We start from the raw sequence: 56,962 nt of genomic DNA, 5'->3' as shown, positions 1-56,962 counted from the left end.
CTTGATTCCAACCTGCCGCCAGCATGGAATGCCAACGGCAATCCGTCGTTCAAGCTGGGCACGGATCAGCAAGGGCGCGACATCCTGTCCACCATCATGTACGGCAGCCGCATTTCATTGCTGGTGGCGGTCTGCGCGGTGGCCATGTCGATCATTCTCGGCGTCGGTCTTGGCCTGTTTGCTGGCTATGCCGGGGGCCGTGTCGACAGTGTGATCATGCGCATCGCCGACATCCAGCTCACTTTCCCGGCGATCCTTGTCGCCTTGCTGATCAGCGGCATCGGGCGGCAGTTTGTGCCGCGCGAGATGCAGGATGCACTGGCGCTCTACGTGATCATCTTTTCGATCGGTCTGACCGGCTGGCCGCAATACGCGCGCACCGTGCGCGGTGCAACACTGGTGGAGAAAAACAAGGAGTACGTGCAGGCGGCGCGTGTCATCGGCGTCTCCAATACGGCCATCATGTTCCGGCACGTGCTGCCCAATGTGCTCGGGCCGGTACTGGTGATCGCCACGCTCAACATCGCGAACGCGATCATCGCCGAGGCGACGCTTTCTTTCCTTGGCGTTGGCATGCCGCCAACGCAACCGTCGCTGGGCACGTTAATCAGCGAGGGACAGAATTTCCTGTTCTCGGGCGAGTGGTGGATCACCGTGTTTCCGGGGATCGCACTGATCGTCATGGTCATTTCCGTCAATCTGGTCGGAGACTGGCTGCGCGATGCGCTGAATCCGAAGCTCCGATAAAGGAGGTTCCCGTGGTCCGATTTTCAGTATTGCGTTCACGTTTGCTGCTCGCTGGCGCTGGTGCGCTGACGCTCGCCGGCTGTGCTCATCAGTGGGAGAGCGTGCTCGACGGTCGGCTCTACACCCGTACCAATCTGAACCGCTACCCGGTGAGCATTTCTGCCGTTGACGGCGTGTCGACGACCTTCGTGCCGGTCCGCGTTGACGCCGGTGTGCATCGCCTGACCATTGATGCACCGCCAGTGGCTGGATTCCACCTGCCTGATCGCCGTGAATTCACATTCAAGGCGGAGAAGTGCGTCCGTTACTGGCTCGCCGCACAGCGCCCAAATGCCCTGTCGCACGATTTCGCCCTGGTCATTGACCATGCCGAGTCCGTTCCTGGCTGCAATCCCACCAGCGGTGCCCCGGCGCAGGCGGTTGTTGTGCCCAGCGATCTCAGCCAGATCGAAGCACCGCAACCGATACCGATGCCGAAGCGGCCATAGCGCCGGGCCAACCTCACGACCGCTGCCAACCCTGTCACCACCGCCTTTCGCCGGAAATCCTGCCGATGTCGCAACCCGTTCTTGAAGTCAAAAATCTGCATATCGAATTTCCGACCCGGCGCGGTGTGCTGAAGGCAGTAGACGACGTCTCTTTCAGCATTGCGCCGGGCGAAGTGCTTGGCGTGGTGGGCGAATCGGGCGCGGGCAAATCGCTGACTGGCGCCGCCATCATCGGCCTGCTGGAGCCGCCCGGCCGCGTGGCCAGCGGACAGATACTGCTCAACGGCCAGCGCATCGACAACCTGCCCTACGAGCAGATGCGCAAGATTCGTGGCCGCCAGATCGGGGCGATTTTTCAGGACCCGCTCACCTCGCTGAATCCGCTTTACACCGTCGGACGGCAACTGGTGGAGACGATCCAGACGCATCTGGAGCTGAACGACGCTGCCGCGCGCGACCGGGCCATCAAGCTGCTGGAAGAGGTGGGCATCCCGGCGGCACGGGAGCGCATTGATCATTATCCGCACCAGTTCTCCGGCGGCATGCGGCAGCGGGTGGTCATCGCGCTCGCGCTGGCCGCTGAGCCCAAAGTGATCATCGCCGACGAACCGACGACGGCGCTCGACGTCTCAATTCAGGCGCAGATCATCACGCTGCTCAAGCGGCTCTGCCGCGAGCACGGTACGGCGGTGATGCTGGTGACGCACGACATGGGTGTGATCGCCGAGACGGCCGATCGGGTGGCCGTGATGTATGCCGGTCGCGTGGCCGAAATCGGCCCGGTGGCGGACGTTATCCACAAGCCGCAGCACCCGTACACCGTCGGACTGATGGGCTCCATTCCCGAGTTCGACAGCGACCGTGAGCGGTTAATCCAGATCGATGGCGCCATGCCGCGGCTCGACGCCATCCCCACCGGCTGCGCCTTCAACCCCCGCTGCACCAAAGTGTTCGACAAATGCAAGACCACCCGTCCCGACCTGATGCCGGCCTCGTCCTCAATGGCTGCCTGCTGGCTGCATGAAGGGAAGGTTTGAGCATGAGCACTTTTGTTCAACTCAAGAACGTCAGCAAGACTTTTGACGTCTCGGCACCGTGGCTCAACCGCGTGATCGAACGCAAGCCGCAGAGCTTCCTGCAGGCGGTGAGCGACGTCAGCTTCGATATCCGCAAAGGCGAAACGCTGGCGCTGGTCGGCGAATCCGGTTGCGGCAAATCCACCGTGGCCCGGCTGATCGTTGGCCTCTACGCGCCGAGCACCGGCAATGTGGTGGTTGATGGTCAGGACATGAAGATCGCACTGTCGTCGAACAACGAGGCTGCGCGGGCCTTGCGGCGCAAGGTGCAGATGATCTTCCAGGACCCGTACGCGAGCCTGAACCCACGCTGGCGCGTTGCCGACATCGTCGCCGAACCCATTCGTACCCACAAGCTCATCACCGATCCATCGGCGCTCAACAAGCGCGTCGCCGAGTTGCTCGGCTTCGTCAAGCTCACCGCGAAGGACGGTGAGAAGTTTCCGCACCAGTTCTCCGGCGGTCAGCGGCAGCGCATCTCGATCGCACGCGCGCTCGCGAGCAACCCCGAGTTCCTGATCTGCGACGAGCCAACCTCGGCGCTTGACGTGTCGGTGCAGGCCCAGGTGCTGAACCTGATGAAGGACTTGCAGCGCGAGATGGGCCTCACCTATCTGTTCATCTCGCACAACCTGCAGGTAGTGCATCACATCGCCGACCGCGTTGGCGTGATGTACCTCGGCCGCGTGGTGGAAATTGGCGACAAGCGTGAAGTGTTCGGCGCGCCGCAGCACCCCTACACCCGCATGCTGCTCGACGCCATCCCCGATTTGCAGATGACCGGCAAGGCGCGCACGCCGGTGGCCGGTGAGGTGCCGAACCCGCTCAATCCGCCGCCTGGCTGTGCCTTCAATCCGCGCTGCCCGAAGCGCTTCGAGCCCTGCGACAAGTCACGACCGCAAACGGTCAGCTTCAGGGGGCGTGAGGTGGCATGTTTTAGCGCGACTGAGGTTGCCTGACGTTAGCGCCGGAACTGCAGCTTTTTAACGACAATCCCATTTGGTAAGGGCTCTGACCGAGTTTTCGCCCAAAGTCAATTTCCGGTGTTTTTTGGCATTCAGCCCAGTGCCGATGCACTTCTTGCCGAAAAGTTGCTAGCCCGATCGTACCACCCGTCGGTGCGTGTCAGCCTGAGAAAGATACCAATTCAACGTCCGCCGCAGCCATGCGCAACGGAATCAGGCGCTGATAGGCCGGCGAATCGAACCACCCGTGCGCGGCGTCCAGGCTCGGGAACCGGATCACCACGGTGAGCTCGGCGTCATGCGCGCCGCCCAGCACCCGCGCCTTGCGACCGCGAAACAGCACTTCGCCACCGAACGGCGCCAACGTCGCCGCCACCTGATCGCGATACTCAATCCACTTCGCCTGATCGCGAACGGTGATGTGACCAATGACGCAGGCTGGCGCTGCAGAGGGTGTCGACACAGCCGTAGCGCCGCCAGGTCAGTGCAGCACAACCTGACCGGCATTGGCCGGCAGGCCCGTCTGCAGGGGCGAGGCGTGATGCACCAGCAGCCGCCAGCCTTGCGGCGCGCGCAGGAAGATGTTGGTCATGAATACCGGTCCGCGTGGCTGTGCCTCTTCGCCGACGTAGATCCATTCCACCGCGTGCTGGGTGACCATGCCGATGGTCGCATGCCACGATTCATCGCGGAGCTCGATGCGCATCTTGGCCGAATTGCGGAAGATCGCCTCCCATGCCGCCCGCACCGCCGCGAAACCATACAAAGGTGCCGCCGCCGGATGCACACAGCAGATGTCCTCGTCCTCCGCCCAGACTGACATCAGCGCTTCGACGTCCGCCTGTGCAAATGCCTCGTAGAAAGCGCGCGCGCAGTCTTCGGGTGACGAAAAAAAGGCCTGGGATTTCATGCGCCGATTGTAGTGAACCGCCTGGTGGACGGGCGGCACGGTACGCCGTCAGCTTGCGGGCAGCGCGCCTCAATAGAATGTCGCCATGACCGAATGCGCGCAGTACCTCACCCGGCAATGACCGCCAGTATCCTGCTGCGCAGCGATTTTCTGCAGCGACCTCATCCGCTGCTGGCGCGCTGGTGTGCGTTCTGGGTGGTGGCGGTGGCCGCTTCGGTGCCACTCGGTAGCGCCACGTCCAACGTGCTCGGCGGCTGTCTGCTGGTGACGCTGCTGGCCGCAGGTGGCTACGCCGATCACTGGCGCCGCTGGCGGGCACATCCCTTCGCGTTGGCGACGCTGATCCTGTTTGCGGTGATCTTTCTCGGCGTCAGCTACAGCAATGCGCCGTTCGACGAGATCCGGCGCTCGCTGACCAAATACTCGCGGCTGCTCTACGCACCGATCGCCATTGCCTTTCTGACCGACGAAAAGTGGCGTCGCCGCGCGTTGCTGGCGTGGATCGCTGCCATGCTGCTGACGCTGGCGCTGTCCTACCTGCATGCGCTGTGGGCATTCCCGCTGGCGCGCGCCACCCGCGAGCACGAACAGGGCGACCACTACATCTTCAAGCACCACATCACGCAGAACGTGATGATGTCGGTGTTCGCCGTGGCCGCCTTCGCTGAAGCCTGGCGCCTGCGCATTGCTGCGCTGGCGGCGGGCAATCATGCGGCGCTGACTCGCCGCTTCTGGTTCTGGATCGCCGTCGCCGTTGCCGCTGCGATCAATGTGCTCTTCTTCGTGCTCGGGCGGGCCGGTTATCTCACCTTGCTGGTCAACCTGATCATGGTGGCACTGGTGGCGTTCATCGCCGCGCGGGACCGGCGTCTGATGCTGGTGGCGGCCTCATTCGTCACGGTGGCGGCGCTCGCTGCGGCCGAGAGTGATTCGGTGCAACAGCGTCTGCACGTGGCGATCAGCGAGGTGGAGTCCTCGCAGGAGCGCGGCATCACCACGTCGATCGGCCAACGTCTGGAATACGCCAGCAAATCCATCGATCTGATTCGCGAGCGACCGGTTCTTGGCTGGGGCACGGGCAGCTACGCGATGGAGTATTGCCGCATCGCCAAGTCGCCGGAGTGGTGCAAGCTGGGCGCCTACAACCCGCACAACCAGTTTCTGTTCTTTGCGGTGCAGTTTGGCTTGCTGGGCCTGGTGGCCCTGGTCGCATGGCTGATCACCGCCGGGCTGGCCATTCGGCGGCTACCACTACCCGAAAAGATGCTGGGTTTCGCGCTGCTTGCCACGCTGGTGGTGCACTCGCTGCTCGATTCGCCGCTGTATATCGTGACCGAGGGCACCTGGTACCCGCTCATGCTGGGTATTCTGGCGGCCGGTGCCTATGAGCGGCCGACTGGTCCGCTTCAAGCTGACAGCAATGCCAGTGCTCGCGCCTCGACTTCGTCCACCGACGGCCATTCCGGATAGCGCTGCACGATCGCGACGCCCGGACCGCGCGGTCCCCATTGCTCGATTTTTGTAGGCCCGAGTACGCTGAGCAGCTTGCCGCCGACCGATGCGGCCATGTGCCCTGGTCCCGTGTCGTTGGCGACGGTCAGCGCTGCGTCGCGCAAAACGGCGGAATAAGGCCCGAGATCGAGCTTTTCAAGCAGCCTTGCCTGTGGGCAAACTGCGCGCGCGGCGTTCACTTCATCGGGACCGGGCGCCATCACGACGTCGCGTCCTGCGAAGCTCGGGTTTCCCAGCAGCCGTTGCGCCAGTTCGCCGAAACGCGGCCACTTTTTGTCGAGCTTCTCGAAGGTGCCGCCGGCAAATGGCACCAGCACCACATAACCGGGGCGCACGCCGGCTTTCGCCAGCGCGTCGCGTGCAATTGTGTCCGCTGCCGTGCTGACGCGCAGATGCACGCGGTCCGGTGGCGGTGTGGCGTCGTTCAAGAAGGCCCCGGCCAGCCGCCAGTAGGAATCAAGCGCGTGTTCGCCATAGACAATGCGCGCAGAGCCCTTGAGGAACAGGCTGCGGCCTTCCACGGCATAGCCGAACGGTCGCAGGCCGGCCAGCCGCATGTCCATCGCGCTGGAAAACGAGGTCGCGAAGGTGATGGCGTTGATCCGCCGGTCGAAACCGGCATCCGCTTTCCGAAGCGGTGCCGCCACTGCTTTCAGCACCGTGCGCCGTTCGGCGAACGACTTCGGATAGCGGTGCACGGGCCAGCCATAAGCCTCCAGCAACGATTTCGCCCACGGCTTGCCGACCAGATGCAGCTCATAACCTGCCGCAGCCAGACGCTCCAGCGCCGGAATCAGTAGCACCACATCGCCAATGAAATTGCGGATGCGCACCACAAGCGGGCGGGAGGGCGATGAAGCGGCTTCAGGCACAGTCAGTGATCGTCGATAATTTCGGCTGTGATGCTAACAATTGAGCAAGACCCGAACGCATGAGCGCCTCGTCCATTCAGCAACAATTCGCCAACCAACCCGTCACCGCCGCGACGGTGAAGGCTTTTCACGATGCTTGCCTGGCGTGGTCCGGGTGGCCGAAAACGATGCTTGAATTCGCCGAGGCCGACGTCTGGCGCTGGGTCGCGACCAATCACCGCAACAATTGCCTGCTGTGGGACGAGGAAGACCTCGCACGTCGCACCCGGGCCTCGGACGCGGAAATCACCGCCAACAAGCGCGCCATCGACGGCTATAACCAGGCGCGCAACGACGCCACCGAGCGCGTTGACGAGTTCCTGCTGATGTCGCTGGGCCTGATTGATCCCGCCACGGCAGGTGGCGATCAACCGGTCGCCCGCGTGGGCGCGGACGCGCGCCTGAACAGCGAAACCGCTGGCAGCATGATGGACCGCATGTCGATCATGGCGCTCAAGATCAAGGCAATGACGGCGCAAACGGTACGCAGCGATGTGGATGATGCGCACCGCGCTTCGTCGAAACTCAAACTCGCGCGCCTCAACGAGCAGCGCGATGACCTGGGTGCCTGCCTCGACCGATTGCTCGCCGACAGCAAGGCTGGGCGGGCCTACTTCAAGGTTTACCGCCAATTCAAGATGTACAACGACCCGCGCTTCAACCCGGTGCTGGTCGCCGAGCAGGCAGCCGCGCGCAAGCAGGCGCAGTCGGCGCAGCAGTAGCGCGTGCAGAGGGCGCGCACTTTGCGCAGGAAAGTCCCGTTCGTGGTGAGCCTGTCGAACCATGAGCGGCGCGCACGGACAGTGACGTGAAAATCCTCATCGTCAAAACCTCGTCAATGGGTGATGTGGTGCACACCATGCCGACGATCACCGACATCGCCGCGCACCTGCCGGGCGCGGTGATCGACTGGGTGGTTGAAAAACCGTTCGCATCACTGCCCGCGATGCACCCGGCGGTGCGAAACGTATTTCCCATCGCCTGGCGCAAGTGGCGCAAGTCGCTGTGGAAGGCCGATACCCGCGCAGCCATCGCCGAGGCGCGCCGTGCGCTTAAGGCCGAACGCTACGATCTGGTGCTCGATCTGCAAGGGCTGGTGAAAAGTGCGTTGTGGGCGGTACAGGCCAACGGCCCTCGCGCAGGCTACGACCGTGCCAGCGCCCGTGAGCCACTGGCTGCACTGTTCTACCAGCGCACAGCGAGCGTGCCGAAAGCACTGCACGCTGTGCAGCGCTCACGTCGCCTCGCAGCGGCGCATCTGGGTTACGACATTGGCGATACGCCGCCACGCTTTGCGCTCGCGGCACCAACGGGGTCATGGCAGCCCAAGGCGAGCCGCTATGCCGTGCTCATCACCGGTGCCAGCCGTCCGGAGAAGCTTTGGCCCGAACCATCGTGGCTCGCTATCGCCGCCCAGTTGCGCGATGCCGGCTACGGGCTGGTCTGGCTATGGGGCAGCCCGAGCGAACAGGAACGCTGCCAGTGCCTCGCAGTACAGGCGGGCGGCGAGGTCCCTCCATTCCTCACCGTCGCTGACGCCGCAGCCGTGCTCGCCAAGGCATCGCTGTGCGTCGGCCTCGACACCGGCTTCAGCCACATCGCCGCCGCTTTCGGCGTGCCCACCGTCGGCATCTACTGCGACCACGAACCGGGCCTGGTTGGCATCACGGGCGAGGGGCATGTGGCGAGTGTGGGGGGGCGGGGGCAGGTGCCAACCGTCGAACAGGTTCGCTTGCTGGTCACCGCTGCAATGGTCTGAAGACCTTGCCACCCGCGGCCCCGACCGCAAATCCCCTTCGTAGAATCCGATCTTTATTCCGCCTATCGCCATGACCCTCCCCTACAACTTCTCCCCCGGCCCGGCGATGTTGCCGCCGGAAGTGCTTGACCAGGTTCGTGCTGATTTGCCGGAGTGGCATTGGCATGGTGTCGGGCAGGGTGCGAGCGTCATGGAGGTGTCGCATCGCGGCAAGGCGTTCGAGGCGCTGATTGGCGAGGCCGAACAGGATTTGCGCGACCTGCTGTCGATTCCGGCCAACTACCGCGTGATCTTCATGCAGGGCGGTGCCTGGGGGCAGTTCGCGGCGGTGCCGATGAACCTGCTGCGTGCGGGCGAAACGGCGGACTATCTGGTGTCAGGGGGGTGGTCGAAGAGTGCGGTTGGTGAAGCGTCGAAGTTTGGTGCTGTCAACGTATTGGCTTCCAGTGAAAACGACGGCTATACAAGGGTACCAGCCAGAAACGAGTGGAAGTCGACCTGGACTGAAAACGGCGCTGCAGCCCCGGTTCAACCAGGCGTCCAGTCGCCGAGCTATATCTACGCATGTAGCAACGAGACGGTCTACGGTAACGAGATTCACAGCTTGCCGCGCAACCTGCCAGCACCGCTGGTGATCGATGCCTCGTCGCACTTCCTGTCAAGGCCGATGGACGTGTCGGCCTGCGGGCTGATCTACGCCGGCGCGCAAAAGAACATCGGCCCGGCCGGCGTCACCATCATCATCGTGCGCGACGACTTGCTCGACCGCGCGCCGAAGAATATTCCGTCGGTGTTCCATTACAAACACATGGCGGACAACCGCTCGTTGTTCAACACGCCGCCGGTATTCGCAATTTATGTGACTGCGTTGACGCTCAAGTGGATCAAGGCGCAGGGCGGCCTCGCCGCGATGGAGCGACGCGCCATTGCACGCTCGTCGATGCTTTACGATGCGCTGGATGCGAGCCGCCTGTTCAAGGCGCCCGTAGCGAAAGCGGATCGCTCGCGCATGAACGTGGTGTTCGACTCCGGCGATGCCGACATCGATGCCGCGTTTGTGAAATTCTGCGACGAGCGCGGCCTGAAATCGCTCAAGGGCCATCGTGTGCGCGGCGGCATGCGCGCATCGCTGTACAACGCGATGCCGGTTGCCGGCGTCGAGGCGCTGGTGGCGGCCGTGCGAGAATTTGAGGCGCTGCGCGCATGATGAATGACGGGGGACGGGCGACGAAAGAGTCGCTCCCCGTCAATCGTCATTGGTCTTTCGTCCTTTCCAAAAAACATGGCCGACCTTTCCGAACTTAGACAAAGAATTGACGCCATCGACGATCAGATGCTCAAGCTGATCAGTGAACGCGCAAACATCGCCATTGAAGTGGCGCATGTCAAAGTGCCCGGCTCACCGCTGTACCGCCCAGAGCGCGAGGCGATGATCCTGCGCCGCATGCAGGCAGCCAATGCTGGCCCGCTGTCGAGCGACGCCGTGGCGCGCATCTTTCGCGAAGTCATCAGCAATTGCATGGCGCTGGAGCAACCGCTGGTGATCGCTTTCCTCGGCCCCGAGGGCACCTTCAGCCATGCAGCAGCCGCCAAGCATTTCGGCACCGCGCCCACGTTCGAGCCCTGTCCGACCATCGACGAAGTCTTCCGTCAGGTCGAGGCCGGGACGGCCAACTACGCTGTCGTGCCGGTGGTGAATTCCACCGAGGGCTTCGTCGCGCGGACGCTCGATCTCTCCATCTCGTCGCCGCTCAAGGTGTGCGCCGAGATCGACTTTCGCGTGCAGCAGAACCTGATGTCGATGGAAGCCTCGCGCGACACCATCACGCGTGTGTTCTCGCACTCGCAGTCGCTGGCGCAGACGGCTGGTTGGCTGGCCCGCCACCTGCCCAATGCCGAGCGTATTGCCGTGGCGAGCAATGGCGAGGCCGCGCGTCTCGCTTCGGTGACGCCGGGCACGGCGGCGATTGCCGGCGAAATGGCTGCGACCCGCTACAGCGTGCCCATCCTGTTCCGCAATATCGAGGATTCGCCGAACAATACGACGCGGTTCTGGGTGCTGGGCAGACAGGACGTTGCCGCCTCGGGACGAGACAAGACCAGCCTGATTCTTTCTGCGCCCAACCGGCCGGGTGCCGTGGTCGATCTCATCGAACCACTGAAGCGCCACGGCGTGTCGATGACGCATCTGGAATCGCGCCCGTCACCCGATCGCCTGTGGGAGTATTTTTTCTTCCTCGACATCGAGGGCCACGTCAGCGACGCACGGGTTGCCGCAGCGCTGGCAGAGGTGAAGGCGCAGTCAAGCTACTTCAAGGTCGTCGGCAGTTATCCGGCCGCTGTTCTCTAGCGCAGCGTGGGCGGCATCGTGGAACGCATCGGAACGCTGGCGGTCATTGGGGTCGGCCTGATTGGCGGCTCGCTGGCGCTGGCGCTGAAGTCGAAGCGGGCGGTGGACCGCGTCATCGGTGTCGGGCGTTCGCAAGCCAATCTCGACGAGGCCTTGCGGCTGGGCGTGATTGATGACACTGCCACCGTCGAGCAGGCGGCCAGGGCGGACGTGGTCTTCGTCGCCACGCCGGTAGCGCAGATGCCGGTGATTTTCGCGCTATTGTCGTCGCGGCTTGGCCCGCGGACAGTGGTGACCGACGGCGGCAGCACCAAACAGGATGTCATCGCGGCTGCGCGCGCGGCGCTGGGCTCCCGCTTCAACCAGTTCGTGCCAGCGCATCCCATTGCCGGCACCGAGCACACCGGCGCCGCCGCGGCGTTCCCGACGCTCTACGAGTCGCGCAAGGTGGTCATCTGCGCCGGTGCAGAGACGCATGCCGACGCGGTACATCGGGTGGCCACTATGTGGCAGGCCACAGGCGCCATCATCCACCGCATGAGCGCGGTCGAGCATGATGATGTGTTCGCCGCAGTGAGCCATCTGCCGCATCTGCTGGCGTTTGCGCTGGTGGACATGCTGGCCGGCATGCCGCGGGCAGACCAGTACTTCAACTACGCCGCCAGCGGCTTTCGCGATTTCACCCGCATCGCCGCCGGTTCGCCGGAGATGTGGCGTGACATCAGCGCAGCCAATCGCGGCGCACTGCGCGAGCAGTTGAACGCGTATCGCAAGCGGCTTGACGACTTTGATCGCTGGCTGGCCAGAGCGAATGGCGAGGACATTCTTGCCATCGAGCGCGTCTACGCCCGTGCATCCAGCGCGCGCCGCGCGTGGCAGCGCCACATCGAGCATGGCGAGCCGATGCCACGGCTGGGTGGAGGCGGGCAGGAGGAGTAGGGCGCGAACGCACTTTTTTCTGGAGAAGCAAACGAGCCTGCTCGTTTGCCTCGACAGCTCGCGCGAAACTACACGCCAGGCCCGCACCTAGAATGGCTGCATCATGGAATCCCTAGATCTCGCTCCGCGTCCGCTGGCCCGCGGCACCGTGCAGTTGCCCGGCTCGAAAAGCATCTCCAACCGCGCCCTCTTGCTGGCAGCGCTGGCAAAGGGTCGTACACGGCTAACGGGGCTGCTGGACTCTGACGACACCCGCGTGATGCGCGATGCGCTGGCGAAGCTTGGCGTGAACTGCAGCCCCCTTTCGGCGAACGGCGAGATTGACGTTGACGGCTGTGCGGGTGTGTTTACGACGATGAACGCCGACCTGTTCGTCGGTAACGCAGGCACTGCCACGCGCAGCCTTGTCGCCACGCTGGCGCTGGCTGCACAGTCGGAAGCAAACTATCGCATTGATGGCGTGCCGCGCATGCGCGAGCGGCCAATCGGCGATCTGGTCGATGCGCTACGCGAGATTGGCGCCGCAATCGACTACACCGGCAATCCGGGCTTCCCTCCGCTGACCATCGGCGGTGGCCAGATTGCCATTGAGCGGCCGATTCCGATTCGCGGCGACGCCTCATCGCAGTTTTTGACCGGTTTGTTGATGGCGCTGCCGATGGTCACCGCGAGGACCGGGCAGCCGGCAATCATTGAGGTGGTCGGTGAGCTCATCTCGAAGCCGTACATCGAAATCACGCTGGCGATGATGCGGCGTTTCGGCGTCACCGTCGTCCGTGAGGGCTGGCAACGGTTCACGGTTCCCGGCGGTGACGCGGCACGCTACGTCTCGCCCGGTACCTATGCGGTCGAGGGCGATGCCTCGTCGGCGTCCTATTTCCTCGCCGCCGGCGCGATTGCCGGTGGTCCGGTTCGGGTGGAAGGCGTCGGTCGCAATGCGCTGCAAGGCGATGTGCGCTTTGCCGATGCCCTGGCCGGGTTTGGCGCACGAATCCGCTTCGAGGACCATGCCATCATCGCCGAAGCACCTGCCAGTGGCCGTCTGCAGGCCATCGACGCCGACATGAACCACATCCCCGACGCTGCAATGACGCTCGCCGTCGTCGCGCTGTTCGCAGAGGGGACGACGCGGCTGACCAATATCGGCAGCTGGCGGGTCAAGGAGACCGACCGTATCGCTGCGATGGCGACCGAGTTGCGCAAACTGGGCGCGAAAGTAGAGGAGGGCGCCGACTGGATCGCGGTCACCCCTCCGCCAGCGCTGACAGCGCATGCCGCCATCGACACCTACGACGATCACCGCATCGCCATGTGCTTCTCGCTGGCCAGCCTCGGGGCACGCGGCGTTCCGGTGCGGATCAACGATCCGAAATGCGTGAACAAGACGTTTCCGACTTACTTCGACGTGTTTGCCACATTGGCGTGACGCAATGAATGCACGGTGGCTGATGGTGATGCTCTGGGCGCTGATTGCGCTGGCACTGTCGCTTCTGCTCGGTGGCACGCTGTTCGTGTGGCTCGGTCATCTGCTGTATCGGCCCGGCAGCTCGCATGCTTCGGCAGACTGGCTGTTCCACGTGTTCGTTGTCGGCTTGCCGGCCACGGTAACAGCTTGGGTCTCGTGGCGAGGGTATCTCGGTAAATTGCCAGGTACCGAACGCGACAGGCAATCCTAGAATCGCTCTATCCAGCAACAGCAGCTTTTAGCGGCCGGAGCCACCATGGCAATTGATGACAAAGAGCAACCCCAGCGCATTGGCCGTCGAGAGGTTTTGCGCGTGGCTCTGGGCGCTGCTGCAGGCCTGACTGCTGGCGGTGTGATCAATACGTCCACCGTCGCGGCGACGCAAGGTGCGGCGGCGACCGCCCGAGCGGCTGGTTCTGCCTCCTTCTGCAAGACGCTGAAACACGACGCCAGTGGCAACGTGGCTGCCGCTGCGATGGACGCTTTTGAAGGGGCGACGGCGAGCGGCCGTATCGCCGACTGGGAGCGCCTGCCCGTCGAAAACGAGATCCGGCTGGTCAACCCGCTGGCGGCTTACGTCTGGGACAAGGAGCCGATTGCCGCCCAGGTCATCAAGCTGCCTGCGTTTCCGGCGCTGGGTTCCGAGCGGCTGGCGGAAGAGGCGCTTGAACTCTACTGGATGGCTTTGCTGCGCGACGTGCCGCTTTGGGACTATGAGCGCAACAGCCTGGTGCGCGAGGCCGTTGCCGAGTTGCGGCAGACCAAACTCAACGCCAGCGCGACGCCGCAGACGCTGTTCCGACTGGGTATGCCGGGAGAGACCGAGGGTCACTGGATTTCGCAGTTTCTCTGGATGCCGGTGCCCTATGGTGCGCAGAACCAGTGGCAGCAGTACCGGGTGGCCTTTCGCGGCGCCGATTTCATGACCCGGTGGGACGAATACCTCAAGGTGGCCAACGGCGAATGGCCGCCCGGCATCATGAATCACTACGCCGATTTGTATTACCTGCGCTCCGGTCGCGATGTGTCAGAGTATGTGCACTGGGATTTCTGCAATCAGGCCGCGATCAACGCGGCGGCAATCCTGCTTGCCAACCCGCACCGGCCGCGTGAGGCGTGGCCGACCAGCAATCCGTACAAAACGTCGCGCACCATGAATGGCTTCGTGCAATTCGGATCGGGCTACGCGCAGAACGCGATGGGCGTGGTGTGCGATCTGGCGTTCAAGGCCTGCTGGCAGGAGAAATGGCTGCGCCACCGTGCGCTGCGGCCCGAGGAATACGGGGCGCTGGTGGATCGCGCGGTGCGTGGCGAGAACACCGGCGTGCATCCGCTGATTGTGAACTCCGAAGCGGTGAAGCGGGTGCGCAGCAAGTACGGATCGGCCCTGCTGCCGCAGGCATATCCCGAGGGTTGCCCGCCGCACCCGGCGTACCCGTCGGGGCACGCCACCGTCGCTGGCGCCTGCGTGACGGTACTGAAGGCGCTGTTCGATGAGAAGCGCAAACTGCGTTTCCCGCTGCAGCCGACGCGCGACGGCAAGGACTGGCAGAGCTTCGACGCCAATCTGCCAGCGCCGACGGTCGGTGCCGAGCTGAACAAGCTGGCGACAGCGGTGGCGATGGGCCGCAATTTCGCCGGCATCCACTGGCGCAGCGACGCCTGGCAGGGGCTGCTACTGGGCGAAAGCGTTGCCACTGCGTGGCTGCGTGCCGAGAAGGCGAAGTCGGTCGAAGCTCAGCAGGGCTGGCTGAAGAGCTTCGAATTCACCAGTTTTGCCGGTGAGCGTGTCGTGGTGTGAGGCCAGCGGGCAGATACAGCTATTTAGCGGAAGCCTTGTTGGTTCTGGGCTGAACGGTGGGATTTCTGCAAAGTCGACTTACGGCAAAACCTGCTCTGAGCCTAATTTGAATGGGCGTTTGGCGAAAGAGTTGTAGCCGCTGACGCATGTTTACGCTGCCTGCGCCGCGTCAATCCGCGTCCGTCAGGTGCGACTGTGCGAGCCACAGCGACGCAATGTGCAGCCCCTGTGAAAAGCGCCCGTCGGCGATCATGGCGTCGAGTTCTGCCCGTGTAGCCGTCGCGCAAGTAATTTCTTCTCCCGCGTCCAGCGCTTGCGGGCCGGTCTGCAGTAACCCGGTAGCGACGAATACGTGCACACGGTTTGTTTGTCGTGCCGGGTTGGCGAAGTAGCTACCGACGGGAAGCCATTGCCCAGCGGTGTAGCCGGTTTCTTCGCGCAGCTCCCGAATGGCCGCCTGCGCAGGTGTTTCGCCAGCATCGACGACGCCGCCCGGGAACTCGTGGCAGAGCACATCGGCGGCGTAGCGATATTGCTGCACCAGCAGCAGGCGACCATCGTTCAGGACTGGCACCACGTGCACCCACTCGGCTTCCTCCATGACGTAGTACGGGTCGAGCACGACGCCGCTGGCAAGCTGGCAGCGATCCGCGCGGAGCTTCATCCAGCGGTCATCCAGCAGCGGTGTTGACGCCAGACGTTGCCAGCGCTTCATGGGTGACCGGCCACGTCAATGCGCATTGGCATGGTGGTGTGGTTCAAGCGATGCGGTATGGGTTACTGCCAATCAGCTCGCTGAACGCGCGAACGACCGCCGGATCATGCTTGCTGCCGCTTTCTTCCGCGAGAATCGCCATGATGTCGCGGTGGCTGCGCGTGTTCTGGTAAGTGCGCGCAGCGCCCATCGCGTCGTAGCTGTCGCAGACACTGATGATGCGCGAGCAGATTGGAATCGATTCGCCAGCGATGCCATCCGGATAGCCGCGTCCGTCGAAGTGCTCATGATGATGACGAATGATTCGCGCGGCGCTGTCGGCGCCATCGAGCTCGCTGGCGGCGACGATGCGCTCGCCGAATTCGGAGTGCAATTGCATCTGCTGGCGCTCGTCGCTGTCGAGCCGGCCGGGCTTGTGCAGGATGCGATCGGGAATGCCGATCTTGCCGACGTCATGAAATGTGGCGGCGACGCGCAACAGACTCAGCTCCGCCAGCGTCAACTGGCATGCGTGTCCAAGTGCCTGTGACAGACCGACCACCCGGTCCGCGTGTTGCTGCGTTGCCTGATCACGGAAGCCGAGCGCGACTGAAAGCGCTTTGGTGCCGCTGAGGAGAGCGTCGAAAACCGGATGCGAATGCAGCATGCGTAGTGTCGGCGAATTTTTGCGGGCAGCTTAACACTGCGGCGGAACCCACGGTGCGCCGCCGCTCCGAAATTTCTGATGGATGCGGACGGCGGACAACGTGCGCCACGACGTCGCTGGATGCGACTGGTCGCGTGTTGTGCTGTGTCGTCGCCGCAACGCTGACAGCGTTGGAATGTATTTAAGCTACATGAAAATCCTACCAATTACTACGGCGACTACAACGTGAACCAGTCAGTCGAGAAGAGAAGGAGGAGGTATGGGCTGGACTGGGAATCAGGCTGCGTGCCGATGTGCCAATTGGCCGTTTGGCGACGCGAAGCGCGCGCGCTACGGGCTGGCCGACCGCTGGCAACGTTTGGCACTGACCGTGTTGATGGCATTGCTGTCCGGCTCGCAGCCCGGCGTGAGCGTGGCGAGCAGCGCAACGCTGATTGAGGGCAGCGCGCGGTATGCCGGCAAGACACCGCTGGTGGTGTCGCTGATAGCGCCGCGAGGCGTTGAGCGCACGGTGGAGGACTGGACACCGTTTCTCCGGGATCTCTCGCGCGTCATGGAGCAGCCGGTTGAGCTGCGCGTTGGCAAGTCGCAGCGTGATGTGGTCGACGATATGCTGCAACGCCGGGCAGACATCGCATGGCTGGGCAATGCACCTGCATTGGAGGTGGTGGAAGCCGGCGCTGCGGAAGTGTTTGCGTCAATGGTCCGCTGGGACGGCGGTACCGGCTACCGGTCAGTCATCGTGACGCATCGGGACAGCCCGCTCAAGACGCTCGATGAATTGCTCGAACGCAAACGCCGCCTCAGCTTTGCAATGGGCGATCCGAAGTCAACGTCTGGCTATGTGGTGCCCAACTATTACGTGTTTGCCCGCAACAAGGTGATACCGGAGCAACTCTTCGCGCGAACGGTGTCCGGCAATCACCTCGAAAACGCGTTGCGCGTGGCCCGTCGTGAGGTGGACGCTGGTGTCTGCAATGATTCCGAGCTGGCCGCCATGCAAAAGCGCTTCCCCGACGAGCATGCCCAGCTGCGCGTACTCTGGCAATCGGCGGAAATTCCGGAAAGTCCACTGCTGTGGCGCCTGTCGTTGCCGGACTCGCAGAAGCAGCGCCTGCGCGACTTTTTTGTCCGCTACGGCGCGACCGAAGTTGAACAGAACAATCTGGTCAAGATCAATAATTTGAAGCGGTTTCGCGCGTCGTCCAACCGGCAATTGCTGTTGATTGCCGATATCGAGATGTTCAACGCGCGCACCCAGATTGATCGCGACCCTGCGCTCTCGCTTGACCGCCGGGGCGAGCGGCATCAGGAAGTGGTGCAACGCGCTGTCCGGCTCGAGACGGCCCTGCGCATGCAGAGCAGATGAGCGAGACACGCATCACATGGCGTAGTGGACGACCGTGCCTCACACGCACGGAAATACAGATAGACTAGTTTTGATTCGGAACGGGGGAATATTTAATGACGGGTTACCGCATCATCGCCTTGCTGCTGGTTGCAGCGGGGCTGACGCTCGTGCCGTGGTACGCACTGCAGGACAGCTTTTTCGCGTTCAAGTGGTTGCGTCACTTCGGCAGCAAGGATCAGTCGCCTGCACTCTGGCAGATCGCCAGCTACGGCAAGGTCTGGCTGATCGCCCTGCCGGCACTGCTGCTGGCGACAGTGGGCCTCTACGCGCGTCCAGTGAACGCGGCCACGGCGGCGGAGGGCGCGCTGCGCTCGTGGGCGCGGGCACTGATGATCGTCGGCGCCGCCGGTGGGCTCTACGTGATCGCGCAGGGCTTTGCCATCGGACCGCGCGGCTACGGTTTCGAACTGTTGTCGGCGTTGTTCCCGCCGATTGCCGGGGGGCAATTCGGCATGGGCGCCGGTGCGCTGCTGGTCGCGTTCGGCTTCGTGCTGATCTGCGCCGATGGCATTGCCTCGATGGGCTATTTCCGTGGCGATCGCTTTGTGGCATCGGCGTTGCTCTGCATCGTGGTACTGGTGGTGATGTTTGTGTTCTTCCCGGTGGCGCGCGTCCTCTACGAAGGCTTCGTCGACCAGGATCGCGCACTGTCGCTGGCTGCACTCTGGGAGCGATTTGACCAGCCAAAGCTCTGGAATCTGACATTGGCGTGCCTGTGGGGCGGCAGCGGCTGCGGGGTCGCGTGGAACACGCTCTGGCTGGCGCTGCTTTGTGCGGCGGGCACGACCTTCCTCGGTCTGATGCTGGCGCTGATCGTGACCCGCTCCAACTTCCGCGGCAAAAAAGTGCTGCGCCTGCTGACCGTGCTGCCGATCATCACACCGCCGTTCGTGGTGGGGTTGTCGCTGATCATGCTGTTCGGCCGCTCGGGGGTTGTCAACCAGTTCCTCGAGTGGGCTTTCAATATTCCGCAGACGCGCTGGATCTACGGCCTGCCCGGCGTATTGCTGGCGCAGTTGTTCGCGTTTACACCGGTGGCCTTTCTGGTGCTGATCGGTGTTGTCGAAGGCGTCAGCCCGACGCTGGAGGAGGCAAGCCAGTCGCTGCACGCATCACGCTGGCAGACTTTCCGCACCGTGACGCTGCCACTGATGGCGCCGGGTCTCGCCAACGCCTTCCTGGTGGGTTTCATCGAATCCATTGCCGATTTCGGCAATCCGGTGGTGCTCGGCGGCAATTTCGGCGTGATGGCGACCGAGATCTACTTTGCCATTGTGGGTGCGCAACTCGATCAGGGCAAAGCGGCGGTGTACTCAATGATCCTGCTGGCCTTTGCGCTGTTCGCCTTCTGGCTGCAACGCAAGGCGACGGCGAGGAAGAGTTTCGTGACGGTGTCCGGCAAGGGCGACACTGGCCTGCCGAGCCCGTTGCCGGACGGCGTGCGGCGCACGGCGATTGGCGTTGGCGTGCCGTGGCTGGCACTGACGGTGGTGCTCTATGGCATGAGCATTTTCGGCGCCTTCGTCAAGGTCTGGGGCCGCGACCACACGTTCACGCTGGATCACTTCGTGAAGGCCTTCTCGATCGATCATGGGCCGAATGGCTGGCTGTTCACCGGCGCGGCGTGGCACTCGCTGATCAACACCCTGCAGTTCTCGCTGGCGGCGGCGCCGATTACGGCGATCATCGGCATCCTGTCGGCTTACCTGATTGCACGCACCACGTTCAAGGGGCAGCGCGCCTTCGAGTTCCTGACACTGCTTTCGTTTGCGATCCCCGGCACGGTGATCGGCGTTGCCTACATCTTCGCCTTTAACGTACCGCCGATCGAGATCACCGGGACCGGTCTGATCATTGTGCTTTGCTTTGTGTTCCGCAATCTGCCAGTGGGTGTGCGTGGCGGCATCGCAGCGCTGTCGCAACTCGACAAGTCACTGGACGAGGCGAGTACCACGCTAGGAGCGAACGGAGCGACGACCTTCAAACGTGTCCTGATGCCGCTGCTCAAACCAGCGGTGATCGGGGCACTGATCTACGGCTTCGTGCGCTCGATGACCACGGTCAGCGCCATCGTGTTCCTGGTCTCGGGCGATACCGAAGTGGCGACCACCTACATCATCGGTCGCGTCGTGAACGGTGACTACGGGGTGGCGATTGCGTACTGTGCGGTGCTGATCCTGATCATGGTGACCGCCATCATGCTGGTGCAGTGGGTCGTGGGCTCACGCAAACTCGGGCGCCGCACGGCAGCCCATCCCGGCGCGCCTATCGCGCCCGTCGCGGTGGGCGGATAGCGCTCCTGCACCGATCAGAACCTGTCGAATTCCGGAATAGATCATGACTGCAAACAACGAAAAAATCGCGCTGCCACCGGCCACCAAAGGCACCCTTGAGTTCATCAACGTGATCAAGGACTACGGCACCGGCGAGCCGGCCGTCAAAGGCGTGTCGTTCCGCGTTGAGGACGGCGATCTGGTGACCATGCTGGGGCCGTCTGGTTGCGGCAAGACGACCATCCTGCGCATGATTGCCGGGCTTGAGTTGCCGACCGGTGGCCAGATCCTGCTGGGCGGCAAGGACGTGACTTCGCAATCTGCGGCGCAGCGCAACGTGTCGCTGGTGTTCCAGAGCTATGCGCTGTTTCCGCACATGAGCGTGATGGAGAACGTCTGCTACGGCCTCACCGTGCAGAAGATGAAAAAACCGGATGCTGAGGCCCGCGCCAACGAGGCCATCAAGCTGCTCGGCCTGACCGGTTTCGAGCGCCGCCTGCCGTCGGAGCTCTCGGGCGGCCAGCAGCAGCGCGTCGCCATTGCCCGCGCGCTGGTATTGGAGCCGGCGGTGCTGCTGTTTGACGAACCGCTCTCCAACCTCGACACCAAGCTGCGACGGCACGTACGCGAGGAAATCCGCGAGTTGCAGCAACGCCTCAAGCTCACCTGCGTGTATGTGACTCACGACCGCGAAGAGGCGATGGCGGTGTCCGACCAGATCATCGTGATGGGCAAGGGTGTGATCACCGAAATGGGGACGCCGGGCCAGCTGTTCTTCGCACCGCGTACTTCGTTCGTGGCCGATTTCCTGTCCGAGGCGAATGTGCTGCCCGCGACGGTAACCACCGTGGCCAACGGCCGGGCCTCCATCGAACTGGGTGACGCGCGCTTTGAGATGGCTGCCGACGCCGGTGCAGCAGCTGCCGTCGGTGCCGCTACCGTGGCATTGCGGCCCGACGTGTTTACGATCACCAAAGACGCTGCGGCACAGCCTTCGCTGTCGGCAGTAATCCGCAAGTCTTCCTTCATCGGCAAGGGTGTTGAGGTGGTTGCAGACACATCTGCAGGCGAGCTCTTCGTGTTTCTGCCGCACGAAAAACTGGCGCTACCGGTGGGCGAGGAAGTTCACCTTGCGTTCCCGCCCGACGAGGCGCGTCTGACCGTGTAGTCGCCATCCGCCGCCGCGCGGGAAGAGAGGTCTGCGCCGCCACTTGTTGCCTGACGGCGCGCGGGCGCGCAATCACGCAAATTTCTACCGCTCGCGGCTGCGTTGCCGCCGCTGTTGTGCTCATGCCGCAGCGGATCGCGCGATGCGCCGCATAAATCACAACGTCATGACTTGTGTTCTAAACCCTGCTATCGTCGGGGCTTCCCGGAATTCATGAACGTTTGAGGTCAGGCGCTTGCCTGCGAGCGGAGGAAATCAATTGAAGTACCGCAATCTGCTGGCATTCGCGACGGCGTCGATTATTGCTACGGCCGCTCCGCTAGCCTCTTTTGCGCAGGACATTGTGCTCGGTCAATCTGCCGCGCTCACCGGTCCGGCGCAGGAACTGGGCAAGGAGATGCAGCTCGGCGCCAAGGTGTACTTTGATGCCATCAACGCGGCGGGCGGCATCCGTGGCAAGAAAATTGTCCTGAAGACGCTGGATGACGGTTATGAACCACCGCGCGCCGAGGCGAACACCAAACAGTTCGTGGACGACGGCGAGGTGCTTGCGCTGTTTGGTTACGTTGGCACACCGACCAGCGCCGCTTCGATCCCGGTGGCGACCAAGGCCAAAGTGCCGTTCTTCGGGGCGTTTACCGGCGCCGAGCTGCTGCGCAACCCGCCCAACCGTTACGTCTTCAACGTGCGCGCCAGTTACTTCGACGAGACCGAGGCTATCGTCCGCCAGATGACGCAGGGCGGGATCACCAAAATCGCTGTTTTCTATCAGAACGACTCTTACGGTCAGGCGGGGCTGGCCGGAGTTGAGCGCGCGCTGACCAGGCGCAATCTGCAAGTCGCGGCGAAGGCCACCGTCGAGCGCAACTCCACTGACGTCGCGGCTGCCCTTGCGACCATGCTGGCCGCGAAGCCGGAGGTGGTGATCATGATCAGCGCCTACTCGTCCTGTGCCGAATTCATCAAACAGGCCAAGGCCAAGCAGTTGGTCGCCCAGTTTGTCAACGTGAGCTTCGTCGGTACCCGTGCGCTGGCCAAGGCGTTGGGACCGGCTGCGGATGGCGTGATGATTTCGCAAGTCATGCCGCCGCCAACCGCCAACAAGTTTCCGATCATCGCCGAGTACCAGAAGGCGATGAAAGCCGCAGGGGCTGCTGATATGTCGTACACCAGTCTCGAGGGCTACATCGCGGCCAAAGTGCTGGTCGAGGCGTTGCGCCGGGGCGGCGATGCGTCGCGCGAGGCACTGGTCAAGGCGCTGGAGGGCCTTCGCGTTGATCTGGGCGGCTTTATCGCAGCCTTCGCCGCCGACAACCACAACGCCTCGAAGTTTGTCGAGATGACTGTGCTGAACAAGAACGGCGAGGTTCGTTACTAGTTCCGCGCGTCCAGCCTCCAGCGCGCGTCGGAGGCTGGTTTTGTGCGAGCGTTGAGCGCTTTGCATTGCTGAAGTGCTCGCCATCGTTGTGCCGATGGCTGGTCCCTCCACCTCGCGTTGCACTTCGAACTGCGGTACGCCGCATCGCCAGGATTCATTCAGCGATTCGCCCTGGCCGCCGCGCTGGTGTGGCTTCAGGTTGTTTTTTTATTCCGTCGTGAAATAAACATGCGCTAATGGTGGCTATGTTATTGTCATTACTGGTGGCTGCTGCCGAGATTTGAACCGCTGCACTTTCTTTTGATTGCGCGAGTACCTCAAGCCGGTGGCAGTTGAGGTTGGCAATTCATAAAAAGTTATAGCAAATGAGTAATCCCTCCTCGGGGCCGTCCGGTCCCGCGTTCAGGCGCATTCGCGCTCTGGCCCGACATCTCGGCGCTGTCGGTCTGCGAATCACACACTGGCAAAAGCCTGCGGCCGTCATCACGGCGGCGCTGTCGCTGATTGCGTTGCCCTCGAGCGCAGCTGCACAGGACATCGTGCTCGGCCAGTCGGTCGCGTTGAGCGGTCCTGCGGCCGAGCTGGGTCGCGAAATGCAGCTTGGCGCGCAGATGTACTTCGAGTCGATCAACGCCGCTGGCGGCATTCGCGGACGCAAGATCGTGCTGAAGACGCTGGATGATGGCTACGAGCCCAGCCGTGCCGAGGCGAACACCCGGCGGCTGATTGACGAGGATGTGCATGCGCTGTTTGGCTACGTCGGCACGCCGACCAGCGCGGCGTCGATTCCGCTCGCGACCAACGCCAAGGTGCCGTTCTTCGGCGCGTTTACCGGCGCAGAGTTGCTGCGCGCACCGTTCAACCGTTACGTGTTTAACGTCCGGGCCAGCTATTTCGACGAGACCGAGCTGATCGTCAAACAACTGGTTGCCGAGGGGCTGACCAGGATCGCCGTGTTCCATCAGAACGACGCCTACGGTCAGGCCGGATTGGCTGGTGTCGAGAAGGCGCTGGCTTCGCGGCGCATGAATGTGTTCGCCAAGGCAACTGTTGAGCGCAACAGCAACGATGTCAGCGCTGCCGTCGAGCGCATGCTCGCCGCCAAGCCGGAGGCCATCGTGATGGTCAGCACCTATGGCTCCTGCGCCGAATTCATCAAACAGACCAAGGCGCGCGGCTTGCTGACGCGCTACGCCAATGTGTCTTTCGTTGGTACCAAGGCGCTGGCGAAGGCGCTCGGTCCGATTGGCAGCGGCGTCATGATTTCGCAGGTAGTGCCATCGCCAGCCAGCGAAAAATACCCGTGGGTCATGGAATATCAGCGCCTGATCAAGGCCAAAGGCGCGGAATTGTCGTACACCAGCCTTGAAGGCTTCATCGCCGCCCGCATCATGGTAGAGGCACTCAAACGCGGTGGGGACACCTCGCGCGAGGCGCTGATCCGTGCGATCGAGAGCATGCGTGATGCCAATCTGGGCGGGTTTCCGGTGTCCTTCGGACCGGATGACCACGGTGCCTCGAAGTTTGTCGAACTGACCGTACTGGATCGCAATGGTCAGGTTCGTTACTGACTTGAGCTAAAACCGGATTGTCAGCACCGCCGCTGCATCGCTTTTTTTCGGCCTGCCATCGTGATCGTCTACAACCTCGCCTGCGAAAACCAGCACCCCTTTGAAGGCTGGTTTTCGTCGCCCGCTGACTTCGAGAATCAGCGTGACCGCGGTCTCGTCGAGTGTCCGGTGTGCGCGTCAAAGCAGGTCGAGCGCAAACTGCATGCCCCGCGCATCAATGTTGGCGCTGCGCCGGAGACAAAGCGCGAGGCAGTTGAGGCAGCCACTCAGCCTGATGGCGAAATCGACTACGGGAAGCTGAAGGAAGCGATTGCCGGGTTCGCCCAGCAGGTGCGCGACAACACCGAGTACGTCGGTGAGCGGTTTGCCGAGGAAGCGCGCGCCATGCATTACGGTGAGAAGGAGCATCGCGGCATTCGTGGTCGCACCGACCGTGAGACGGCCGAAGCGTTGCGCGAGGAGGGCATCGAGTTTGCCAGCCTGCCGTTTCCGGTGGATTTTCCGAACGCGCACTAGGGGCGGCGGATGCAGCCGCCTGGGACATTCGGGTGACCTTTTTTCCGATTGGCTTTTCGCTGCAAAGACGGCTGATTGAGGGCTTCGCGCGCTTTCTGCCAAAAGTCGACTATTAGCGGAATCATCTTTCAGGCCCTGCGAAACGGTCGCTTCACGAAAAAGTTGATAACTTTTTTGGTTGCTCGTGCCCGCCACCGTCGAACCGCCCGAAACGGTCAGGATCCCATTGAGAACTCAGCAATCGCCGCTTCGCCTTTCGGGCGCTTGACGATGTCGAAACCCTCCAGGTAGACGTGATGGTGATCGTTGAGCGCGATCAGCATCTGGTTGGCGACGCGCGCCACATCCAGCCACGTCGGGTTCTCCAGAGTCTCGCTTTCGAATGTCTCGCCATCGTTCGGGTCCTCGGCGACGAAGCGTATCTTGCCTTTGTGGGCCCGCTGATCGAGGTTGTCGACCGGCAAGTCCTCATCATCATAGTCATACGCCTCGTAGATCACGCGCACGTCGTCGCCCAACGCAGCCTTCACGCGCGCCTGGATCGCGTCATCCAGCTCCATGCTTTCGTCACTGACGCCGCTGCCCATGTCGCCGTCGTCGTCCTCTTCCGGCGGTCCGGTATCCGGATCGTCCGGTCGGCGCTGATGGCGTCCCGAGAGCCCCTGATTGCTGTGGATCTCGCCGTCTTCCTCCTGAACTCGTGCGATGTAGCGGAAGTCATCCCCGCCGAGATACTCATCGTCGCCGAATATTGCCGCCGTGTCGCTGATGCCGAGCACGACGAAGCTGGTGCCATCATGGCGGCTGACCAGCGTGTCGCCGATGTTTACCTGGCCCAGCCCCTTCACCTCGGCTGACCTGACGAAACCGGCGAGCGGATCGTCGTAGTCGCTACTGGCCAAATGGTCACGGTAACGTGCGCCGAACGCCGCCCATAGCGCGGGGAAGTCGCGCTCCAGCTCGCCGGGTGCCACCGGTTCCCAGTAGCTCCAGCCGATGTGAAAGTCTTCTTCATGCCGCGTACTCTCGTCGGCGGCGATCGTCTTCCAGATCGCGGATTGGGTGTCGGCGTCGCTGCGAGTTTTCTTGTCGAAAATCTTGCCGGGCGTCCACGCCAGGGCATTGAGCGCCGGCTTCGGGTCTCCGTTCCGGTCCAGCGGAATGCCAAGCGACGCGGCGCGATCGGGGTTGGCCAGCACCTGATCGAAGGCATCGCGCCCGTGCGCGATCACCCACGAGCGGAAGGCGGCGAAGTCTTCGTCGTCACAGGCGCCGGCGTGCGCGAGCGTCGCCGCGAGCCAGTGTCCGCGCGTACGAAGCCGGCTCAGGCGATAGTTCACATGGTGCAGGAACCAGGCGACTTGATGCGCGTCGAAACTGTCCAGCAGGGCAGCGAGACGCTTGCGGTAGGGCTCCGGCTTGTTGGCATGCGCGCCTGCGTGGATGAGGCCTTCGATGTGCCTCCAGAAGTCGTCGTGGGTCATGCGCTGTCCTTTGCTGCCCTTTGTCGCGGACGTGTCAGCCAAGCCGCTCGGGGCCGACCAATATTTACGCCGTAAGGTAATTCTGCCGAAGGATCGCGCAGGAGTAAACCGATAGCGCCGAAGTGTCGATTCGACGTACTTGGATGCGGTGGCTGAGTCTTACCGCAATTGACTGAACACTCCGGTACAAGCCAGTCGCAACGTCAAGGGACGCGGTCGATTTCCGTGCCCGTACTGTGTGATGAAATCTGCGCTATAATTTATGACTCACAGAGACATAGCTCAGTTGGTTAGAGCACCACCTTGACATGGTGGGGGTCGTTGGTTCGAATCCAATTGTCTCTACCAGATTCGTCCGCCACGTTGTTCATAAGGGATGCCGAAGAATGCCGCGAACTAGCACTTTTGGAAGGTTTCATCACCGCCGGGGCTAGGGCTTTCTGCGTCGTTTCGACGTGTCTACAGTGACTATTGGAAAAGCAGCTTCGGCTGCTTTTTTGTTTTCAACGACTGAAAATTCATGATTCAAGTACAACTCCCCGACGGTTCGAAGCGGCCGTTTGACAAACCGGTCAGCGTCGCTGAAGTCGCCGCCAGCATCGGCGCCGGCCTCGCCAAGGCGGCACTGGCCGGCAAGGTCGATGGCAAGCTGGTCGATACATCCTTCGTCATCGACAAAGACGCACAACTGGCAATCGTCACCGAAAAGGACGCTGATGGCGTCGACGTGATCCGCCACTCGACGGCGCACCTGCTGGCGTACGCGGTCAAGGAGCTGTATCCCGAAGCCCAGGTCACGATCGGCCCGGTCATCGACGACGGTTTCTATTACGACTTTTCGTACAAACGCCCCTTCACGCTGGAAGACCTCGAGAAGATCGAGGCCAAGATGGCCGAACTGGCCAAAAAGGACGAGAAGGTCCTGCGCAAGGTGCTGCCGCGCGACGAGGCCGTCGCCTACTTCAAGGGCATCGGCGAGGCGTACAAGGCCGAGATCATTGCGAGCATTCCGGCCAACGAGGACGTGTCGCTCTATTCCGAAGGCGCGTTCACGGATCTCTGCCGCGGACCGCACGTACCGTCGACGGGACGCCTGAAGCACTTCAAGCTGATGAAGGTGGCCGGCGCCTACTGGCGTGGCGATCATCGCAACGAGATGCTGACGCGCGTCTACGGCACGGCTTGGGCGAAGAAGGAAGACCTCGACGCCTATCTGTTCCGGCTGGAAGAGGCCGAGAAGCGCGATCACAGGAAGATCGGCAAGCTGCTCGACCTGTTTCACGTGCAAGACGAGGCGCCGGGCATGGTGTTCTGGCATCCCAACGGCTGGCGCATCTGGCAGGTCGTCGAGCAGTACATGCGCAAGGTCTACGAGAACAACGGCTATCAGGAAGTGAAGGGGCCGCAGATCCTCGACCGCACGTTGTGGGAAAAGTCAGGCCATTGGGAGAACTACAAGGACAACATGTTCACGACGGAGTCCGAGAAGCGGACGTACGCCGTCAAGCCCATGAACTGTCCGGGTCACCTTCAGATCTACAACGCGGGCCTGCATTCGTACAAGGAGCTGCCGCTGCGCTACGGCGAGTTCGGCTCCTGCCATCGTAATGAGTCGTCGGGCTCGCTGCACGGCATCATGCGGGTACGCGGGTTCACGCAGGACGATGGTCACATCTTCGTGATGGAAGACCAGATCCAGGCCGAGTGCCTCGCCTTCACGCGCCTGCTGCAGAAGGTGTACGCCGATTTCGGCTTCACCGACATCATCTACAAGATCTCGACGCGCCCGGAAAAGCGCATCGGGTCGGAAGAAAGCTGGGACAAGGCCGAAAAGGCCCTGATGGACGCGCTGGACGCGGCCGGCGCGCCGTGGGAAGAGCTGAAGGGCGAGGGCGCCTTTTATGGCCCCAAGATCGAGTATTCGCTCAAGGACGCGCTGGGCCGCGTCTGGCAGTGCGGCACCATGCAGGTCGACCCCAATATGCCGGCCCGACTGGGGGCCGAGTACGTGGCCGAGGACAACTCGCGCAAGACGCCGATCATGCTGCACCGCGCCATCGTGGGCTCGCTGGAGCGCTTTATCGGCATCCTGATCGAGAACTACGCTGGCGCCCTGCCGCTGTGGCTGGCGCCGCGGCAAATTGCGGTTGCGTCGATCACCTCGGATCAGAACGAATACGCCGAAACCGTTGTAAATCGGCTCAAGGCCGCTGGCATCCGGGCCGAGGCGGACTTGAGGGCGGACAAAATATCCTATAAAATCCGCGAGTTAAGCCTTCAAAAGCTCCCGTACATCGCTGTGGTGGGCGGCAAAGAGGCCGAACAAGGCGCAGTCGCGGTTCGCGGGCGCGGCAATCAGGACTTGGGCGTGATGCCCGTCGAAAAGTTCATTGAACTGGCCGTTTCCCAAAACAGACCGGGAATGCACAAGACTATTTAGTGCTGGAGTTGTCACATAGCCGATAAAGACACCCGAATCAATCGAGAGATCACCGCTCCCGAGGTTCGACTGATAGACAAAGACGGTGAGCAGGCCGGCATTAAATCATTGCGCGAAGCAATGGCGATGGCCGAGGACGCTGAGCTTGATCTGGTTGAAATCGCCCCGACGGCGCAACCACCGGTTTGCCGCATCATGGATTACGGCAAATTCAAGTTTCAGGAGTCCAAGCGCCTGCAGGAAGCGAAGTCCAAGCAGAAGCAGATCGAGATCAAGGAGATCAAGCTGCGTCCGCAGACCGACGAGCATGACTATCAGATCAAGATGCGCAAGATCCATGAGTTCATTGCCGAGGGCGACAAGGTCAAAATCACCTTGCGCTTCCGCGGTCGTGAAATGGCGCATCAGGAGTTTGGCGTACGACAACTCGACCGAATCAAGGCGGACACCGAGGAAATCTGCGTGGTTGAGCAGTTTCCGCGGATGGAAGGCCGGCTCATGGTGATGATGCTGGCACCGAAGAAAAAGCAGGTGGCGCCCGCGAAAGCGGCGGCACCGGCAAAACCTGCAGCAGGGGCCTCGGCTCCTGCTGCAGCAGATGGCGCGAAAGCGCCATCGACGAAACCCGCTGGGGCCCCCAAGATTGCAGCGTAGTGCTGCAACGCCTCTGTAGGTTCGTGAAGCCGGGCTTTATCGTCCGGTCACAAGAAAGTAGTTGGCAATCATGCCCAAAATGAAGACCAAAAAGGCCGCCTCCAAGCGGCTGAAAGTCCGCAAGAGCGGCAGCGTCAAGCGTGGCCACGCAACCAAGCGCCATATCCTGACCAAGCGCACGACGAAGAACAAGCGTCAGCTGCGTGGTGTCGTTACCATCCATGAGAGCGACGTCGGCCGTGTCAAGGCCATGTTGCCCTACGCATAAGGAGGACTGAAAGATGCCTCGCGTAAAACGTGGTGTAACCGCCCGCGCCCGTCACAAGAAAATTATCGCGCTGGCCAAAGGCTATCGCGGTCGTCGCAATAACGTCTATCGCGTTGCCAAGCAGGCGGTGATGCGCGCCGGGCAATATGCCTATCGCGATCGCCGCAACAAGAAGCGCGATTTCCGTGCCCTGTGGATTGCGCGTATCAACGCCGCAGCCCGCGAAGCCGGCATGAAGTACTCGACCTTCATGGGCGCCCTGAAAAAGGCGGCCATCGAGATCGACCGCAAGGTACTCGCCGACATGGCCGTCTTTGACGCGCCGGCGTTTACCGCGCTCGTGGAGCGCGTCAAGAAGGCCTAGGCCTCCCTTACCGACCGCTCTCGAGCAACCCACAAAAGGGAGGCACCGCCTCCCTTTTGTTTTTTCTGGACCGTGATGACATGACGCAATCCCTCGAACAAATCATCGCCTCCGCCAGTGCCGACTTCGCTGCCTGTGCCGACGCACCGTCGCTGGAGAACGCCAAGGCGAAGTACCTTGGCAAGACCGGCGCCGTCACCGACCTGCTGAAGGGCATGGCCACCCTGTCGCCGGAGGAAAAGAAGACCCGTGGCGCCGAGATCAACCGCACCAAGGACGCTATCGAGGCTGCGTTGCGAGCCCGGCGCGACGCGCTCGCTGCCGATGCGCTCAACGCCAAACTCGCGGCGGAGTCCATCGACGTCACCCTGCCCGGTCGTGGCAAGGGGCAGGGCGGTATTCACCCGGTGATCCGTACCTGGCAGCGCGTTGAGGAGATTTTTGGCTCGATCGGTTTCGACGTCGCCGATGGCCCCGAGATTGAGGCCGACTGGTTCAACTTCACGGCGCTGAACAACCCGCCGAACCACCCGGCGCGCTCGATGCAGGACACGTTCTACGTCGACATGAACGGCACCGACGGCCTGCCGCTGCTGCTGCGCACCCACACCTCGCCGATGCAGGTACGTTACGCGCGGATGCACGCGAGCGACGTGACCACGAAGGGCAAACCGATCAAGGTCATCGCGCCGGGGCGCACCTATCGCGTCGACTCCGACGCCACCCACTCGCCGATGTTCCATCAGGTCGAGGGACTCTGGATTGACGAGAACATCTCGTTCGCCGACCTGAAGGGCGTCTATACCGACTTCCTGCGTCGCTTCTTCGAGAGCGACGACCTGCAGGTGCGCTTCCGCCCGAGCTACTTCCCGTTCACCGAGCCATCCGCCGAGATCGACATGAAGTTCGAAAGCGGCCCGCTGAAAGGCAAGTGGCTGGAGATTTCCGGTTCCGGCCAGGTGCATCCGAGCGTGGTGCGCAACTTCGGTCTCGACCCCGAGCGCTACATCGGCTTCGCCTTTGGCTCCGGGCTCGAGCGTCTCACGATGTTGCGCTACGGCATTGGCGATCTGCGCCTGTTCTTCGAGGGCGATCTGCGCTTTTTGAAGCAGTTTGCCTAGCGCCACTGGCGCAGGACGAATGACCAATGACGAATGACGACATTGGTTAGCGTTCCCGCTCACGTTCTTTCGTCATTCGTCATTCGTCTTTCGTCCTTGAATTTATGCAATTCTCCGAATCCTGGCTCCGCAGCTTCTGCAACCCGTCCATGACGACGGACGAACTCGCCCACGCGCTCACGATGGCCGGGCTGGAGGTGGAGGAGGTGACGCCCGCTGCGCCGCCGTTCACCAAGATCGTCGTCGGCGAGATCGTCACCCGCGAGAAGCATCCGAACGCGGACAAGCTGTCGCTGTGTACGGTCAACGTAGGGGCGCACGCTGCAACACCGCTGCAGATCGTCTGTGGTGCGCCGAATGCCCGGGCTGGCATCAAAATCCCCTGCGCACTGGTCGGCGCCGAGTTGCCGCCTGGTGAGGATGGCAAGCCATTCCTGATCAAGCCGGTCAAGATGCGCGGTGTCGAGTCCAACGGCATGCTCTGCAGCGCCCGTGAGCTGGGTATCTCCACTGATCATGCCGGTCTGCTGGAGCTGGCGGCCGACGCGCCGATCGGCGCCGACATCCGCGAATACCTTTCGCTCAACGACAGCAAATTCCTGATCAAGCTGACGCCGAACAAGGCGGACTGCCTGTCGGTCTATGGGGTCGCGCGCGAAGTGCACGCCATCACCGGCGCGCCTCTCGCGCCGGCGCCCACTGGCGAGGTGAAGGCAACGCTGGCCGATGTGCTGCCTGTAAAGGTGCTGGCGCCTGATCTGTGCGGCCGTTTCGCTGGCCGCGTGGTGCGCGGCGTCAACGCCAAGGCCTCCACCCCGGCGTGGATGCGGGAACGGCTGGAGAAATCCGGTCAACGCTCGATCACAGCGCTGGTCGACATTTCCAACTACGTGATGCTGGAACTCGGTCGCCCGACGCACGTGTTCGATCTCGACAAGGTGCATGGCGGGCTCGAAGTGCGCTGGGGCAAGGCGGGCGAAACGCTCAAGCTGCTCAATGGCAACACCGTCGAGCTCTACGACAAAGTCGGTGTCATCGCCGACGACCACGCGGTTGAATCGCTCGCCGGCATCATGGGCGGTGACAGCACGGCCGTGTCGCTCGACACGCAGAACGTCTACGTCGAAGCCGCGTTCTGGCACCCGCTCGCCATTCAGGGCCGCGGCCGCCGCTACAACTTCTCCACCGACGCCGGGCACCGCTTTGAGCGTGGCGTGGACTGGGAGACGATCCCGGCGCACCTGGATCGCATCTGCGCGCTGATCCTGGAAATCTGCGGCGGCGAGGCCGGTCCGCTTGACGATCAGACGGTCAACGTGCCCACCCGCAAGCCGGTCACGATGCGCATTGCACGTGCGCAGAAGGTCATCGGCGTGCCGGTTTCTGCCGACGAAATGAGCGGCATTTTCACGCGGTTGGGCCTGCCGCACCGGCGCTCTGTTGTGGAATCGACCGGCGGCACGGATGAGGCCATCATCGTCACCCCGCCCAGCTACCGCTTCGACATCGAGATCGAAGAGGATCTGATCGAGGAGATCGCCCGCATCTATGGCTTTGACAACATCCCGGCGCTGCCGCCGGTCGCGCGCGCCGCGATGCACGCCAAGCGCGAAAGCACACGCAGCCTGCACGAGCTGCGCGCCGCGATTGCTGCAGCGGATTACTTCGAGGCCATCAACTACAGCTTCGTCGATGAAAGCTGGGAGCGCGAGCTGCTCGGCAACGGTAACCCGATCAAGCTGCTGAACCCGATCGCCAGCCAGATGGCGGTGATGCGCACCTCGCTGATCCCCGGTTTGCTGGCGAACATTCAATACAACGCCAGTCACAAGGCGGATCGGGTTCGCGTCTTTGAGCTGGGCAAGGTGTTCCTGCGCGACAAGAGCGTCACCGATGGCGAGCTGGCTGTGGCCGGGATCGCCCAGCCACTGCGGCTCGCCGGTGCAGCCTGGGGCGGCGCAGTGACCGAGCAGTGGGCCAGTGCCAAGCGTGCAGTGGACTTTTTTGACGTAAAGGCGGATTTGATGGCGTTGTTGCCGGCTGACGTGACCTTTGCTGCTGGTGAGCATCCGTTGCTGCACCCTGGCCGCTCGGCGCAAATCGCGCAGGGAGGGGCGACCATCGGCTGGATCGGCGAACTGCACCCGAAGCATCTGACCAAGTTCGAGCTCAGCTCGGCACCGGTGGTGTTCGAGCTGGATGTGGCGGCGCTGCAACAGTGCCCCATGCCGGTGCATGTGCCGGTCTCGAAGCAGCCGCTGGTGCGCCGCGACATGGCGCTGGTGGTTGCAAATTCCGTTAATTCCGACGCTCTCACAGCCAGCTTGCGCGAGGCCGCGCCGGCGTTTGTGCGCGCGGTGGAAGTGTTTGACGTGTACCGCGGCGCCGGTCTGCCAGAAGGCAAAAAAAGCGTTGCAATTCGGGTACTTATGCAAGATACTGAACGTACGTTGGCAGATAACGAGATCGAGGGAGCATGCCAGCGGATGCTCGACAATGTTCAACAACAACATGGCGCCGCATTGCGCGCCTAGTGCATAGACAGTAGTAATGCCTGAATCGGTTACCAAAGCGGAGCTAGCGGATGTCCTGTTCGAGCGACTGGGCTTGAACAAGCGCGAAGCGAAGGACATGGTCGACTACTTCTTTGAAGAAGTGCGCGAAGCCCTGGAGCGTGGCGAAGACGTCAAGCTCTCCGGCTTCGGCATCTTCAATCTGCGCGAAAAATCGCAGCGCCCTGGTCGCAACCCGAAAACCGGCGAGGAAATCCCGATCACGGCGCGCCGCGTCGTGACCTTCCACGCCAGCAACAAACTCAAGGCGCAGGTGGACGCCGCTCATGCCGAGCGAGAGCCCGTCGCTGGCTGAACTGCCGCCGATTCCGGCGAAACGCTACTTCACCATCGGCGAAGTGAGTGAGCTTTGCCTGGTCAAACCGCACGTGCTGCGCTACTGGGAGCAGGAGTTCACCCAACTGCGCCCGGTCAAGCGCCGTGGCAACCGCCGCTATTACCAGCACCATGAAGTGCTGCTGGTGCGCCGCATCCGCGAGCTGCTCTACGGCGAAGGCTTCACCATCATCGGCGCCCGTGGCCGACTGGACGAAGAGGCCAATGGCGCCCAGCCCGCGACGCGGCGGCGCAACGTGACCGCTGTCGCCACCACCGGCCGCACCGTGCTCAGCCACGTTGATGGCACCGACTTGCGACAAGAGCTGCTTGAAATCGCGGCGTTGCTCGACCCGAAGCAGCCCAGCTAGTCCTCCTCACACACACGTGCACGACATATGCACGCGTGCACATGCGTGCCGATGCAATGCACTGCGGGCCAGCTATCACGCAACACTCACCTATTCGCAGCAGAGCGCTCATGCTGCACTGCTACAATCAACGGCTCGGCGTATAGCGCAGCCTGGTAGCGCACTTGCATGGGGTGCAAGGGGTCGCGAGTTCGAATCCCGCTACGCCGACCATACTCACAAAGGGTTAGCTGGTTAATTGCCGCTAACCCTTTTTCTTTTGCAGCGTACCAATGTGTAAATGTGCTGCGCTGACTACGACCAGGCGTCGCCCAACGCCTCTGCCTGCCGCAACACCAGCTCTACCGCGCCGTCTTGCAAATCGGGCGGGTAGCGGTACTTGCGGAGGATGCGTTTCACCATCAGGCGTAGTTTGGCGCGCACGCTCTCGCGCTGCGACCAGTCCACAGTGATGTTGCGGCGCAGGCTTTCAGTCAGTTCGTGGGCGATCTTCTTGAGCGTTTCGTCGCCCAGTTCGCGCACGGCGGACTCGTTGTCCACCAGCGCATCGTAAAAGCGGACTTCGTCATCGTTCAACCCAAGCGCTTCGCCGCGATTGGCTGCCTCGCGGAACTTGCGCGCCATCTCGATCAGTTCTTCGATCACCTGTGCGGTTTCGATGGTGCGGTTCTGGTAGCGGGTAATGACGTTGGCCAGCAGTTCTGAAAACCGCCGCTGCTGCACGAGATTGCTCGCGAAGCGCGTCCTGATCTCGCCTTCGAGCAGGCGATCAAGCAGCTCCACGGCCAGGTTGCGTTCCGGCAAGTTGCGCACGTCTTCCAGGAACGCGTCGTCGAGGATGCCGATGTTGGGTTTGTCCAGCCCCACCGCATCAAACACATCCACCACTTCGTCCGACACTACCGCCGAGCTGATGATTTGCCGTACCGCCAGCTCGCGTTCCTCGTTGGTCCGCTTTTGTTGCGCCAGCTCACGCTTGGTCAGGATCACCTTCACGCACTGCAGGAAGGCCACCTCATCGCGCACTGCCTTGGCCTCATCCAGCGTGCAGCACAGCGTGAATGCCTTGCTCATCGCCAGCGCGATGTCGGCAAAACGCTTCTTGCCATCAGTCAGCCCGAGCACATGGTTGGCGGCACCCGCGAGCAGACGATGGCCCGCCGTGCGAAATGCGGAATAGTCAAAGCCATGCAGCATGCCGCGCAGCACATCGAGCTTTTCGGCCATCACGGCGTACGCCTCGGCCGCATCCACCGTCGGCCGGCCACGGCCATGGCTGGCGGTGTAATCCTTCAGCGCGCTGCGCAGTTCGTTGGCGATCCCGATGTAGTCCACCACCAGCCCGCCCTGCTTGTCGCGGAACACGCGGTTCACCCGCGCGATCGCCTGCATCAGGTTGTGCCCCTTCATCGGCTTGTCCACGTAGAGCGTGTGCACGCAAGGCGCGTCGAAACCGGTCAGCCACATGTCACGCACGATGACCATGGCGAGCGGGTCGGCCGGGTCCTTGAAGCGTTTCTCCAGCCGTTTGCGGGTCTGCCCGCTGTAGATATGCGGTCGCAGCAGCGCCTTGTCGCTCGCCGAGCCGGTCATCACGATTTTGATCGCACCTTTCTCCGGGTCTGCGTCGTGCCAGTCGGGGCGCAGCCTGATGACCTCGTCGTAGAGGTGGACGCAGATGTCGCGGCTCATCGCCACCACCATCGCCTTGCCGGTCTGCGCGCGCTGCCGTTCCTCGAAGTGCGCCACCAGATCGGCCGCCACGCGGGCCACCCGCGGCTCGGCGCCCACCACGCGCTCCAGCGCGGCCCAGCGGCTCTTGAGTCGTGCCTGCTGGGTTTCTTCCTCGTCCTCGGTCAGCTCGTCGACCGCCTCATCGAGCTCCGGCAGATCGGCGTCTTTCAACCCCAGCCGCGCCAGCCTTGATTCAAAGTAGATCGCGACGGTCGCACCATCCTCCTTCGCCTGCTGCATGTCGTAGACGTGGATGTAGTCACCAAACACCGCCCGCGTGTCGCGGTCCTCGCTGGACACCGGCGTACCGGTAAAGGCCACAAACGTTGCGTTCGGCAGCGCATCGCGCAGGTGCTGCGCGTAGCCCACCTGAAACCGGCTGATGTATTCGCCCGGCGGACCTTCGGCCGCACGCAGTGTGCTGCCCACTGTCGCGTCGTTCGCGGCCGTGCCCACGCGCGGTGGCGCGGGGGCTTTCAGTTTCGCGGCAAAGCCATATTGTGTGCGGTGGGCCTCGTCGGCAATCACCACAATGTTGCGGCGGTCCGAGAGCACGGGGAAGCTGTCTTCATCGGCGCCGGGCATGAATTTTTGAATGGTGGCGAAGATGATGCCACCGGACGGACGGTTGCCGAGCCGCGCGCGCAGGTCCTGCCGTGTCGTCGCCTGCACCGGCTGCTCGCGCAGCAAATCTTCCGCCAGCGAGAACACTCCAAACAACTGCCCGTCGAGGTCGTTGCGGTCGGTGATCACCACGATGGTCGGGTTCTCCATCGTCGGGGTCTGCATCACGCGCGCTGCAAAGCAGGTCATCGTGATGCTCTTGCCGCTGCCCTGCGTGTGCCACACCACGCCGCCCTTGCGACTGCCACCGGGGCGCGAGGCCGCGATCACCTGCTCGATGGCGGCACGCACGGCATGAAACTGGTGATAGCCCGCCACTTTCTTGAGCAGCCCGCCGTCATCTTCAAACAGCACGAAGTAGCGCAGGTAATCGAGCAGCATCGCGGGCGCCAGCAGGCCGTGCACCAGGGTTTCGAGCTCGTTGAATTCGCCGAGCGGGTCGAGCGTCACGCCGTCGATCGTGCGCCACTGCAAGAAGCGCTCGCGATCCGCCGACAGCGAGCCGGCGCGTGCATCGCTACCGTCGGAGATCACCATCAGCTCGTTGTAGTGAAAGAGATCGGGGATCTGCTCCTTGTAGGTCTGCAACTGCTGGTACGCCGTCCAGATGTCGGCGTTGGCGTCGGCCGGGTTCTTCAGTTCCAGCACCACCAGCGGCAGGCCATTGATGAACAGCACGATGTCCGGCCGCCGCGTGTAGCGGGTGCCCTTCACGCTGAACTGGTTCACCGCCAGCCAGTCGTTGCTTGCCGGGTTCGCCCAGTCCACCAGCCGCGCAAAGTCGCCGCGCGTCTCGCCATCCTTCTGGTACTGCACCGGCACGCCGTTCACCAGCAGGCGGTGCAGCGCGCGATTGGCTGCCAGCAGGCTGGGCTCGCCCAGCGCACGCACCTGGTCCAGCGCGTCGTCGCGGGCGGCGGCGGGCATCTGCGGGTTCAGGCGCGCCAGCGCGGCGCGCAGCCGCTCAAGCAGCAGCACCTGCGCGTAGCTGGTGCGCTCGGGCGTGGCGCCGTCGGGCGCGATGTCGAGCCCGTTCGCCGTGGCATAGCCCACGCTGCGCAGCCATCCCAGTGTTTCCTGTTCGAGCTGGTCTTCGGTCATGATTTCAGGCGCAGCATCAGCGTCATGGCGTCCAGCGGTGAGGGCTGAAAGCCGTAGTGTGCATAAAACAGCCGCGCCCGCTCGTGCAGGGCGTGCACCAGCAGCGCCCGCACCCCCGTGTTCTGCGACACCACGAGCGCCCGGTTCAGCGCGTCTTGCAGCAGGGCGCCGCCCAGCTGCATGCCCTGTGCGCGGCGATCCACTGCCAGCCTTGCCAGCACCAGCACGGGGATCGGGTCCGGCATGTTGCGGCGCACGCCGCCGGTCGCCGCCTGGTGCGCCACGGCGCCGGCGGCCAGCGCGTAATAGCCGCACGCCCGCGCGCCGTCGTCGAGCACCACGAACGTGCGGCTGGCGCCGCTCAACTGGTTGGCCAGGGCGCGGCGCTTCAGCCAGTCATCGAGCACCGGCTCGCCACAGTCGAACGCATCCACCGCGTGCTGGGCCACCAGTGGCTCCGGCGCCGTGAACCGCAGCGTCACTGCTCAGGCTGCGCTGGTGGTCGGCGCCCAGGGCGGCGTGACGGCCAGCAGCCGCGCCAGCCCGGCATTGGGGGCAGCGGACGCGTCCAGCGCGGCATTGAAGGCGCGAAACTTCTCAGCATCGAGGCTGAAGAACACCTGGTCCAGCAGCACCGCCTGCGCCCGGTCACACGCGGCTTCCAGCATGAAATCCGAACGGTTCTTGCCCAGCAGTTGCGCCGCGTGATCGATCAGATCACGCTGCTCCGGCAGGGCGCGCAAATTGATGGCGGCATCACGCATGGTTGGCCTCGTGTGTTGACAATGGATATACGGATCGTACGCCGCTGTGTAGCTGTTGTCAATACGCGCAAGGTGTGACGGCTGTCTATGCCGCCAACGCCTCTGCCTCGGCCTCGGGCAGCCGCAATTGGCCAGAAATCAGGCGCGGGAGCAGGGTGTCGCGGAGGGTGGATAGGGTGTGGGCTTGTTGCGCGTTTGCGATCCAGCCATCTAGCATCACACCTGCAATGTCTTCGTATGCTCGAAGAAGGTCGTCAGGCGGCAGTACTGTCGGGTGACTCTCAACAAGGCCCTTGTTCAAGTTTTGTTGCGCTGAACCAGAGGATTTTGATGCGAGACTTTCCCGCTCGCGCCGGGCACACACATACATAAATGCGCGAGTGTGTGGATTGGGAATCAAACCACAGCATGCCTGGTTGGCTGTCATAGGCTTCGCCACAAGGCACACTTCGCCCGCCGTTGCCCCATACATTGCAACAACAGTTGTTCCTTGTGGCCAGAGTTTTGCTGAGCTTTCTTTCATTCCCAAGTCGCTGATGGTTTCCCTGGTTTCGAACACGATTGGGTTGCGAACTTCGCCCGAGGTAAGCCAAGAAACATTCCCATTCCAGTATTCAGGGACTGTGCGCTTCGGCGTCCCACCGCTTTCAATACGCGCACAAATGTCGGCGAAAACGCCAACCCTCCACCCCCTCGGCACCAAGCCCAGCGGGGATTCTTCGAAGCTGTCGGGGAATAGTGCGGCGAGGGGTTCGGGGAGGGCTTCGGGTTGTTCGCCTCGTGCCTTGGCATGCACGGGATCGAAATCGACGAACCAGGACTTGAACAGCGCCTGCGCGATGGCTTCTAGCGTAGCGTTGGTTTCGCGCAGGAGGGTGATGCGGTCGTCGAGTGCCGACAACACGCAAGCTGCCGCCCTACGTTCATCGGGCGGAGGAAATGCGAACTCATATGCGGCAATCGACTGCCACGAAACTCGCTGGCGACCAGATGTGCCCTCCATGCGACCAATCGCATATTCACGAAATGCTGGCTCACGACAAAGGTAGTAGATGAAATCGTTGTCTTCCGGGTCTTTACCGCAGAGAACGATAAATTCCGTTGAACCTTCGGCAATGGCATCACCGTCTAGGCAGCGAACTTGAGCTGTTTTCCCGTTTTCAAGACAGGGAGTTATGCGCGCTAGGAGAGTGTCGCCATTCTGAAAATGTGCGCCGGCGCCCTTAGCTTCACGTACAAGCACCCCCTCTGCGCCGATGTCGCGTGAATGTTGCGGCAGTGCGGCCATGTCAACAAAAGGCACAACACTTCCTTTGCGCACCTTACGTGCTGGATTTATCTCGGCAATCTGGTCAAGTCGCTGCACCGGCCACTCAGAACTCATACCCCAGCCCCCCCAGCTTCGCCCGAATCACCGCATCCAGCTCCGCACCCTGGGCCATCTGCTCGCCCAGTTTTTCGGTCAGCTTGCGCATCTTCTCGTCAAAGGCTTCGTCGTCGTCCTCCACCTCCTCGGCGCCCACGTAGCGGCCGGGGGTGAGGACGTGGCCGTGTTCGGCGATTTCGCTGAGTTTCACTGAGCGGCAGAAGCCTGGGATGTCGGCGTAGGCAGGTGCCCCCTCTCCCTGGCCCTCTCCCACGAGGGGAGAGGGGGACAAACGCCAGGCGTGAAAGGTGTCGGCAATCTTGTCGATGTCTTCGTCGCTCAGCTCAATCTGCACGCGGCTGACCGAGGTGCCGAGCTTGCGGGCGTCGATGAACAGCACTTCGCCTTTGCGCTGGGTCTTGCCCTTGGCGAGAAACCACAGGCAGGCGGGGATTTGGGTGTTGAAGAAGAGCTGGCCGGGCAGGGCGATCATGCATTCGACCACGTCGGCCTCGACCATGGCCCGACGGATCTCGCCCTCGCTGTTCTGGCTGCTGGACATCGAGCCGTTGGCGAGCACGATGCCGGCGCGACCGCCGGGCTTCAAGTGGTGCAGCATGTGCTGCAGCCAGGCGTAGTTGGCGTTGCCCTGCGGCGGCGTGCCGTACACCCAGCGCGGGTCGCCTTCCAGACTGCCGTGCCACCAGTCGCTGATGTTGAACGGCGGATTCGCCAGGATGAAGTCGGCGCGCAGGTCGGGGTGCTGGTTGCGGGTGAAGGTGTCGGCCGGCTCGCGGCCCAGGTTGAAGTCGATGCCGCGAATGGCCAGGTTCATGGCGGCCAGCCGCCAGGTGGTGGGGTTGCTTTCCTGCCCGTAAATGGATACATCGCCCAGCTTGCCACCGTGGGCTTCGATGAATTTCTCGCTCTGCACGAACATGCCGCCGCTGCCGCAGCAGGGGTCATACACCTGGCCGTGGTGCGGGGCGAGTACGGCCACCAGCGTTTTGACGATGCTGGCGGGCGTGTAGAACTGGCCGCCCTTCTTGCCCTCGGCGCTGGCGAACTGGCCAAGAAAGTATTCGTAGACCTGGCCGAGAATGTCGCGCGCGATGCTGAGGTCGTGCCCGAAGCCGACGGTGGAGACCAGGTCGACCAGCTCGCCGAGCTTGCCCTGCGGCAGTTGGGCGCGAGCGTAGCGCTTGTCGAGGATGCCTTTGAGCTTGGCGTTTTCGCTTTCGATCTCGGCGAGCGCGTCGTCGATGCGCTTGCCGATGTCGGCCTGCTTGGCGGCGGCGCGCAGGGCTTCCCAGCGGGCGCCTTCCGGCACCCAGAATACGTTGACCTCGCGGTAGTAGTCGCGGTCTTCCAGTTCGGCGGCGATGCTGGCCGCGTCCGCATCGGGCAGGTGATAGTCGTCGGCGGCGTCGCCAAAACGGCGGGCAAGCTCGTCTCGCCGGGCCTGGAAGGTGTCGGACACGTACTTCAGGAAGATGAGGCCAAGCACGATGTGTTTGTACTCGGCGGCGTCCACGTTGGCACGCAGCTTGTCGGCGGCCGCCCAGAGGGTCTTGCGGATGTCTTCGATCATGCAGTCAGGGATACATCAGGCGTGACTGCGATTATCGCGGTTGGCCATTGCGCGCGCTTCGCACCCGGAGACCGCGTCGAAAGTGGGCGGCATGGCCACGCCGCGCTACCTTGCGTGCCAGAATTTTGTAAACAGACAAGCAACCGGCAGACGGTTGCAGTGACGAGGGGATCAAGATGAACAATTTCTTTGGCGCGTACGGCACCGGGACGCGTCTGGCGTGCGCATTCGCCGCGCTGATCGCCATGCCGTTGAGCGCAACCCACGCCGACACGCTATCACGCGACGCAACCTTCGGCAGCAACGGGTTGTTCAAGACAGAGATTGGCCCGCATACCGACAGCTTCAAGGGTGCCTACGGCATGGCGCTGCAGGCGGATGGCAAGGTGGTGCTGGCCGGTGTCTGCAACGGCGCGGCAGAGAGTGATTTCTGTGTGGTTCGACTGACGGCGGCCGGGCAATTCGACACCACGTTCAACGGCACCGGTTCGGTGATCTCGCCGGTTGCTGTCGTTGGCGCCTATGGCCGCGCGGTAGCGGTGCAGGCTGACGGCAAGATCGTGGTAGCTGGCGCATGCGCCGATGTCGAGTTCGATCAGCTCTGCGTGGTGCGCTACACCGCAGCCGGCGCACTGGACACCAGCTTCAACAGCACCGGCAGGGTGGTGACGACCTTCGCCAGCAGCGGCGCCGAAACCTCGGTGGCCAATGCTGTGGCCATTCAGTCCGACCAGAAGATTGTCGCGGGCGGGGTTTGCAATGTTGGTGGCAACCTGATGTTTTGCATTGCCCGCTATAACAGCGATGGCTCGCTGGACCAGTCCTTCAACGCGTCGGCGCCGCCGGATGGCCGCGGCATGCGTGTCACGGCGGTATCGACCACCGGGTCAAGCACTGCCAACGCGATTCTGGTGCAACCGGATCAGAAGATCGTGCAGGTGGGCGCGTGCAACAGCGCAACCAGCTCGGGCATACGGATGTGCGCGCTACGCCTTAACCCGGACGGCAGCCTCGACAGCACGTTCAACGGTGCGGGCTTGCTCGTCGTGGCATCGGGCGACTGCAGTGTCTGCAGCGAGGCGCGCGCGGTTTACCTCCAGCCAGATGGGCGACTGCTGCTGGCGGGCGCGTCGAGCGAGGTGCCGTCACGCTTTGTGGCGCTGCGGCTGACGGCCAGCGGCGGCGTGGACAGCACGTTTGCCTCAGGCGGCGCGGCGGCGGCGACAGTTGGTATCGGTTTTGCGACGGCCTTTGCGGTGACACAGCAGGTGGACGGACGCATCGTGCTCGCCGGCACCTGCGTTGACGGCACCACAGGAAATGATTTCTGTGTGCTGCGGCTCAAAGCCGATGGTTCGCTCGATCTCTCGCTCGGCGGCACAGGGCGGCACGTGACTGCGGTGACCACCGGCGCGGACAATGTGCGAGCGGCACTGATTCAACCGGACGGCAAGCTGCTGCTCGGCGGGTATTGCAGCCTTGAGGGCGCGACGTTCTGCGCAGTGCGCTATGGCCTGTCGTGCACGATGGATGTGGACGGCGATGGCAGTGTGCTGTCCACTTCCGACGCGCTGATCCTTACCCGCGTATCGCTCGGGATGACCGGCAACGCGGTGATCAACGGCATCAACTTCCCGGCTGCAGCAACACGGCGAACCTGGACCGCCATTCGCGATCATCTGGCCAACACCTGCGGCATGGCGCTGGCGCCTTGACGCAGGCGCACGGTGCATTGATGCCGTGCTGATGCTGTGTTGATGCGGCGCTCGGCGCTGCCACCGCTTGCCGCTATGCTTGCAGGTCGCGTTTTGACGCGCCCGTTCCACCACCCGCAGTAGCAGTACCCGCATGGCTTCCAGTCTTCTTGCCCTGATCGACGATATCGCGACCATCCTTGATGATGTCGCGGTGCTCACCAAGGTTGCTGCCAAAAAGACCACCGGTGTGCTTGGTGATGACCTGGCGCTGAACGCGCAGCAGGTCTCTGGCGTGGCGGCGGATCGCGAGCTGCCGGTGGTGTGGGCAGTCGCGAAAGGCTCGGCGCTGAACAAGGCGATTCTGGTGCCGCTGGCGCTGGCGATCAGTGCCTTTGCGCCGTGGGCGGTGACGCCGCTCTTGATGATCGGCGGCGCCTTTTTGTGCTTCGAGGGCTTCGAGAAGCTCGCCCACAAGTTCCTGCACAGCAAGGCGGAGGATGACGCCCATCACCAGCAACTGGTGGATGCGCTGTCGGACCCGAAAGTGGATCTGGTGCAGGTGGAGAAGGACAAGGTGAAGGGGGCGATCCGCACCGATTTCATCCTTTCCGCCGAGATCATCGCCATCACGCTGGGCACCGTGGCAGACAAGCCATTTGCCACCCAGTTCACCGTGCTCACCGGCATTGCCATCATCATGACCATCGGCGTCTACGGGCTGGTCGCCGGGATCGTCAAGCTGGATGATGCCGGCCTTTACCTGAGCCGGGCACAGGGCGAGGGTGGCTGGGCCTGCTTCAAGCGAGGCCTTGGCGCCGCCATCCTGCGCGCGGCGCCGTACCTGATGCGGCTGCTGTCGGTGGCTGGCACTGCGGCCATGTTCCTGGTTGGCGGTGGCATCCTGACGCATGGCATCCCGGCCGTGCATCATTTCATTGAGGCGACGGCCGCCAACTGGGGCGGCGTGGCCGGCGCAGTAGCGCCGACGCTACTTGACGGCGTCTTTGGCATCGTCGCCGGTGCCGTCGTGCTGGCGGTTGTTACGCTGGTCGGCAAGGTGTGGCCAAAGCGAAAGGGCGCGACAGCCGATTGAACCGGCCGCCGCGCCAGCGGCCCGCGCGCGACGACTAGGGTGCGACCGGCAAGCGGCAGTGCAATCCCGCGTAGTCGCGCACGCTCGCCCAACTGAAGCGGCTGGCGTTCGACGACAACGCGCCGGTGATCGCCGCGTTGCCGGAAAGCCCCAGCAGCATGCGCATCAGCAGCACGCCGTCGCTGCTGGCGCCGGTGCTGTTGCTGCCGTCGAGATCAATCGTGCAGCGAGTCGCCGGGGTGGTTTCCAGTTGCAGGCGCGCGATGCAGCTTTGCGGTGAGCTGACGCCAGCAAAGCAAGAGCCTGATGTGATCAGTTTGCCGTCGCCGGTGATCGTGGCGGCGGTACCCAGCCAGCTGGCCTGTGAGCTGCCGCCGATGGGCGTGGGCTCGGTGTCGAGCAGGCGCGTGCTTTGTCCACCGAACTGGGGCGAGGGCGTGCCGTTGGCCGCAAACGCCGCCAGACAGATGCCGTAGCGCTGGAACGGCGTGGCGGATGCCATGCACTGGGTGACCATGATCAGCGAGCCGTCCTCGCGCTCGAGCAGGCCGTAGACGGACATTGTGGTTGCGCCCAGCGCGATACCCATGATGTAGCCGCTGCTGCCAAAGGTGGTGTCGATACCGGTGGCAGGCTGAAAGCGGAACATGCAGCCGCGGAAGTTGCCAGTGCTGATCTCGGTGCAGGTGCCGGCGCCGATCAGGGCGCCGTCGGACGCGAGTACCAGTCCGCCCAGCGTGGCGGCGGTGCTGCCCGGTACCGACGCGGTGTACGTTGAGAGCAGCGAACCATTGCTCGCGATGTCGGCGTAACACATGCGATTCACCGCCGACGAGGTGCCGGTGTCGCAGGTGGCGCCGAGATAAACCTTGCCGTCACTGCGCGGGATCAGCGTTTTCACTGCGCCGCCGCGCAATGTCGACCACACCCACATGGCGCCTCCGTTGAACGAAGGATCAAAGCTGCCGTCAGTCAGCAGCCGGCCGAGGCAAGGCTGGCCGGCGCCGACATTGGTGCAGACGCCACCGACCAGAATCTTGCCGTCGGCAGTCATGGTCATCACTTGCACCGATCGCAATTGGGGAACCGTGATCAGGCCACCGCTACCGACATTGACGTAGAAGCCGCCGGACGGCGAGATCTTGTGGATGCAGCCGCTGCCGGCACACATGCCACCCACCCAGAGGTTGCCCTGTCGGTCGCGCGTCAATGCGTTGGCGCCGCTACTGCCGAAGCCGCTGATGGTGACGGTGCCGCTGCCGCCAAAGCTGCTGTCGGCACCGCCGCCCGCGTTGCGCTTGCTGATGCACAGCTCAATGACGGAATTCAGGCAGTAGCCGGCGACGAACACGGCATTGGTCTCGGTGACCAGCAGGGCCTCGCTGCGGCTTTCGGACCCACCGGCGATGAAGCGGGCGATGCCCGCCGGGTTGCCGCTCGGGCTGAAGTTGGTGTCGAAGTCGCCACCGGCGGCGAATGCCGTCGAGGCGGTGCCCAGCCACAGCGCCGCAGCCAAGCCAGCGACGTTGCACAAGCGCGCGATGAAATGTCGATAGTTCATCTTCATCTCCTGTTAGCGAACGCCGCACTGGCTGTAGGCGTGATCGAAAATCGCTGCAGCGCTGGCGCGCAGGGCGCCGCTCGAGACCGCGTTCTGGGTGAGCGCATTGCCACGGAAGCCCAGCAGCAGGCGTAGCCAGAGCAGGCCGTCGGTCTGTGGCTTGACGAAGCCATCGTCGTCGATATCGAGCGAGCAATGCTGCCCCGCTGGCGGGCCGAGATCAAAGCGGGAGACGCAGGTGATCCAGGCGGTGTCGGCGCCGGTTGAATTGCACAGCGCGCTTACCAGGAGCTTGTTGCCGGGGGCGACGAAGCCGCCGTAGACACTGGCACCGCCAATGTTCGGCACCGCCGACGACAGTCCGCCCGAGCCAAAAGTGGGGTCCAGGGTGCCGTTCGGATTGGTTCGCAGCATGCAGACGATCTGCGGCGGGCTGCCGCAATGGCCACCGAGCAGCACTTTGCCGTCGCCCGCCACGTGCAGCAGATTCATGTTCACCGTGGTGTAGACGCTGCTGAACCAGACGAAGCTTGCTCCGGCGAAGGCCGCGTCGGGCTGGCCGCTGTCGTTGAGGGCGGCGACACAGAAGCGCCAGGTGCTGGAGTTGCCGTATACGCCGCAGCTGCCCGCAAGAATGATGCGTCCCCCCGGCAGGATGCGTACGCGGCGAGTCACGTCGCCGGTCTGGCCGGTGGCGCTGTAGAGCTTGATGCCGGTGCTGTTGAAGCTGGTGTCCAGGGCGCCCGCAAGGGTCAGACGGGTGACGCAGAACTTCGCTGATCCGCCGTCGTCGCAGTAGCCGGTGATCAGCACGCGGCCATCGGGATAAACGGCGACGTCGCTGGGCTGGTTGTTGCTGGCGCTCATGTCGATCAGGCGTACGTTGCCGCTGTTGAAAGTGGAGTCCGGCAGGCCATCGGCGGTCAGACGGTGCGCGCAGAAGACGTAATGGCCGCTGGAAAAGCATTCGCCAGCAACGGCAATGCGACCGTCGCCCAGCAGCGCCAGCCCCTTGGCGGAGATCAGGCTGGGCAGCCGTGCGTAGCCGCCGGTACCGAAGGTGGTGTCGAGATCACCATTGGCGGTGAGCCGGAAGATGCACGGTGAGTTGGGGCCGCAGCGCCCGGCACCGATGATGCGGTCACTGTTATCGACCAGCAGTGAACTGCCGAACTCCTGTGCGGTGGCGTCGCCGGTGCGGAATACGCCCGGTATTGCAGCGGTAGCCGCGAAGGTGGTGTCGATACCGCCACTGCCGTTGGCCTGCAGGCGGGTCACGCAAACGTCGGCGGTGGAGTAGGTGCCGCAGCTATGCAGCGTGATGATCTTGCCGGTGGACTGCACGGCGCTCTGGAAGCCAAGCCAGCCTTGGGCATTGGTGAACTGGTAGGTGCCGCTGGTGGCGAAACTGTTTTCGAGCCCGCCGGGGACAGCGCGGGCGCTGGTCGCCAGCAGCAATAGTGCCGCACCCGCCAGCAGGGCCAGGGCTTGGCCCCAGCGCCGAAGTGGGCGCAGGACAGGGTGCAGCAGACGCACTGATGGATTGGCCTGCTCGCGTGAAGCCGGGGTCGTCTGACGCAGGCGATGCCGCTCGTGGGCGTGCGGTCGGGGGTGTGGGTGAGGGTGGATCATCGTCGGTCCTCCGGAAATGCCGAGGCGTTGGGCGATTGAGGGATTGAACAGCAGTAGGGCGAAATTTCACTGGGCATGGCAATAGCAGCGCAAGGGTGCCAAAACTGGCTCACCGGCATTGGCATCTTTTTCTGGAGATGCCCATCGCAATTGGGCTTGGTTCACTTTTTGGCAATAAGTCGACTTTCGTACAAATACGCCTTCTAGCCCTTATCCAATGGGCTTTCCAATTAAAAGATGTACACGTTGCTGCGAGGCTGGCTCGCGGGTGCTGGCCTCCGCCAGGGCGGACGTTACGATGCAGCTGCCGGCACGTCGACCTCGCCGGTCGCTGGTGAATTTGCGCTGACCGCGCCCGGTAAAATCGTATTGTTGATTACCGGTGTCTTGTGTCAAAGACAAGCGTCGATCCCGGTCAACAATCCCGATTCCGCGCGTCTGCGGGTGCCCATGCATCACCCGCCGCGCCGCGCTTTGCTCCTTGCGGGCGCACTAACGCCTGCAGCCGTCATCAAGGTCCTTCGTGTTCAAAAACATCATCGCCTACCGCATCAACCCCGACTGGAAGAAAACCACCGCGCAAATCGAGGCTGGTCTGAGTCTCACCCGCTTCATGAAGTGCGGCGCCACGCAGGAAAAGTCGATTGGCTGGTCGGAGCCGCGCAACGAGGCGCATGCAGTGCTGGCCGAGGTGGTGAATGGGCATCTGATCCTGCGCCTGACCAGCGAGACCAAGGTACTGCCGGCCAACGTGGTGCGCCGCGCCGCCGAGGAACGCATCGAAAAGCTGGAAGACCAGATGGGCCGCAAGCTCGGGCGCGTCGAGAAGCGTGACATTCGCGAGGAAATGCGGCTTGACCTGCTGCCGCGTGCCTTCACCCGCCTCGCGCACACGACGGTGTGGATCGATCGCACCGCCGGGCTATTGCTGGTCGATAGCGGTTCGCCCACACGCGCCGACGAAGTGGTTGCCATGCTGCTGCGTTGCCTCGACGACATTGAGCTGACGCCGGTGCAGACCAATACCTCGCCTGCGGTGCAGATGTCGGCGTGGCTGCTCGCGCACGAGGCACCCGGCCGCTTCGATATTGACGAGGAGTGCGAGCTGAAGGCGACCGACGACTCGCAGGCGATCGTGCGCTACAGCAAGCATTCGCTGAACAACGCCGAGGTGCGCAAGCACATCCAGAACGGCAAACTGCCCACGCGCCTCGCGCTCACCTGGAACGGCCGGGTGAGCTTTGTCCTCAACGACAAATGGCAGGTGAAGCGGGTGCGGTTTCTTGATGGCGTGTTCCCGGAGAGCGATCCAGCCGATACTGGCGCCGGCGACGGCGAGAACGCGGCAGACCGCTTCGAGGCCGACTGGACCATCACCACCGGTGAACTGGCGCAATTGATGCCGGAGTTGATTGAGGCATTGGGTGGCGCGATGGAAATCGCCGCGTAACTTTCAACCCTGCGCAACCGACACAGATCAAGGTCAGGCGGTTTGCTGCGTCACGCCGTGTCTTGCGTTGACAAGTGTCAATACTCATCAGCGACGCATCGATAGCATCGGACGAATCTTAACTACATCGCGAACTGTGACCTTCGGGGAGATAACGCCGGGTCCGTTCGGAGAAAGCAAGATATGTCTCACTTGATCACCTGGACGCCGGATCTGAGCGTCGGAATCGACGTCATCGACGGCCAGCACCAGCGCATCGTCGAATACATCAACATGCTGCACGAGGCACGCCTGCGCGGTGACCGCGGCATGATCGAGCGCGTGGTCGAAGAGATGGTCGACTACACACTGTCGCACTTCAGTTTTGAAGAATCGATGATGGAGCAGGCGCACTACCGCTTCCTGCAGCCGCATCGTCGCGTGCATGAGCTGTTCGTGCGTCGTGTCAGCGAATTCCAGCAGCGGTTCAAGCTTGGCGAGGACTATCTGCAGGTTGCCACTGACATGCAGAACGCGCTGGTGACCTGGCTGATGAACCACATCAAGCGCGAAGACATGGACTACGCGGCAACGGTGCGCGCCAATCTGGGCGCTGCGGAGCTCAAGGGCAGCGGCGGCCTCGGTGGCATGCTGCGCCGCCTGTTCGGCGGCAAGTAGCGGCCGGCAGTACGTGCTGCCGCGCGTCAGCGGGTTCTGGCGTATTCCGCCGCAACGTCGGCGACAGACGGGTTCGCCTTGCCCATACCGTTGACCAGGGCGATCGGGATCTCGCCGGTCATCACCTTGTGCAAACGCTGGTGGCTGGCCAGTGCCTCCGGTGTTGGCTCAAAACTGGCCGCCGCATAGCTTGACGTCTGGACGTTGGGAATGCCGAGCTGGGTCAGCTCCTGCGCAAGCGCGCGTGCACGCTGCGCTGCCTCACGTGTGCAGTTGATCGGCGCGAACACCAGCACGGTGCCGGGCGCCGCATTGGGTGGCATGGGCACCGGCAGGAAGCCGTTCGGGCTTATCAATGCCCGCATCGCGCGATGCTCGCGGTACTCACCCCACAGGTGATAGCCACCGCCAAGCAGGGCGATGACCAGCAGCAGGCGCAATACCAGCGTCACGATGCCGTCTCCGTGCTTCGCCGCGATTGCTTGCGGCCGAGCAATGCTGCAGTGACGAGCGTGAACAGCAGGCCCACGGGCAGTGGCTCCAGAAAGGTGATGGCGATGTTGGCGAGCGGGTTTTTGTAGATTGCCATCATCTCGCTGATTTCCTTCTGCTGTGCGGCGATCCTTTCCGCACTGGCGCCAGATTTTCTTGCTTTCTCGACCGCGTAGACGGTGTACTTTTCGGCGAAGTCAGGTGTCACCTTGTAATAGATGAATTGCCAGGTTGCTACGTAACAAGCGCTGGCCACGAAGGTGATGGCGAGACCAACCACGAAGGCGCGAGCAAACCCGATCTGGCCGCCAGCCACGTTGTCGCGATACGAACGCACGCCGAAGTAAACCATCAGAAAGGCCAGCACCATGCCGGTGTAGCCGATGAACATGCCCTTGTCGAAGCCGATCTGGTCCATGAACGGCAGGGTGGCAAGCATCATCGCCGACAGCATGGCGCCGGCAATCAGGCCAAAGGTCAAAACGATTTTGCGCATGAGAACTCCGATGGTGGTTGAGGAGTGCCGATTGCAGCGGACACGGCTCGTCGTCGCGTCATTCGAATGGGTGATTTTGCTGATTCTGGCGCACGATCACCAGAAAGTTGCAGCGTTGCGTACTGGCTTGGGTCATTCTCCGGTTACGTGACCCATCAACGCGATTTGGCAAACACGCGCACTGGCAGCAGCGAGGTCATGACATCTGCGTGACCGCTGGCGCATTAAGTCTCAATTGTGACTGGTCGCAAATGGGACAACACGGCGCAGAAAAGCTCGCCTAAATTTGCCCCGTCTCCGCTCACCAACGCAATGTCGTTGCCTTGGGTGGCAGACAAATCATCATCCTGCAATTGATCGACGCACAGCGGTCGCATCGATCGGCTGCGCTCGTCCACGAAAAAAGGAACTTGCATGTCGATATCGAAAAACGTACTCACCATCACCGACAGCTCCGGCACTGTGACCGGCATGAGCTACGTGGCCAACAGCGCGGTCGTATCTGCCGGCCAGGACTTCAAACTGCCGCCGACCGTGACACAGAGCGGACGTGTGTTCACGCTGACGTTCTACGCCAACCGGAAGAAGACAACGGCGGTGGCCGACTCCTTCAATGCGTCGAGCGGCGGCACCGCCTTTGAGTACGCGGCCTCGGGCGGCGGCGGCACGCCGGACCAGCTCAACTTCTACTTCACCGTGCAGATCAACTTCGAGACGGCGCAGGGCACCGGCACCACGCTGCTCAACGTCGGCCAGGGGCACTACGCAACCACCAACAACTGGTGGCTGGGTGGCAGTGCCGTGACCAGTAGCGTGCCCAGTCTGGATGTTCCGGTTGCAAACGGCGCCTACACGCTGGTGCTGCCGCTGTCCGGCGATCACGACAGCTTCAAGTTTGGCCCTGGCACCGTCCGCCAGTAACAAGACGTCTATCGGCAATCAATCCACGGAGTACGCGCATGTCCTCACCTTCGACCAATGTGATCACCATTACCGACAACTCGGCCTCGATCACCAGCATGACCTACGTGAACAACTCTGCCAACGTGACCTCAGGGCAGAGCTACGTCGTGCCACCGAGCATCCAGAAATCCGGGAACAAGTTCACCATCACTTTCGCCGCCAATCGGAAGAACTCGTCTTCGGTTGCCAATGCCTTCAATTCGTCCAGTGGCGGCTCGGCGCATGAATATGCCGCTTCGGGCGGTGGTGGCACGCCAAACGAGCTGAATTTCTTCTTCACCGTGCAGATCAACGTCACCACCAGCAAGGGCAGCGGATCAACGCTGCTCAACATCGGGCAGGGCCACTATGGCACAACCAACAACTGGTGGCTGGGTGGTGCCGGACTGACCAGCAGCAAGCCCAGTCTGACCATTCCGGTGGCCAATGGCGCCTACAACCTGACGTTGCCCATCTCGGGCACGCACGACAGCTACACCTTCTCTGCCGGCACCATTGCCGACGCCTACCCCATCACCAACGTGTTTGTGCTGATGCTGGAGAACCATTCCTTCGACAACATGCTCGCCATGTCGGGGATCCCCGGCATCACCGCAGCGATCACCAGCAACAGCAACAGCTACAACGGGCAGCAATACTTCGTTGCGAGCGGCGCCCCGACCAGCATGCCGTCTGACCCCGGCCACGAGTTCACCGACGTGGTGGAGCAACTCGGTGGCCAGGGCGTGACCTATCCGCAAGGAGGTCCCTATCCGCCGATCAACAACTCAGGCTTTGCGGCTAACTATGCCACCAGCACGACCGAGGGACCGGTGCCACCCGGCGGGGATATCGGCGACATCATGGCCTGCTTCAACACCGCGCAGCAGTTGCCTGTGATGTACCAGCTGGCGACCAACTTCACGCTCTGCGATCACTGGTTCTCGTCCCTGCCTGGCCCCACCTGGCCCAACCGCTTCTTTGTGCATGGCGCGTCGTCCAATGGGCTCGATCACAGCCCCAGCACCACCGAGATGACAGATTGGGAAACGGTGAGCGGTTTTAGCTATCCGCACGGCTCGATCTTTGACGCGCTGAGCAACAGCAACATCAGTTACCGGCTATACAACGACAGCGCCAACAGTTTCTCCGACGATCCGCAGAACGGTTCTATCGCAGGCGCGGTCGCACAGGTGTCGTCGCTGAAGGGCATCACATTGCTCTCGGTGAATTCGCTGAAGAACTTCGCGGCCGATCTGCAGAATAACTACAGCGCCCAGTACACCTTCATCGAACCCAACTACGGCAATGTGGTCAGTGGCAGTTATGCCGGCGGGTCCTCGCAACACCCGATGGACGATGTCTACGGCGGTGAGGGTTTGATCAAGTACGTCTATGAGTCGATCCGTAATTCACCGCTGTGGAACAACAGCCTGCTGATCATCACTTACGACGAACACGGCGGCTTCTACGATTCCGTGGCGCCAGGCGGGGTCACGGCGCCGAACGATGGCAGCTCGTCCACGCTGAATCAGTACGGCTTTCCGTTCACCACGCTGGGCGTGCGGGTGCCGGCCATCATCGTCTCGCCCTGGGTCGGTGCCGGCGTTGACCAGACGGTGTATGACCACAGTACCGTGCTTGCGACGACGGAAAAACTGCTCGGGATGAACCCGCTGACTGACCGCGATGCTCAGGCCAACAATCTGCTGCACCTGCTGTTGCCGTCGGCGCGCACCAATTGCCCAACCCAGCTGAACAACCCGGCACCGCCACAATCAGCCGCACTGAAGGCCACGCCCGGCTATGTGCGTCCCCTGGTCGCCACGGCGCCAATCCCGGAGCAGGGCTACCTCACCGGCATTCTCGGCATCATGCTCAAAACCGAGATCGAACTTTCTGACGGCTCAGAAGCCGGCAAGGCGGAACTCGTGCGCCGCTTCAGCAGATCAAGACACGCGGGCAGGCTGACGCTTACATCAAAGAGGTGATGGCGAAGGTGGAAGCGGAACGACTGCAACGGGCCGAGTAACTTCGTTATCGTCCGCCGGGCACCCCGGCGCTCTGCCCGGCAACGGGGTGCCTACGGACATCGTGCAGTCGCGCGACTAGTGCGACTGCCGTGTACAAGTGGATGCGACGCGACGCCTTTGGCGGGATGCCGCCACGCCGACAGGATCACCGGCGACGCAGCGATGAAGTTAATCATGCAGGCCGTGGCGTCAAGCCGATGTGCTGACGCTCGCCGCCAACACATCGCATGATGAAGTAGCACTAACCACCGCCGTCGCCAGACTGGCTGCATTAGACTGAACGGGCTGCCTGCCAACAGGCGCAAATAAGATACCCGGAGGTTTTGGCATGGATACGTTCAGCGTGATTGTCGAGGGCCGTTGCCTCGACGGTTTCGACGCGACCACCGTTCGCACCGCGCTCGCGCAACTGATGAAAATTAGTGACGAACGGGCGGCTGCCCTGTTGGCGGGGCGCGATGTGCGCGTCAAATCTGGTGTCGATGCTGCAACCGGCGATCGCTATCTCGTGGCGTTGCGAGCGGCCGGAGTTGCCTGTCGACTCGATAGTGAGCGCCTCGATTTCGATGCCCCGATACAGTCTGCGGCAGCACCAGCGGCGGCTTTTGCTCAGCCAGCGGCGGTGAGTGCACAGGCAGGGCCGGCTGTCCGCGGTGGGTCGAAATTGGCCACCGCGCTGGCACAACTGCTCGGCGGCGGCTTGGTGTTGGTGGTTTCCGGTTACTTTTTCTGGAATGCAGCGTCTGCATTCATGGGCAAGGGCAGCGGCAACGCGCTGGGATCGCTGTTTTCCGGCGACGGACAGGCAAAGCAGGTAGCCGACCAGATCATCAAGGGCGAGCTCAAAGCGCCCGGCTCCTTCCGGACAGTGCGGCAGGATGTCCTGTGGTCGAAAAAGATGGCTGGTGAAACCGCGTACGTGGTCCGCACGGAATACGACGCCCAGAATGGCTTTGGGGCGCTGCTGCGAGGATGCCAGTACACCTCGTTCATCACCGAGGGGGAGCAGTTTCGCTTCGATCGCCTGAGCGGTATGCAACCGTGTGCGGACGAGCGCGACCGGCCGGATTGGGAGCAGCAGAAGCAGCGGCTGGTCCCCATCCTGCTGCAAAACGCCGGGCTCGACCGCTTCGCCAACGCCGAGCCAGCGACCAAGTCAACGCCAGTAGCGAATGGCAACACGCCATCGCCGGCTACCGCACCCGCGCCTGCCGGCGTGCCGCCTGCGCCTGCAGCGTCCGCGGCAGCGCCACAGCCGTCGCCGCCATCAGGCTCGGCGCTGGCCGCGGCGCTTGCTTATGCACGGGGTGTCGCCAGCAAGGACGGCTGCATCCTGCACGAGGATGCCATCGAGGCCATCAGTGGCAACCTGGCGGGTATCGAAGGACCGGTGGTCATCGCTGCCTACACACTGGAGGGGTGCGGTGGCGGCAACAACTGGGGCCAACAGATGGTGGTGCTGCAGGCGCAGCAGGGTGTTACACGCAAACTGGCGGGCATTGGCGGCCCATCCTTTGAAGCGCTCAAGGTGGTTGACGGACGACTGGTGGCGGTTGCCAGCGTTTATGGTCCCAACGATCCGCGCTGCTGCCCGACCCTGAAGGGGCCGGTGACGTACGTGCTGCGGGGTGACGCGCTGGTTGCCACCAGCCAGCCGGGTGTCGCGGCGTCGCCTGCCCCGTCAGTATCGGCATTACCACCGGGCCCCGGCAGACGCGCCACCGACGCAGGCGCGGTCAAACCTTCAGCTCAGGGCGGCCGTCCCAATCTCGCTGCCGAAATGTTGCCACGCTACGGCGCCTCACCCAATTGGCCCACCTGCAACCGTCTGAACGATTTTCACATCAGTGATAGCGGTAACGGCATGACAGCGCAGGCGTGGGAGAAGTGCATCACCGTCAACAGTGACCGCGCCAATCGCGGGTCGCTGCAGGTGATGTGCGCAGCAACGCAACCGCGTCCGAAAGCGTGTGCAGGCTAGGGGACGTCAGCGCAACGGTCACGCAATCAACCGCATTTGTTTGGCCAACTGCACTGCCTGTGTTCTGCGTTTCGCGCCGAGTTTGTCGAACACGCGGCTGAGGTGTGTCTTAACGGTGTTTTCGCTGACGAACTCGCGCGCGGCAATCTCCTTGTTGCTGAGACCGGTGGCGACCAGCTCCAGCATTTCAAGCTCGCGCGGCGTGATGCCCAACGCGGCAACGCGCACCTGGTCGCGCGTAAAAGACGCTCCGCTCGCTGTTGTTGCGGCGCTCGTGGTCGATGCGGGTTCTGGCACAGTCGCGACATCAGTCCGTCGGGTCAGACGTAGCCCGAGCCAGATGCCCAGCGCGGCAAAGAGTGCTGCGACGATCCCGCCGTAAAGCTCCAGTGAGTGCTCGACGACCAGCCAGCGGTACTCGACAAAGCGAAGCGCAGCGACCATCAGGCCGCCGATCAGACCGTAGAGAAGCACATGCCGGCGCATGGCCGGATTCTATGGGGACGGCGGGGCGCGTGAGAGCTCCCGGTCACGTCAGGGGGTGGTCTTGCGCGTGTACTTGCCGTCAAACGCGGTCGTCCATTTGCCGCCTGCGTCTGTGCTTTCCCAGTGTTGCCGCACGCTGCCGTCGGCGTTTGGTGTCCAGGTGATGCGGTGCTTGATTACGCCGCCGCCGGGCGCGATACCACCGCCTTCGAGCACCATCCTGCCGTCCTGCAGCCCGCCTTCAAGAGTAAGCAGCAAGCCGGATGAATCCGCCCAGGTCTGGTGCCACACTTTGCGACTGGCGTCGTAGATGTTGATGCTTTCACCGCTGTAGTTGCCGGGTGTGCGGTAACTCTCACGCAGCACGCAGCCGCCATGCGCACTGGTGATGGCGTTAGTTCCAGCCTGTTTGCCGTTGGCGCCATGCACTTGCCACTCGCCGAGCCAGAAGTCGAAGGCGCGGTGCGCAGCGCTGGTACACGGGGAAGGCTGCTGGGCGTAAACGGTCGACGTGCTACTGAACGCGGCAAACAGCGCTGCCAGCAAGTGGTTGACACGCCACTTTGATGCAGTGCGACATGCGGACGATGCGCACGGTCTGGTACTTTCCATCACATCCCTCCCTTTTGATCTGGAAAGTTTATGCCGCAAATTGCCACCAATGTTCGTCGTTCGTCGCAATGCAGCGGTAGTTCACCCTATCGTCTGCGCAACGTCACGTGCGGGCTCATGGCCACTGCGTTGCTGGCGCTGCCACTGGCATTGCAGGCGCAAGCCACCGCCGAAAAGGCTGACAGCGCGCCAACGCCGGCTTTCGATGCCGAACTCGCCAAGCGCACCGGGGCCAACGAAAACGGAATGCGCTCCTACGTGTTCGTGCTGCTCAAGACCGGGCCCAACAAGATGCCCGCCGGGCCGGAACGTGACGATATGTTCAAAGGCCATTTCGCCAACATGAAGCGCCTAGCCGCTGAAGGCAAACTGGTGATGGCCGGGCCGTTCGATGGGGTTGATGGCTGGCGCGGCCTGTTCATCTTCGCGACGCCCGATATCGATGAGGCGAAGAAACTG

At 62.8% G+C, this 56,962-nt stretch carries 52 protein-coding genes and 2 tRNA genes (2 of these 54 cut by a window edge); 37 read left to right on the top strand and 17 right to left on the bottom strand.

Features of this window, described 5'->3' with window-relative positions:
* The 4 genes from FKL89_RS11190 to FKL89_RS11175 form a co-directional block, all read left to right on the top strand.
* Positions 1-747, top strand: the 3' portion of a protein-coding gene (locus FKL89_RS11190; RefSeq protein ID WP_156862830.1) for an ABC transporter permease. It extends 165 nt beyond the left edge of the window; the window shows 747 of its 912 coding nt (coding positions 166-912); its start codon lies beyond the left edge, outside the window; it ends in the stop codon at positions 745-747.
* Positions 748-758: 11 nt separating this feature from the next.
* Positions 759-1,235, top strand: a complete 477-nt coding sequence (locus FKL89_RS11185; RefSeq protein ID WP_156862829.1) for a hypothetical protein — start codon at positions 759-761, stop codon at positions 1,233-1,235.
* 65 nt (positions 1,236-1,300) lie between these two features.
* Complete coding sequence (locus FKL89_RS11180) at positions 1,301-2,272, top strand: ABC transporter ATP-binding protein (protein WP_156862828.1); 972 nt, start codon at positions 1,301-1,303, stop codon at positions 2,270-2,272.
* 2 nt (positions 2,273-2,274) lie between these two features.
* On the top strand, positions 2,275-3,270 hold the full coding sequence (locus tag FKL89_RS11175) for an ABC transporter ATP-binding protein (RefSeq protein WP_156862827.1): 996 nt from the start codon (positions 2,275-2,277) through the stop codon (positions 3,268-3,270).
* Between the two features lie 166 nt (positions 3,271-3,436).
* On the opposite strand, the gene FKL89_RS11170 is transcribed toward FKL89_RS11175, so the two are convergent.
* On the bottom strand, positions 3,437-3,739 hold the full coding sequence (locus FKL89_RS11170; RefSeq protein WP_156862826.1) for a DUF1330 domain-containing protein: 303 nt from the start codon (positions 3,737-3,739) through the stop codon (positions 3,437-3,439).
* An 18-nt stretch (positions 3,740-3,757) separates the two neighbouring features.
* A complete protein-coding gene (locus tag FKL89_RS11165; RefSeq protein WP_156862825.1) occupies positions 3,758-4,186 on the bottom strand; it encodes a YybH family protein in 429 nt (142 codons plus the stop codon).
* 93 nt (positions 4,187-4,279) lie between these two features.
* On the opposite strand from FKL89_RS11165, the gene FKL89_RS11160 reads away from it, so the two are divergent.
* A complete protein-coding gene (locus FKL89_RS11160; RefSeq protein ID WP_156862824.1) occupies positions 4,280-5,656 on the top strand; it encodes an O-antigen ligase family protein in 1,377 nt (458 codons plus the stop codon).
* On the opposite strand, the gene FKL89_RS11155 is transcribed toward FKL89_RS11160, so the two are convergent.
* Complete coding sequence (locus FKL89_RS11155; RefSeq protein WP_156862823.1) at positions 5,593-6,570, bottom strand: glycosyltransferase family 9 protein; 978 nt, start codon at positions 6,568-6,570, stop codon at positions 5,593-5,595. The genes FKL89_RS11160 and FKL89_RS11155 overlap by 64 nt on opposite strands.
* Before the next feature lie 59 nt (positions 6,571-6,629).
* Here FKL89_RS11155 and FKL89_RS11150 point away from each other — a divergent pair, with 59 nt between their 5' ends.
* The 8 genes from FKL89_RS11150 (at position 6,630) to FKL89_RS11115 (ending at position 14,923) form a co-directional block, all read left to right on the top strand.
* Positions 6,630-7,331 carry a DUF4254 domain-containing protein gene (locus tag FKL89_RS11150; RefSeq protein WP_156862822.1) on the top strand — a complete coding sequence of 234 codons (702 nt, stop codon included), beginning with the start codon at positions 6,630-6,632 and terminating at the stop codon, positions 7,329-7,331.
* A gap of 86 nt (positions 7,332-7,417) precedes the next feature.
* Positions 7,418-8,368, top strand: a complete 951-nt coding sequence (gene waaC / locus FKL89_RS11145) for a lipopolysaccharide heptosyltransferase I (RefSeq protein WP_181955192.1) — start codon at positions 7,418-7,420, stop codon at positions 8,366-8,368.
* Between the two features lie 70 nt (positions 8,369-8,438).
* Positions 8,439-9,575: a 3-phosphoserine/phosphohydroxythreonine transaminase gene (gene serC, locus FKL89_RS11140; protein ID WP_156862821.1), complete on the top strand. Its 1,137-nt coding sequence runs from the start codon at positions 8,439-8,441 to the stop codon at positions 9,573-9,575.
* A 75-nt stretch (positions 9,576-9,650) separates the two neighbouring features.
* A complete protein-coding gene (pheA, locus tag FKL89_RS11135; RefSeq protein WP_156862820.1) occupies positions 9,651-10,718 on the top strand; it encodes a prephenate dehydratase in 1,068 nt (355 codons plus the stop codon).
* A gap of 18 nt (positions 10,719-10,736) precedes the next feature.
* Positions 10,737-11,657, top strand: coding sequence for a prephenate dehydrogenase (locus FKL89_RS11130; RefSeq protein WP_238363326.1), 921 nt, complete (start codon positions 10,737-10,739; stop codon positions 11,655-11,657).
* Positions 11,658-11,760: 103 nt separating this feature from the next.
* Positions 11,761-13,083: a 3-phosphoshikimate 1-carboxyvinyltransferase gene (aroA, locus tag FKL89_RS11125; RefSeq protein WP_156862819.1), complete on the top strand. Its 1,323-nt coding sequence runs from the start codon at positions 11,761-11,763 to the stop codon at positions 13,081-13,083.
* A gap of 4 nt (positions 13,084-13,087) precedes the next feature.
* Positions 13,088-13,333: a hypothetical protein gene (locus FKL89_RS11120; RefSeq protein WP_156862818.1), complete on the top strand. Its 246-nt coding sequence runs from the start codon at positions 13,088-13,090 to the stop codon at positions 13,331-13,333.
* 45 nt (positions 13,334-13,378) lie between these two features.
* A complete protein-coding gene (locus tag FKL89_RS11115) occupies positions 13,379-14,923 on the top strand; it encodes a vanadium-dependent haloperoxidase (RefSeq protein ID WP_156862817.1) in 1,545 nt (514 codons plus the stop codon).
* Positions 14,924-15,092: 169 nt separating this feature from the next.
* Here the strand turns inward: FKL89_RS11115 and FKL89_RS11110 are convergent, their stop codons facing one another.
* Positions 15,093-15,638: an NUDIX hydrolase gene (locus tag FKL89_RS11110; RefSeq protein WP_156862816.1), complete on the bottom strand. Its 546-nt coding sequence runs from the start codon at positions 15,636-15,638 to the stop codon at positions 15,093-15,095.
* 43 nt (positions 15,639-15,681) lie between these two features.
* Complete coding sequence (locus FKL89_RS11105) at positions 15,682-16,284, bottom strand: HD-GYP domain-containing protein (RefSeq protein ID WP_156862815.1); 603 nt, start codon at positions 16,282-16,284, stop codon at positions 15,682-15,684.
* Positions 16,285-16,543: 259 nt separating this feature from the next.
* Here FKL89_RS11105 and phnD point away from each other — a divergent pair, with 259 nt between their 5' ends.
* From phnD to FKL89_RS11075, 6 genes are all read left to right on the top strand, one after another.
* Positions 16,544-17,653, top strand: a complete 1,110-nt coding sequence (gene phnD / locus FKL89_RS11100) for a phosphate/phosphite/phosphonate ABC transporter substrate-binding protein (RefSeq protein ID WP_156862814.1) — start codon at positions 16,544-16,546, stop codon at positions 17,651-17,653.
* Between the two features lie 95 nt (positions 17,654-17,748).
* The gene (locus FKL89_RS11095; RefSeq protein ID WP_156862813.1) at positions 17,749-19,989 is read left to right on the top strand and encodes an ABC transporter permease; all 2,241 of its coding nucleotides are present in this window, start codon (positions 17,749-17,751) and stop codon (positions 19,987-19,989) included.
* Between the two features lie 43 nt (positions 19,990-20,032).
* A complete protein-coding gene (locus FKL89_RS11090; RefSeq protein WP_156862812.1) occupies positions 20,033-21,136 on the top strand; it encodes an ABC transporter ATP-binding protein in 1,104 nt (367 codons plus the stop codon).
* Positions 21,137-21,395: 259 nt separating this feature from the next.
* Entirely contained in the window at positions 21,396-22,514 is a 1,119-nt protein-coding gene (locus tag FKL89_RS11085; protein ID WP_156862811.1) for an ABC transporter substrate-binding protein, read from the top strand.
* A 365-nt stretch (positions 22,515-22,879) separates the two neighbouring features.
* Positions 22,880-24,085, top strand: a complete 1,206-nt coding sequence (locus FKL89_RS11080; protein ID WP_156862810.1) for an ABC transporter substrate-binding protein — start codon at positions 22,880-22,882, stop codon at positions 24,083-24,085.
* Between the two features lie 60 nt (positions 24,086-24,145).
* Positions 24,146-24,601: a DUF1178 family protein gene (locus FKL89_RS11075; RefSeq protein WP_156862809.1), complete on the top strand. Its 456-nt coding sequence runs from the start codon at positions 24,146-24,148 to the stop codon at positions 24,599-24,601.
* A 215-nt stretch (positions 24,602-24,816) separates the two neighbouring features.
* Here the strand turns inward: FKL89_RS11075 and FKL89_RS11070 are convergent, their stop codons facing one another.
* Positions 24,817-26,085 (bottom strand): DUF4240 domain-containing protein, encoded by a 1,269-nt coding sequence (locus FKL89_RS11070; RefSeq protein ID WP_156862808.1) that lies wholly within the window; start codon positions 26,083-26,085, stop codon positions 24,817-24,819.
* 271 nt (positions 26,086-26,356) lie between these two features.
* On the opposite strand from FKL89_RS11070, the gene FKL89_RS11065 reads away from it, so the two are divergent.
* From FKL89_RS11065 to FKL89_RS11020, 10 genes are all read left to right on the top strand, one after another.
* A tRNA-Val gene (locus FKL89_RS11065) sits at positions 26,357-26,433 on the top strand.
* 172 nt (positions 26,434-26,605) lie between these two features.
* Positions 26,606-28,525, top strand: a complete 1,920-nt coding sequence (gene thrS / locus FKL89_RS11060) for a threonine--tRNA ligase (RefSeq protein WP_156862807.1) — start codon at positions 26,606-26,608, stop codon at positions 28,523-28,525.
* Positions 28,526-28,540: 15 nt separating this feature from the next.
* Positions 28,541-29,179, top strand: coding sequence for a translation initiation factor IF-3 (gene infC, locus FKL89_RS11055; RefSeq protein WP_156862806.1), 639 nt, complete (start codon positions 28,541-28,543; stop codon positions 29,177-29,179).
* Positions 29,180-29,249: 70 nt separating this feature from the next.
* The gene (gene rpmI / locus FKL89_RS11050; protein WP_156862805.1) at positions 29,250-29,447 is read left to right on the top strand and encodes a 50S ribosomal protein L35; all 198 of its coding nucleotides are present in this window, start codon (positions 29,250-29,252) and stop codon (positions 29,445-29,447) included.
* A 13-nt stretch (positions 29,448-29,460) separates the two neighbouring features.
* Positions 29,461-29,811 (top strand): 50S ribosomal protein L20, encoded by a 351-nt coding sequence (gene rplT, locus FKL89_RS11045; RefSeq protein WP_156862804.1) that lies wholly within the window; start codon positions 29,461-29,463, stop codon positions 29,809-29,811.
* A gap of 80 nt (positions 29,812-29,891) precedes the next feature.
* Positions 29,892-30,932 carry a phenylalanine--tRNA ligase subunit alpha gene (gene pheS, locus FKL89_RS11040; protein ID WP_156862803.1) on the top strand — a complete coding sequence of 347 codons (1,041 nt, stop codon included), beginning with the start codon at positions 29,892-29,894 and terminating at the stop codon, positions 30,930-30,932.
* Positions 30,933-31,036: 104 nt separating this feature from the next.
* Positions 31,037-33,466, top strand: coding sequence for a phenylalanine--tRNA ligase subunit beta (pheT, locus tag FKL89_RS11035; RefSeq protein WP_156862802.1), 2,430 nt, complete (start codon positions 31,037-31,039; stop codon positions 33,464-33,466).
* 16 nt (positions 33,467-33,482) lie between these two features.
* The gene (locus FKL89_RS11030) at positions 33,483-33,800 is read left to right on the top strand and encodes an integration host factor subunit alpha (RefSeq protein ID WP_156862801.1); all 318 of its coding nucleotides are present in this window, start codon (positions 33,483-33,485) and stop codon (positions 33,798-33,800) included.
* The gene (locus FKL89_RS11025) at positions 33,772-34,191 is read left to right on the top strand and encodes a MerR family transcriptional regulator (RefSeq protein WP_156862800.1); all 420 of its coding nucleotides are present in this window, start codon (positions 33,772-33,774) and stop codon (positions 34,189-34,191) included. The genes FKL89_RS11030 and FKL89_RS11025 overlap by 29 nt, the downstream gene beginning before the upstream one ends.
* A 136-nt stretch (positions 34,192-34,327) precedes the next feature.
* Positions 34,328-34,404: transfer RNA gene (locus tag FKL89_RS11020), tRNA-Pro, on the top strand.
* Between the two features lie 81 nt (positions 34,405-34,485).
* On the opposite strand, the gene FKL89_RS11015 is transcribed toward FKL89_RS11020, so the two are convergent.
* The 5 genes from FKL89_RS11015 to FKL89_RS10995 form a co-directional block, all read right to left on the bottom strand.
* On the bottom strand, positions 34,486-37,650 hold the full coding sequence (locus FKL89_RS11015; RefSeq protein ID WP_156862799.1) for a type I restriction endonuclease subunit R: 3,165 nt from the start codon (positions 37,648-37,650) through the stop codon (positions 34,486-34,488).
* Positions 37,647-38,099 (bottom strand): GNAT family N-acetyltransferase, encoded by a 453-nt coding sequence (locus FKL89_RS11010; protein WP_420361125.1) that lies wholly within the window; start codon positions 38,097-38,099, stop codon positions 37,647-37,649. The genes FKL89_RS11015 and FKL89_RS11010 overlap by 4 nt, the downstream gene beginning before the upstream one ends.
* Positions 38,100-38,135: 36 nt before the next feature.
* Positions 38,136-38,414, bottom strand: a complete 279-nt coding sequence (locus tag FKL89_RS11005) for a type II toxin-antitoxin system TacA family antitoxin (protein ID WP_156862797.1) — start codon at positions 38,412-38,414, stop codon at positions 38,136-38,138.
* A gap of 85 nt (positions 38,415-38,499) precedes the next feature.
* Positions 38,500-39,798 (bottom strand): restriction endonuclease subunit S, encoded by a 1,299-nt coding sequence (locus FKL89_RS11000; RefSeq protein ID WP_156862796.1) that lies wholly within the window; start codon positions 39,796-39,798, stop codon positions 38,500-38,502.
* On the bottom strand, positions 39,788-41,371 hold the full coding sequence (locus FKL89_RS10995) for a class I SAM-dependent DNA methyltransferase (protein ID WP_156862795.1): 1,584 nt from the start codon (positions 41,369-41,371) through the stop codon (positions 39,788-39,790). The genes FKL89_RS11000 and FKL89_RS10995 overlap by 11 nt, the downstream gene beginning before the upstream one ends.
* 176 nt (positions 41,372-41,547) lie before the next feature.
* Between FKL89_RS10995 and FKL89_RS10990 the strand changes: the two genes are divergently transcribed.
* Complete coding sequence (locus tag FKL89_RS10990; RefSeq protein ID WP_156862794.1) at positions 41,548-43,086, top strand: NHL repeat-containing protein; 1,539 nt, start codon at positions 41,548-41,550, stop codon at positions 43,084-43,086.
* Between the two features lie 133 nt (positions 43,087-43,219).
* A complete protein-coding gene (locus FKL89_RS10985) occupies positions 43,220-44,161 on the top strand; it encodes a DUF808 domain-containing protein (RefSeq protein ID WP_156862793.1) in 942 nt (313 codons plus the stop codon).
* Positions 44,162-44,195: 34 nt separating this feature from the next.
* Here the strand turns inward: FKL89_RS10985 and FKL89_RS10980 are convergent, their stop codons facing one another.
* Both FKL89_RS10980 and FKL89_RS10975 read right to left on the bottom strand, forming a co-directional pair.
* On the bottom strand, positions 44,196-45,722 hold the full coding sequence (locus FKL89_RS10980) for a two-component regulator propeller domain-containing protein (RefSeq protein ID WP_162527492.1): 1,527 nt from the start codon (positions 45,720-45,722) through the stop codon (positions 44,196-44,198).
* A gap of 12 nt (positions 45,723-45,734) precedes the next feature.
* The gene (locus FKL89_RS10975) at positions 45,735-47,354 is read right to left on the bottom strand and encodes an NHL repeat-containing protein (RefSeq protein WP_156862791.1); all 1,620 of its coding nucleotides are present in this window, start codon (positions 47,352-47,354) and stop codon (positions 45,735-45,737) included.
* Positions 47,355-47,877: 523 nt separating this feature from the next.
* Here FKL89_RS10975 and FKL89_RS10970 point away from each other — a divergent pair.
* Both FKL89_RS10970 and FKL89_RS10965 read left to right on the top strand, forming a co-directional pair.
* A complete protein-coding gene (locus FKL89_RS10970) occupies positions 47,878-48,804 on the top strand; it encodes a recombination-associated protein RdgC (RefSeq protein WP_156862790.1) in 927 nt (308 codons plus the stop codon).
* A gap of 183 nt (positions 48,805-48,987) precedes the next feature.
* Entirely contained in the window at positions 48,988-49,461 is a 474-nt protein-coding gene (locus FKL89_RS10965; RefSeq protein WP_156862789.1) for a bacteriohemerythrin, read from the top strand.
* 26 nt (positions 49,462-49,487) lie between these two features.
* Here the strand turns inward: FKL89_RS10965 and FKL89_RS10960 are convergent, their stop codons facing one another.
* Entirely contained in the window at positions 49,488-49,913 is a 426-nt protein-coding gene (locus FKL89_RS10960; protein WP_156862788.1) for a hypothetical protein, read from the bottom strand.
* Positions 49,910-50,449 carry a DUF4199 domain-containing protein gene (locus FKL89_RS10955; RefSeq protein WP_156862787.1) on the bottom strand — a complete coding sequence of 180 codons (540 nt, stop codon included), beginning with the start codon at positions 50,447-50,449 and terminating at the stop codon, positions 49,910-49,912. Before FKL89_RS10955 ends, FKL89_RS10960 begins: the two co-directional genes overlap by 4 nt.
* Positions 50,450-50,863: 414 nt before the next feature.
* On the opposite strand from FKL89_RS10955, the gene FKL89_RS10950 reads away from it, so the two are divergent.
* The 3 genes from FKL89_RS10950 (at position 50,864) to FKL89_RS10940 (ending at position 55,405) form a co-directional block, all read left to right on the top strand.
* Positions 50,864-51,370 carry a hypothetical protein gene (locus tag FKL89_RS10950; RefSeq protein ID WP_156862786.1) on the top strand — a complete coding sequence of 169 codons (507 nt, stop codon included), beginning with the start codon at positions 50,864-50,866 and terminating at the stop codon, positions 51,368-51,370.
* A 38-nt stretch (positions 51,371-51,408) separates the two neighbouring features.
* Positions 51,409-53,382 (top strand): alkaline phosphatase family protein, encoded by a 1,974-nt coding sequence (locus FKL89_RS10945; protein WP_238363324.1) that lies wholly within the window; start codon positions 51,409-51,411, stop codon positions 53,380-53,382.
* Between the two features lie 370 nt (positions 53,383-53,752).
* On the top strand, positions 53,753-55,405 hold the full coding sequence (locus FKL89_RS10940) for a hypothetical protein (protein WP_156862785.1): 1,653 nt from the start codon (positions 53,753-53,755) through the stop codon (positions 55,403-55,405).
* An 18-nt stretch (positions 55,406-55,423) separates the two neighbouring features.
* On the opposite strand, the gene FKL89_RS10935 is transcribed toward FKL89_RS10940, so the two are convergent.
* Positions 55,424-55,891 carry a response regulator transcription factor gene (locus FKL89_RS10935; RefSeq protein ID WP_156862784.1) on the bottom strand — a complete coding sequence of 156 codons (468 nt, stop codon included), beginning with the start codon at positions 55,889-55,891 and terminating at the stop codon, positions 55,424-55,426.
* A gap of 48 nt (positions 55,892-55,939) precedes the next feature.
* Complete coding sequence (locus FKL89_RS10930; protein ID WP_156862783.1) at positions 55,940-56,503, bottom strand: DUF1579 domain-containing protein; 564 nt, start codon at positions 56,501-56,503, stop codon at positions 55,940-55,942.
* A gap of 30 nt (positions 56,504-56,533) precedes the next feature.
* Here FKL89_RS10930 and FKL89_RS10925 point away from each other — a divergent pair, with 30 nt between their 5' ends.
* A protein-coding gene (locus FKL89_RS10925) for a YciI family protein (RefSeq protein ID WP_156862782.1) crosses the window boundary here: on the top strand, positions 56,534-56,962 show its 5' portion. Its footprint extends 123 nt past the window's final position; the window shows 429 of its 552 coding nt (coding positions 1-429); its start codon is at positions 56,534-56,536; its stop codon lies beyond the right edge, outside the window.

Origin of the sequence: Casimicrobium huifangae (assembly GCF_009746125.1) — a bacterium.
Taxonomy (GTDB): domain Bacteria; phylum Pseudomonadota; class Gammaproteobacteria; order Burkholderiales; family Casimicrobiaceae; genus Casimicrobium; species Casimicrobium huifangae.
This window is presented reverse-complemented; position numbering and strand designations above follow the sequence as displayed.

What these genes read in the sequence shown, in the direction of transcription:
- FKL89_RS11105 (WP_156862815.1), bottom strand. Translation starts at nt 16,284, where the DNA reads ATGCTGCATTCGCATCCGGTTTTCGACGCTCTCCTCAGCGGCACCAAA.
- FKL89_RS11175 (WP_156862827.1), top strand. Translation starts at nt 2,275, where the DNA reads ATGAGCACTTTTGTTCAACTCAAGAACGTCAGCAAGACTTTTGACGTC.
- FKL89_RS10985 (WP_156862793.1), top strand. Translation starts at nt 43,220, where the DNA reads ATGGCTTCCAGTCTTCTTGCCCTGATCGACGATATCGCGACCATCCTT.
- pheS (WP_156862803.1), top strand. Translation starts at nt 29,892, where the DNA reads ATGACGCAATCCCTCGAACAAATCATCGCCTCCGCCAGTGCCGACTTC.
- FKL89_RS10995 (WP_156862795.1), bottom strand. Translation starts at nt 41,371, where the DNA reads ATGATCGAAGACATCCGCAAGACCCTCTGGGCGGCCGCCGACAAGCTG.
- FKL89_RS11110 (WP_156862816.1), bottom strand. Translation starts at nt 15,638, where the DNA reads ATGAAGCGCTGGCAACGTCTGGCGTCAACACCGCTGCTGGATGACCGC.
- serC (WP_156862821.1), top strand. Translation starts at nt 8,439, where the DNA reads ATGACCCTCCCCTACAACTTCTCCCCCGGCCCGGCGATGTTGCCGCCG.
- rpmI (WP_156862805.1), top strand. Translation starts at nt 29,250, where the DNA reads ATGCCCAAAATGAAGACCAAAAAGGCCGCCTCCAAGCGGCTGAAAGTC.
- FKL89_RS10975 (WP_156862791.1), bottom strand. Translation starts at nt 47,354, where the DNA reads ATGATCCACCCTCACCCACACCCCCGACCGCACGCCCACGAGCGGCAT.
- FKL89_RS11165 (WP_156862825.1), bottom strand. Translation starts at nt 4,186, where the DNA reads ATGAAATCCCAGGCCTTTTTTTCGTCACCCGAAGACTGCGCGCGCGCT.
- FKL89_RS11115 (WP_156862817.1), top strand. Translation starts at nt 13,379, where the DNA reads ATGGCAATTGATGACAAAGAGCAACCCCAGCGCATTGGCCGTCGAGAG.
- FKL89_RS10955 (WP_156862787.1), bottom strand. Translation starts at nt 50,449, where the DNA reads ATGCGCAAAATCGTTTTGACCTTTGGCCTGATTGCCGGCGCCATGCTG.
- pheT (WP_156862802.1), top strand. Translation starts at nt 31,037, where the DNA reads ATGCAATTCTCCGAATCCTGGCTCCGCAGCTTCTGCAACCCGTCCATG.
- FKL89_RS11090 (WP_156862812.1), top strand. Translation starts at nt 20,033, where the DNA reads ATGACTGCAAACAACGAAAAAATCGCGCTGCCACCGGCCACCAAAGGC.
- FKL89_RS10930 (WP_156862783.1), bottom strand. Translation starts at nt 56,503, where the DNA reads ATGGAAAGTACCAGACCGTGCGCATCGTCCGCATGTCGCACTGCATCA.
- FKL89_RS11025 (WP_156862800.1), top strand. Translation starts at nt 33,772, where the DNA reads ATGCCGAGCGAGAGCCCGTCGCTGGCTGAACTGCCGCCGATTCCGGCG.
- FKL89_RS11015 (WP_156862799.1), bottom strand. Translation starts at nt 37,650, where the DNA reads ATGACCGAAGACCAGCTCGAACAGGAAACACTGGGATGGCTGCGCAGC.
- FKL89_RS10950 (WP_156862786.1), top strand. Translation starts at nt 50,864, where the DNA reads ATGTCGATATCGAAAAACGTACTCACCATCACCGACAGCTCCGGCACT.
- FKL89_RS10965 (WP_156862789.1), top strand. Translation starts at nt 48,988, where the DNA reads ATGTCTCACTTGATCACCTGGACGCCGGATCTGAGCGTCGGAATCGAC.
- FKL89_RS11095 (WP_156862813.1), top strand. Translation starts at nt 17,749, where the DNA reads ATGACGGGTTACCGCATCATCGCCTTGCTGCTGGTTGCAGCGGGGCTG.
- FKL89_RS11150 (WP_156862822.1), top strand. Translation starts at nt 6,630, where the DNA reads ATGAGCGCCTCGTCCATTCAGCAACAATTCGCCAACCAACCCGTCACC.
- pheA (WP_156862820.1), top strand. Translation starts at nt 9,651, where the DNA reads ATGGCCGACCTTTCCGAACTTAGACAAAGAATTGACGCCATCGACGAT.
- FKL89_RS11120 (WP_156862818.1), top strand. Translation starts at nt 13,088, where the DNA reads ATGAATGCACGGTGGCTGATGGTGATGCTCTGGGCGCTGATTGCGCTG.
- FKL89_RS10990 (WP_156862794.1), top strand. Translation starts at nt 41,548, where the DNA reads ATGAACAATTTCTTTGGCGCGTACGGCACCGGGACGCGTCTGGCGTGC.
- FKL89_RS10935 (WP_156862784.1), bottom strand. Translation starts at nt 55,891, where the DNA reads ATGCGCCGGCATGTGCTTCTCTACGGTCTGATCGGCGGCCTGATGGTC.
- phnD (WP_156862814.1), top strand. Translation starts at nt 16,544, where the DNA reads ATGGGCTGGACTGGGAATCAGGCTGCGTGCCGATGTGCCAATTGGCCG.
- rplT (WP_156862804.1), top strand. Translation starts at nt 29,461, where the DNA reads ATGCCTCGCGTAAAACGTGGTGTAACCGCCCGCGCCCGTCACAAGAAA.
- FKL89_RS11180 (WP_156862828.1), top strand. Translation starts at nt 1,301, where the DNA reads ATGTCGCAACCCGTTCTTGAAGTCAAAAATCTGCATATCGAATTTCCG.
- aroA (WP_156862819.1), top strand. Translation starts at nt 11,761, where the DNA reads ATGGAATCCCTAGATCTCGCTCCGCGTCCGCTGGCCCGCGGCACCGTG.
- FKL89_RS11000 (WP_156862796.1), bottom strand. Translation starts at nt 39,798, where the DNA reads ATGAGTTCTGAGTGGCCGGTGCAGCGACTTGACCAGATTGCCGAGATA.
- FKL89_RS10980 (WP_162527492.1), bottom strand. Translation starts at nt 45,722, where the DNA reads ATGAACTATCGACATTTCATCGCGCGCTTGTGCAACGTCGCTGGCTTG.
- FKL89_RS11070 (WP_156862808.1), bottom strand. Translation starts at nt 26,085, where the DNA reads ATGACCCACGACGACTTCTGGAGGCACATCGAAGGCCTCATCCACGCA.
- FKL89_RS10940 (WP_156862785.1), top strand. Translation starts at nt 53,753, where the DNA reads ATGGATACGTTCAGCGTGATTGTCGAGGGCCGTTGCCTCGACGGTTTC.
- FKL89_RS10945 (WP_238363324.1), top strand. Translation starts at nt 51,409, where the DNA reads ATGTCCTCACCTTCGACCAATGTGATCACCATTACCGACAACTCGGCC.
- FKL89_RS11030 (WP_156862801.1), top strand. Translation starts at nt 33,483, where the DNA reads ATGCCTGAATCGGTTACCAAAGCGGAGCTAGCGGATGTCCTGTTCGAG.
- thrS (WP_156862807.1), top strand. Translation starts at nt 26,606, where the DNA reads ATGATTCAAGTACAACTCCCCGACGGTTCGAAGCGGCCGTTTGACAAA.
- FKL89_RS11160 (WP_156862824.1), top strand. Translation starts at nt 4,280, where the DNA reads ATGCGCGCAGTACCTCACCCGGCAATGACCGCCAGTATCCTGCTGCGC.
- FKL89_RS11080 (WP_156862810.1), top strand. Translation starts at nt 22,880, where the DNA reads ATGAGTAATCCCTCCTCGGGGCCGTCCGGTCCCGCGTTCAGGCGCATT.
- FKL89_RS11005 (WP_156862797.1), bottom strand. Translation starts at nt 38,414, where the DNA reads ATGCGTGATGCCGCCATCAATTTGCGCGCCCTGCCGGAGCAGCGTGAT.